64 protein-coding genes and 1 riboswitch (2 of these 65 only partly in view) are annotated in these 56,827 nt (G+C 48.7%); of the genes, 52 read left to right on the forward strand and 12 right to left on the reverse strand.

Annotation, left to right across the window (positions count from 1 at the left end; translation table 11 throughout):
- The 8 genes from BT127_RS08640 to BT127_RS08680 all read right to left on the reverse strand — a co-directional run.
- A protein-coding gene (locus BT127_RS08640; protein WP_075424623.1) for a DUF262 domain-containing protein crosses the window boundary here: on the reverse strand, window positions 1-904 show its 5' portion. The gene continues 815 nt to the left of window position 1, outside the view; the window shows 904 of its 1,719 coding nt (coding positions 1-904); its start codon is at window positions 902-904; its stop codon lies beyond the left edge, outside the window.
- A 39-nt stretch (window positions 905-943) separates the two neighbouring features.
- Window positions 944-1,171, reverse strand: coding sequence for a hypothetical protein (locus tag BT127_RS08645; protein ID WP_075424624.1), 228 nt, complete (start codon window positions 1,169-1,171; stop codon window positions 944-946).
- Between the two features lie 60 nt (window positions 1,172-1,231).
- On the reverse strand, window positions 1,232-4,072 hold the full coding sequence (locus BT127_RS08650; protein WP_075424625.1) for a type I restriction endonuclease subunit R: 2,841 nt from the start codon (window positions 4,070-4,072) through the stop codon (window positions 1,232-1,234).
- Window positions 4,072-5,238 (reverse strand): restriction endonuclease subunit S, encoded by a 1,167-nt coding sequence (locus tag BT127_RS08655; protein WP_075424626.1) that lies wholly within the window; start codon window positions 5,236-5,238, stop codon window positions 4,072-4,074. The genes BT127_RS08650 and BT127_RS08655 overlap by 1 nt, the downstream gene beginning before the upstream one ends.
- Before the next feature lie 12 nt (window positions 5,239-5,250).
- Window positions 5,251-6,795 carry a class I SAM-dependent DNA methyltransferase gene (locus BT127_RS08660; RefSeq protein ID WP_075424627.1) on the reverse strand — a complete coding sequence of 515 codons (1,545 nt, stop codon included), beginning with the start codon at window positions 6,793-6,795 and terminating at the stop codon, window positions 5,251-5,253.
- A gap of 178 nt (window positions 6,796-6,973) precedes the next feature.
- Entirely contained in the window at window positions 6,974-9,583 is a 2,610-nt protein-coding gene (locus tag BT127_RS08670) for a DEAD/DEAH box helicase (RefSeq protein ID WP_075424628.1), read from the reverse strand.
- Between the two features lie 2 nt (window positions 9,584-9,585).
- Entirely contained in the window at window positions 9,586-11,076 is a 1,491-nt protein-coding gene (locus BT127_RS08675) for a HamA C-terminal domain-containing protein (RefSeq protein ID WP_139275478.1), read from the reverse strand.
- Window positions 11,057-11,266, reverse strand: coding sequence for a helix-turn-helix domain-containing protein (locus BT127_RS08680; protein ID WP_075424630.1), 210 nt, complete (start codon window positions 11,264-11,266; stop codon window positions 11,057-11,059). Before BT127_RS08680 ends, BT127_RS08675 begins: the two co-directional genes overlap by 20 nt.
- 287 nt (window positions 11,267-11,553) lie before the next feature.
- Between BT127_RS08680 and BT127_RS08685 the strand changes: the two genes are divergently transcribed.
- From BT127_RS08685 to BT127_RS08760, 17 genes are all read left to right on the forward strand, one after another.
- Complete coding sequence (locus BT127_RS08685; RefSeq protein WP_075424631.1) at window positions 11,554-11,742, forward strand: hypothetical protein; 189 nt, start codon at window positions 11,554-11,556, stop codon at window positions 11,740-11,742.
- A gap of 481 nt (window positions 11,743-12,223) precedes the next feature.
- Window positions 12,224-12,790 carry a hypothetical protein gene (locus tag BT127_RS08690; protein WP_075424632.1) on the forward strand — a complete coding sequence of 189 codons (567 nt, stop codon included), beginning with the start codon at window positions 12,224-12,226 and terminating at the stop codon, window positions 12,788-12,790.
- 35 nt (window positions 12,791-12,825) lie between these two features.
- On the forward strand, window positions 12,826-13,026 hold the full coding sequence (locus BT127_RS08695) for a hypothetical protein (protein ID WP_075424633.1): 201 nt from the start codon (window positions 12,826-12,828) through the stop codon (window positions 13,024-13,026).
- A 20-nt stretch (window positions 13,027-13,046) separates the two neighbouring features.
- The gene (locus BT127_RS08700) at window positions 13,047-13,388 is read left to right on the forward strand and encodes a hypothetical protein (RefSeq protein WP_139275480.1); all 342 of its coding nucleotides are present in this window, start codon (window positions 13,047-13,049) and stop codon (window positions 13,386-13,388) included.
- Window positions 13,388-14,512: a DUF2800 domain-containing protein gene (locus BT127_RS08705; RefSeq protein ID WP_075424634.1), complete on the forward strand. Its 1,125-nt coding sequence runs from the start codon at window positions 13,388-13,390 to the stop codon at window positions 14,510-14,512. The genes BT127_RS08700 and BT127_RS08705 overlap by 1 nt, the downstream gene beginning before the upstream one ends.
- On the forward strand, window positions 14,505-15,071 hold the full coding sequence (locus BT127_RS08710) for a DUF2815 family protein (protein ID WP_028520172.1): 567 nt from the start codon (window positions 14,505-14,507) through the stop codon (window positions 15,069-15,071). Before BT127_RS08705 ends, BT127_RS08710 begins: the two co-directional genes overlap by 8 nt.
- A 186-nt stretch (window positions 15,072-15,257) precedes the next feature.
- Window positions 15,258-17,234 (forward strand): DNA polymerase, encoded by a 1,977-nt coding sequence (locus BT127_RS08715; RefSeq protein WP_075424635.1) that lies wholly within the window; start codon window positions 15,258-15,260, stop codon window positions 17,232-17,234.
- A gap of 4 nt (window positions 17,235-17,238) precedes the next feature.
- A complete protein-coding gene (locus tag BT127_RS16805; protein ID WP_155250356.1) occupies window positions 17,239-17,391 on the forward strand; it encodes a hypothetical protein in 153 nt (50 codons plus the stop codon).
- Window positions 17,384-17,815 (forward strand): DUF7768 domain-containing protein, encoded by a 432-nt coding sequence (locus BT127_RS08720; RefSeq protein WP_075424636.1) that lies wholly within the window; start codon window positions 17,384-17,386, stop codon window positions 17,813-17,815. The genes BT127_RS16805 and BT127_RS08720 overlap by 8 nt, the downstream gene beginning before the upstream one ends.
- Window positions 17,806-20,049, forward strand: coding sequence for a phage/plasmid primase, P4 family (locus BT127_RS08725; RefSeq protein ID WP_075424637.1), 2,244 nt, complete (start codon window positions 17,806-17,808; stop codon window positions 20,047-20,049). Before BT127_RS08720 ends, BT127_RS08725 begins: the two co-directional genes overlap by 10 nt.
- 117 nt (window positions 20,050-20,166) lie before the next feature.
- Window positions 20,167-20,448: a VRR-NUC domain-containing protein gene (locus BT127_RS08730; RefSeq protein WP_075424638.1), complete on the forward strand. Its 282-nt coding sequence runs from the start codon at window positions 20,167-20,169 to the stop codon at window positions 20,446-20,448.
- The gene (locus BT127_RS08735; RefSeq protein WP_075424639.1) at window positions 20,429-21,763 is read left to right on the forward strand and encodes an SNF2-related protein; all 1,335 of its coding nucleotides are present in this window, start codon (window positions 20,429-20,431) and stop codon (window positions 21,761-21,763) included. The genes BT127_RS08730 and BT127_RS08735 overlap by 20 nt, the downstream gene beginning before the upstream one ends.
- A complete protein-coding gene (locus tag BT127_RS08740; RefSeq protein WP_075424640.1) occupies window positions 21,760-21,954 on the forward strand; it encodes a hypothetical protein in 195 nt (64 codons plus the stop codon). Before BT127_RS08735 ends, BT127_RS08740 begins: the two co-directional genes overlap by 4 nt.
- Window positions 21,951-22,367: a hypothetical protein gene (locus BT127_RS08745; RefSeq protein ID WP_075424641.1), complete on the forward strand. Its 417-nt coding sequence runs from the start codon at window positions 21,951-21,953 to the stop codon at window positions 22,365-22,367. The genes BT127_RS08740 and BT127_RS08745 overlap by 4 nt, the downstream gene beginning before the upstream one ends.
- 102 nt (window positions 22,368-22,469) lie before the next feature.
- The gene (locus tag BT127_RS08750; RefSeq protein WP_075424642.1) at window positions 22,470-22,820 is read left to right on the forward strand and encodes an HNH endonuclease; all 351 of its coding nucleotides are present in this window, start codon (window positions 22,470-22,472) and stop codon (window positions 22,818-22,820) included.
- Between the two features lie 218 nt (window positions 22,821-23,038).
- A complete protein-coding gene (locus BT127_RS08755) occupies window positions 23,039-23,599 on the forward strand; it encodes a terminase (protein ID WP_075424643.1) in 561 nt (186 codons plus the stop codon).
- A gap of 7 nt (window positions 23,600-23,606) precedes the next feature.
- On the forward strand, window positions 23,607-24,866 hold the full coding sequence (locus tag BT127_RS08760; RefSeq protein ID WP_075424644.1) for a site-specific DNA-methyltransferase: 1,260 nt from the start codon (window positions 23,607-23,609) through the stop codon (window positions 24,864-24,866).
- 32 nt (window positions 24,867-24,898) lie between these two features.
- On the opposite strand, the gene BT127_RS08765 is transcribed toward BT127_RS08760, so the two are convergent.
- On the reverse strand, window positions 24,899-25,393 hold the full coding sequence (locus BT127_RS08765; RefSeq protein WP_075424645.1) for a hypothetical protein: 495 nt from the start codon (window positions 25,391-25,393) through the stop codon (window positions 24,899-24,901).
- Between the two features lie 227 nt (window positions 25,394-25,620).
- Between BT127_RS08765 and BT127_RS08770 the strand changes: the two genes are divergently transcribed.
- The 11 genes from BT127_RS08770 to BT127_RS16810 all read left to right on the forward strand — a co-directional run bounded on the left by BT127_RS08770 (window position 25,621) and on the right by BT127_RS16810 (window position 32,470).
- Window positions 25,621-26,286, forward strand: coding sequence for a hypothetical protein (locus BT127_RS08770; protein WP_075424646.1), 666 nt, complete (start codon window positions 25,621-25,623; stop codon window positions 26,284-26,286).
- Complete coding sequence (locus tag BT127_RS08775) at window positions 26,270-26,500, forward strand: DUF4314 domain-containing protein (RefSeq protein ID WP_024860235.1); 231 nt, start codon at window positions 26,270-26,272, stop codon at window positions 26,498-26,500. The genes BT127_RS08770 and BT127_RS08775 overlap by 17 nt, the downstream gene beginning before the upstream one ends.
- Before the next feature lie 223 nt (window positions 26,501-26,723).
- On the forward strand, window positions 26,724-27,668 hold the full coding sequence (locus BT127_RS08780) for an amidoligase family protein (protein WP_024860234.1): 945 nt from the start codon (window positions 26,724-26,726) through the stop codon (window positions 27,666-27,668).
- Window positions 27,669-27,974: 306 nt separating this feature from the next.
- Entirely contained in the window at window positions 27,975-28,169 is a 195-nt protein-coding gene (locus BT127_RS08785) for a DUF6900 domain-containing protein (RefSeq protein ID WP_024860233.1), read from the forward strand.
- Window positions 28,170-28,247: 78 nt separating this feature from the next.
- A complete protein-coding gene (locus BT127_RS08790; RefSeq protein WP_024860232.1) occupies window positions 28,248-28,712 on the forward strand; it encodes a gamma-glutamylcyclotransferase family protein in 465 nt (154 codons plus the stop codon).
- Window positions 28,709-28,912, forward strand: a complete 204-nt coding sequence (locus BT127_RS08795; RefSeq protein ID WP_024860231.1) for a zinc-ribbon domain-containing protein — start codon at window positions 28,709-28,711, stop codon at window positions 28,910-28,912. Before BT127_RS08790 ends, BT127_RS08795 begins: the two co-directional genes overlap by 4 nt.
- 243 nt (window positions 28,913-29,155) lie before the next feature.
- Window positions 29,156-29,509 (forward strand): DUF3846 domain-containing protein, encoded by a 354-nt coding sequence (locus BT127_RS08800; protein WP_075424647.1) that lies wholly within the window; start codon window positions 29,156-29,158, stop codon window positions 29,507-29,509.
- Between the two features lie 158 nt (window positions 29,510-29,667).
- On the forward strand, window positions 29,668-30,012 hold the full coding sequence (locus BT127_RS08805; protein ID WP_024860229.1) for a hypothetical protein: 345 nt from the start codon (window positions 29,668-29,670) through the stop codon (window positions 30,010-30,012).
- Window positions 30,013-30,274: 262 nt separating this feature from the next.
- Entirely contained in the window at window positions 30,275-30,514 is a 240-nt protein-coding gene (locus BT127_RS08810) for a DUF7678 domain-containing protein (protein WP_075424648.1), read from the forward strand.
- A 54-nt stretch (window positions 30,515-30,568) separates the two neighbouring features.
- A complete protein-coding gene (locus BT127_RS08815; protein ID WP_175541943.1) occupies window positions 30,569-32,170 on the forward strand; it encodes a terminase large subunit in 1,602 nt (533 codons plus the stop codon).
- Window positions 32,171-32,314: 144 nt separating this feature from the next.
- The gene (locus BT127_RS16810) at window positions 32,315-32,470 is read left to right on the forward strand and encodes a hypothetical protein (protein WP_175541944.1); all 156 of its coding nucleotides are present in this window, start codon (window positions 32,315-32,317) and stop codon (window positions 32,468-32,470) included.
- A gap of 51 nt (window positions 32,471-32,521) precedes the next feature.
- On the opposite strand, the gene BT127_RS08820 is transcribed toward BT127_RS16810, so the two are convergent.
- On the reverse strand, window positions 32,522-32,824 hold the full coding sequence (locus BT127_RS08820; RefSeq protein WP_024860226.1) for a hypothetical protein: 303 nt from the start codon (window positions 32,822-32,824) through the stop codon (window positions 32,522-32,524).
- A gap of 101 nt (window positions 32,825-32,925) precedes the next feature.
- Between BT127_RS08820 and BT127_RS08825 the strand changes: the two genes are divergently transcribed.
- The 12 genes from BT127_RS08825 (at window position 32,926) to BT127_RS08875 (ending at window position 44,079) form a co-directional block, all read left to right on the forward strand.
- Window positions 32,926-34,173, forward strand: coding sequence for a phage portal protein (locus tag BT127_RS08825; RefSeq protein WP_075424649.1), 1,248 nt, complete (start codon window positions 32,926-32,928; stop codon window positions 34,171-34,173).
- Window positions 34,166-34,933, forward strand: a complete 768-nt coding sequence (locus tag BT127_RS08830; RefSeq protein ID WP_075424650.1) for a head maturation protease, ClpP-related — start codon at window positions 34,166-34,168, stop codon at window positions 34,931-34,933. The genes BT127_RS08825 and BT127_RS08830 overlap by 8 nt, the downstream gene beginning before the upstream one ends.
- Window positions 34,934-34,945: 12 nt before the next feature.
- Window positions 34,946-36,154, forward strand: coding sequence for a phage major capsid protein (locus BT127_RS08835; protein WP_024860223.1), 1,209 nt, complete (start codon window positions 34,946-34,948; stop codon window positions 36,152-36,154).
- Window positions 36,151-36,423, forward strand: a complete 273-nt coding sequence (locus tag BT127_RS08840) for a head-tail connector protein (RefSeq protein WP_075424651.1) — start codon at window positions 36,151-36,153, stop codon at window positions 36,421-36,423. The genes BT127_RS08835 and BT127_RS08840 overlap by 4 nt, the downstream gene beginning before the upstream one ends.
- Complete coding sequence (locus tag BT127_RS08845) at window positions 36,423-36,776, forward strand: phage head closure protein (RefSeq protein WP_075424652.1); 354 nt, start codon at window positions 36,423-36,425, stop codon at window positions 36,774-36,776. Before BT127_RS08840 ends, BT127_RS08845 begins: the two co-directional genes overlap by 1 nt.
- On the forward strand, window positions 36,763-37,131 hold the full coding sequence (locus BT127_RS08850) for an HK97 gp10 family phage protein (protein ID WP_075424653.1): 369 nt from the start codon (window positions 36,763-36,765) through the stop codon (window positions 37,129-37,131). Before BT127_RS08845 ends, BT127_RS08850 begins: the two co-directional genes overlap by 14 nt.
- Complete coding sequence (locus tag BT127_RS08855; RefSeq protein WP_075424654.1) at window positions 37,128-37,445, forward strand: hypothetical protein; 318 nt, start codon at window positions 37,128-37,130, stop codon at window positions 37,443-37,445. The genes BT127_RS08850 and BT127_RS08855 overlap by 4 nt, the downstream gene beginning before the upstream one ends.
- 2 nt (window positions 37,446-37,447) lie before the next feature.
- On the forward strand, window positions 37,448-38,080 hold the full coding sequence (locus BT127_RS08860; protein ID WP_075424655.1) for a major tail protein: 633 nt from the start codon (window positions 37,448-37,450) through the stop codon (window positions 38,078-38,080).
- A gap of 11 nt (window positions 38,081-38,091) precedes the next feature.
- Window positions 38,092-38,472, forward strand: coding sequence for a hypothetical protein (locus tag BT127_RS08865; protein ID WP_024860218.1), 381 nt, complete (start codon window positions 38,092-38,094; stop codon window positions 38,470-38,472).
- A gap of 26 nt (window positions 38,473-38,498) precedes the next feature.
- A complete protein-coding gene (locus BT127_RS16815) occupies window positions 38,499-38,636 on the forward strand; it encodes a hypothetical protein (protein WP_175541940.1) in 138 nt (45 codons plus the stop codon).
- Between the two features lie 137 nt (window positions 38,637-38,773).
- Window positions 38,774-39,640, forward strand: a complete 867-nt coding sequence (locus BT127_RS08870; protein WP_022785503.1) for an EamA family transporter — start codon at window positions 38,774-38,776, stop codon at window positions 39,638-39,640.
- Between the two features lie 104 nt (window positions 39,641-39,744).
- The gene (locus BT127_RS08875; protein ID WP_075424656.1) at window positions 39,745-44,079 is read left to right on the forward strand and encodes a phage tail tape measure protein; all 4,335 of its coding nucleotides are present in this window, start codon (window positions 39,745-39,747) and stop codon (window positions 44,077-44,079) included.
- Window positions 44,080-44,090: 11 nt separating this feature from the next.
- On the opposite strand, the gene BT127_RS08880 is transcribed toward BT127_RS08875, so the two are convergent.
- Window positions 44,091-45,284 carry a cation:proton antiporter gene (locus BT127_RS08880; RefSeq protein WP_075424657.1) on the reverse strand — a complete coding sequence of 398 codons (1,194 nt, stop codon included), beginning with the start codon at window positions 45,282-45,284 and terminating at the stop codon, window positions 44,091-44,093.
- 39 nt (window positions 45,285-45,323) lie between these two features.
- Window positions 45,324-45,395: riboswitch (Fluoride riboswitch) on the reverse strand.
- A 56-nt stretch (window positions 45,396-45,451) separates the two neighbouring features.
- Between BT127_RS08880 and BT127_RS08885 the strand changes: the two genes are divergently transcribed.
- The 7 genes from BT127_RS08885 to BT127_RS16285 are packed head-to-tail and all read left to right on the forward strand — an operon-like array spanning window position 45,452 to window position 52,119.
- A complete protein-coding gene (locus BT127_RS08885; protein ID WP_075424658.1) occupies window positions 45,452-46,309 on the forward strand; it encodes a phage distal tail protein in 858 nt (285 codons plus the stop codon).
- 1 nt (window position 46,310) lies between these two features.
- Window positions 46,311-47,423 (forward strand): siphovirus ReqiPepy6 Gp37-like family protein, encoded by a 1,113-nt coding sequence (locus BT127_RS08890; RefSeq protein ID WP_075424659.1) that lies wholly within the window; start codon window positions 46,311-46,313, stop codon window positions 47,421-47,423.
- A gap of 3 nt (window positions 47,424-47,426) precedes the next feature.
- Window positions 47,427-48,776, forward strand: coding sequence for a leucine-rich repeat protein (locus tag BT127_RS08895; RefSeq protein WP_075424660.1), 1,350 nt, complete (start codon window positions 47,427-47,429; stop codon window positions 48,774-48,776).
- Window positions 48,776-49,849, forward strand: coding sequence for a hypothetical protein (locus tag BT127_RS08900; protein WP_075424661.1), 1,074 nt, complete (start codon window positions 48,776-48,778; stop codon window positions 49,847-49,849). The genes BT127_RS08895 and BT127_RS08900 overlap by 1 nt, the downstream gene beginning before the upstream one ends.
- Complete coding sequence (locus tag BT127_RS08905; RefSeq protein ID WP_075424662.1) at window positions 49,846-50,517, forward strand: hypothetical protein; 672 nt, start codon at window positions 49,846-49,848, stop codon at window positions 50,515-50,517. The genes BT127_RS08900 and BT127_RS08905 overlap by 4 nt, the downstream gene beginning before the upstream one ends.
- On the forward strand, window positions 50,514-50,942 hold the full coding sequence (locus BT127_RS08910; protein ID WP_028520197.1) for a phage holin family protein: 429 nt from the start codon (window positions 50,514-50,516) through the stop codon (window positions 50,940-50,942). The genes BT127_RS08905 and BT127_RS08910 overlap by 4 nt, the downstream gene beginning before the upstream one ends.
- Window positions 50,935-52,119, forward strand: a complete 1,185-nt coding sequence (locus BT127_RS16285) for a GH25 family lysozyme (RefSeq protein ID WP_175541945.1) — start codon at window positions 50,935-50,937, stop codon at window positions 52,117-52,119. Before BT127_RS08910 ends, BT127_RS16285 begins: the two co-directional genes overlap by 8 nt.
- A gap of 43 nt (window positions 52,120-52,162) precedes the next feature.
- Here BT127_RS16285 and BT127_RS08925 read toward each other — a convergent pair whose 3' ends face one another.
- Window positions 52,163-52,969 (reverse strand): arylamine N-acetyltransferase family protein, encoded by an 807-nt coding sequence (locus BT127_RS08925; RefSeq protein ID WP_175541946.1) that lies wholly within the window; start codon window positions 52,967-52,969, stop codon window positions 52,163-52,165.
- 179 nt (window positions 52,970-53,148) lie between these two features.
- Between BT127_RS08925 and BT127_RS08930 the strand changes: the two genes are divergently transcribed.
- The 5 genes from BT127_RS08930 to BT127_RS08950 form a co-directional block, all read left to right on the forward strand.
- Window positions 53,149-53,616, forward strand: coding sequence for a pyridoxamine 5'-phosphate oxidase family protein (locus BT127_RS08930; RefSeq protein WP_075424663.1), 468 nt, complete (start codon window positions 53,149-53,151; stop codon window positions 53,614-53,616).
- 210 nt (window positions 53,617-53,826) lie between these two features.
- Complete coding sequence (locus tag BT127_RS08935; RefSeq protein ID WP_075424664.1) at window positions 53,827-54,018, forward strand: SHOCT domain-containing protein; 192 nt, start codon at window positions 53,827-53,829, stop codon at window positions 54,016-54,018.
- 30 nt (window positions 54,019-54,048) lie between these two features.
- Window positions 54,049-55,596, forward strand: a complete 1,548-nt coding sequence (locus tag BT127_RS08940) for a recombinase family protein (RefSeq protein ID WP_075424665.1) — start codon at window positions 54,049-54,051, stop codon at window positions 55,594-55,596.
- On the forward strand, window positions 55,578-55,970 hold the full coding sequence (locus BT127_RS08945; protein ID WP_082334967.1) for a recombinase family protein: 393 nt from the start codon (window positions 55,578-55,580) through the stop codon (window positions 55,968-55,970). Before BT127_RS08940 ends, BT127_RS08945 begins: the two co-directional genes overlap by 19 nt.
- A protein-coding gene (locus tag BT127_RS08950) for a recombinase family protein (protein ID WP_075424667.1) crosses the window boundary here: on the forward strand, window positions 55,967-56,827 show its 5' portion. It continues 693 nt past the right edge of the window; 861 of the gene's 1,554 nt are visible here — the first part of the coding sequence; its start codon is at window positions 55,967-55,969; the stop codon falls past the right edge of the window. Before BT127_RS08945 ends, BT127_RS08950 begins: the two co-directional genes overlap by 4 nt.

A 56,827-nucleotide genomic window follows, 5' to 3' on the forward strand; every position in this document is an offset into this window, starting at 1 on the left:
TGACATTCTTATCGGAATTACAGTACTTATTAATGAAATGCTGATATGATTTTGAGAGGTGATCAACTCGTGCGTACATTAGTTTATCTTCTGTAGAAACACTGTAGGTGCTGTCCTGAACGAATATTTGGAAATATGAGTCGAAGAAAATATCAATCATACTTCTACGGATTCGTCCGGATTCTATTTCAGTATCCCAAAATGTTTTTGCGTCATCATCTTTCTCAAATACTCCAGCCCATTTTTCTTTATACTCAGACACATTATTACGATTAAAGAAGTAGTTTTTTAGTAATTCAGCAGTTGTCAGTCTTACACCCAGTGAATTAATTGTGTCAAAAACCTGCTGCTCGTCTTCATCTTCTGCCAAATCAATGCATACAAACTGAACGTTCTGACGTATAATCGTTCTATCAAATTGTGAAGCATCAATATTCTGGCAAAAATAGTTAAAGGCTTCAATTATCTGCGATTTAGGTTCACGGTTATCAATGGGATCGGCTGACTGTGCATCGACGACTTTTTTGAATGAATCAATGTCGTTTTGACCATGTCTTAATGCAACAGACTCGTCTTCCAAGACAAAATCTCTTTCAAATAATCTGTTTTCATTATTTTTAAGACATAAGACCTTCATGAAAATCAATAACGTGGTCAACCTTTGCTGCCCATCAATTATAACCTTGCATTCGGAATATCTTTCCCAAGTGTTAAGTATTCTGCCACTCTTCAGGATTATTGATCCCATAAAATACTGCTTCCGTGTGGATGTAACGTATTTTAAATCTTCCAACAAGCGTTCCCATTGCTCCTCGTTCCAGACATAAGCCCTTTGATAAAAAGGAACCTCTAATAAACGAGAACCGTTGAATATTCCGCTTATTAATATTTCGCCTGCTTTCATTGATGTTTTGACCTCCTTCTGCCTTTTCTAAGTCTGTATTTATACGCCCAGATGCTTCTCGAAAACTGCCATGATTTCCTCGACGCGCTTGTCGCCGATGCCTTTGATCTGCCGGAGGTCTTTTTCAACCTCCCGCAGATCAATAGACTTGCCGTCTTTCTCCAGCAATCCGTCAGCATAGCGCATCAAGAAAGCTTGAAGTTCTTCACGGCTCATTTTCTTTATCGCTCGGTAGGTGTCCCGGTCGATAATCTTCTGTTCTGGCATTCAATCACTCCTGATTATTTTTTACTCATCTCGATGCTCAGCAATAGTCATATGCAGATATTATAAAACAGCTTCAATATCTTCTATCAGTGACATGATCTCAACATTGTTAAACATCCCATTGAAATTCAACTCTTCTTTGAGTAAATCTGCTCTTGAAAAGCCGCCGTTTTGTGCTATATAGTCAAGTAAAATATCTACATATTTGCACTGCATATCATTTAAGCCTTTGCTTTTCTGAGTGGTCACAAACTGTTGCTTAGCAGCTATATTTATACCTATCGTTTTTCTGACAAACCAGATAATATCGTTATCAGTAGCGAATATGGTTTCATACTCTTCTGAGGTGGTTGCTAAAGAAGTCGTTTCATCTTTAAATGCTGTCAAATCCTCGGATGTAGGCTTAATCAGATTAAAGATAGTATTAACCAAACTGTTATCTAAATGTGTTTTGATAAAAAACTCTATCTTTTCTTCAAGGCTCTTAAAGTCTTCAACAGTAACGCTAAAATCAACATCTTCGTCATCAGCATCCTCTGTAGAAGAAATCTTATCATTAAAGTCGGAAATGATAGGCTCAATAATCTCCTTTTCAATATATCGCATTAAATCTCTTATGCCCACTCGAATGGAGTCCATTTTAGTAACGGAAGTGTTTGTAAGGAAATCATCAGATTTTATATACTCTAAATCGCTCATGTGACTTGCAACTTCTGGAATATGAGATTTATTGATTGCTAAGTATGTAGCTAAAGTATATATTGTTTTAGCTGTCATTGCAAATGTGTTGTTCTTGTTAAACTTCGTAGCAGAGAATTTATAGCATAACAAGTCAAAGAAGCGAGCAGAGCTTGTATCAATCTCTCCAACAATGCAGGGAGCAATGTGCTGTTTGATCTCAACAAAGTTCGCCTGCTTAAAGTTCTGCCAACTTGATGATTTGGCGTATTTCTCTACATATTTGAGATTTTTTTGAACGCTAATAAAATTAGAATTGAGTGCTGCAACCTCATCAACCAATGCAGAATATAATTCGTTGTAGTAAGTGATCTCCTCAGAGTTGAGTGAGTTCATATTAACTTGCATCATACGAAACAACGCAACTTTTTCCATAAAGATTTTCTGGTTGAGTGAAAGAACAGCGTCCGACCTATCTTCTTTTCCGTCTGGATTCAATTTGAAGAAAGGAAAAACATTGCAAACATCAAACACAAGAAAGCCCTGTTTTGACTTGTAATGCTGTCGTTCTTTGTCGTTTGTCAATCTTTCAAAATATGCTTTTGAAGGTGAAACGATATCTAATTCATCACAGGTGCGAGTGCCTCTACCTATCATTTGCCAAAACTTGATTTTTGAAAGGATACGTTTAAAGAACACCAGATTAACCACTTCCGGAATATCAACACCTGTATCCATCATATCTACAGAAATGACAATTCTTATATCTTGTTTATATTTAAACTCCTTTTGAAGCACATCATTATATTTGATTTTATTGTCAATAACTACACAATAATCGACGCCATTGCTTCCTTTAGGATTGCATAATTCAGGATACATTTTTCTGAAAGCATCTTGTATCAGCAAAGCATGATTGTGATCACGGGCAAAAATTATGGTTTTACCCAGTAAATCGCCATTATTGACTTTCAATCCTTCTTCCATTAAATCTCGTAGAACTTTCCTTATTGTATCAAGATTCGTTATTTCGGAATAGAAATTCTTACCCTCGATTTTCTCAGGGAGACTTCCGTCATCTTCAGTAAACAATTCCTCATACTTTTCCTTATCTTCATCGGAAAGTCCTTCGTAAGTCAAGCCGTACTTCAGTATGTCGGGTGTTCGATCTAACGCTCTAAAGTATCTGAGGTAGCCATCTTTTACCGCCTTTATTAAGTCATACTCGTAATTAGGCAGCTCGTTATCGATGTTGAAAACAGTGAAAGTAGATTTATGAATATCGTTTCTTGGAGTTGCAGTTAAGCCAATCATCATCGAATCAAAATAATCGAAAATATCGGCAAACTTGTTAAATAGACTTCTATGTGCTTCGTCTACGATAATTAAATTGAAATGCCCGATACCATATGGACATGTTGAGGTATCCTTTATCATTGATAGCATTGATTGATATGTTGAAAAAACAATTCTTGCATCAGTTGAGCCAGTCACCTTGCCGTCAATAATCGTTGCCATCGGAACTGTAGGAAGGTACTTCTCATAGGTTTCTTCTTTTGCCTGTGTAACAAGGTTTTTTCTGTCTGCAAGGAATAGTATTCTTTTAACAAAATTGTTCCTTATCATTATCTCAGAAACGGCACATGATACTCTGGTTTTGCCTGTTCCTGTAGCAAGAACTATCAACGAACGTGAACGCTTTTTCTTGATGTTTTTGAATATCTCCGCTATCGCATCTTGCTGATAATATCTCTCACATATCTCAGCTTTGGGAGTAATATCAACAAGATCATAGTTCCTTCGTTGCAGTAAGTATTCAAGCTCTTCCTTTTTATGAAAACCGAACACTGTTCTTGGAGGATATACTCCGTCAATGATAGTTATGTTATATCCATTTGTATAATAGATTATCGGACGGATGCCATACTTTAGCTCCAAAGCATCGGCATATAAGCAAGCCTGAACCCTGCCTTGTTCTTCATTAGCGACAGATTTTTTTGCCTCGATTAATGCCATTGGCTTTCCATCATCGCTAAACAGCACATAATCAACAAAGCCGTTGCCTGTCGGATTATCACTGGTTTTCGGCATATTGGAAACAGGAATCTCAATACAAGCTTTGTTTTTTTCTATTAACTGCTTTGTTGTTAATACATTCCAACCTGCATTCCTTAGTTTAGGATCGATAAGCTGATCTCTGGTTTCTTTTTCAGACCTTGCCATTATTGCACCTCCAATGAAAAGTATTTATCTAATTGTTTGTTAAGTAACTCATAGTAAAAGCTTTGACGTTTTTTTAGAACGGCAATTACATTCTCAATATCATTTGCTAAATCTATGAATTCTTGTTGAACATCAGTTGGTGGCACCGGAGCAATTACTTTTTTGATGTCTTTAGCTGCGATATTCTTTTTGGCAGTTTTCTTAACATACGCATCAAGTCGTGCTTGTCCCAAATCACCCGTCATGAAATAGTATAAAAACAGAGGCTTGATGCAATCAGGGTTTGCTTTGATTCGTATTAAATTTGGGCTTATGTTTGCACCAACAAGTTCTTCATCAGTTATTATACCTATTCTTTTGGCGCAAGAACCATCGCCACGCACTGCCATTACAATATCATTCATTTCAATAACTGTTTCTGGGAAATCAGAATTTGCTTTATCATATACATACACATAATTTTCATGTCCCAATTGCATATGACCATCTCTTAAAATGTTTCCAATTCTAATAACCTTAACGCCGTCTTCCAAGTATTCCATACCATAAAAAGTAGGGTATCTGTAAATCGTGTCGCAAATCTTGTCTAAAGGCTGTTGGTTCCATTTTTTGGATTGTTCTGGTTCCTCAAATAAAGAGAAGAAACGTGAGGCTAATAGTTCACGATATAAGTCTATCTGCTTATCGACGGCATTGATTGTTGAAAGAATATGATCTAATTCTTCAATCACTCTTCTCTGAACAGGTAATTCGGGAATATCTACGATTAACCGTTTCATATTGTCATCATTTATCGCAGACATTGTTGAACCATGACTTTTACCGTCTTTAATGCTATTAAATAATGGTGACATGAATAAATATTTAAGATATGACGGCTCAATTCTACTGTCTCTAAAACAATAAAAGCCAGTGGAAAAAACATAATCCTGAGATAAATCATCTACTTGAACAACTTTTATTGAATCTTGCATTTTCGCAAAAAGCACATCTCCGACTGTCACACAAATGTTGGCTCTTGAAGGCTTTTTTTCATAAGTGACCATTTCACCGTCGATGATTTTATTGTTTTGCACTGATCCAGTATCAATGTAGAGGCGTTCACCATCATATGGTTTACACGATTTACCGCTTTTTTTTATATCCGTTATAAAGCGTAATTTCATAGCTTCACCCCATTATAGCTTTATTTTATCTCTTAATTCAGCTTCTTGCTCAACAGTAGCCATTATATCAGCAAAAATCTCCTCTACAGAACGGTGTTCTCTTTCGCAATATGGCATATCTTTATATTCGTTCAGTGCGAGAATATAGTTTTTAGCTCTTATCTCGTCAACAGGAACAAGAAATGATTTGTCTTTTCTTGAACGAGATTTTTCATCGGATAGATGTTTGTATCTTTTGATAATATCTGGAATATCTGTACCTTCAATTGGAGTACGCTTTACATCTAAAGAGAAACCATCATTTTGCATATCGTAAAACCAAACATTATCAGTTCCACCATTATCAGTTTTTTGAAAAATTATAAAGTAAGTCTTTACACCAGCACCTTTTGATGAAGAGCCTTTTTTGCTTGGGGCTGCAAAAATACCTGATGGCATAGATATTACGCCTATAAGTTTCTGACGATCTACCAGTTCTTTTCTAAGACTTGTGTAAGCATTTTCATTTGAGTTTTCCAAAACGCCACTTGGAACAATCGACATACCTCTTCCGCCTATTTTGAGAAGCTGAATCATCAAAGTGACAAATAATAACTCTGTTCTCTTGGTCTTGGTTATCGTAAGTATCTGACCATTAGTTGCGGATTCAACAAGACTTCCTGAGAATGGTGGATTCTGTAACACGAGGTCAAACTTTCCGATAAGGTCTTTGGCGTTTTCATGCTCCAGTAATGAATCAATGGATATAATTGGCGATTTAATATTATGAAGAATACAATTCATATATCCGATACGAGCCATATTAGTATCATTATCACAACCATAAAACATTTCAGAATTAAACTTCTTTTTCTTTTGTGCGTTAAGAAGTTCAGTTTCCTGATTAAGTTGGATATAACGGGCAGATTCAATCAAAAATCCTGCTGTTCCCATTGCGGGATCAATGATTTTCTCACCAAGTCTCGGCTGCATCATTTCCACAGCCATATCAATAATATGGCGAGGAGTTCTATACTGTCCTGAGATTCCTGATCCGCACATATACTCATAGACATCACCCATGACATCGGTTTGGGTAAAATCAAATTCATCGTCAGACAGCTTATCAACAACGGAAGTCAAAAGACGCTCCTTATCATCAAATCCGAATGTATACTTTTTAGCATAATCGGCAAACTTTCCAACTGCTGTATTGTTCGGATCCTTGATGAATGGTATCACATAATTCTTTATTCTCGTTGCAAGATCTTCGGCATTAAGGTGTTTGAAATTGCGCCACCTTAAATCTGCGTACGGAATTTCAAAACGTAGCACCTTCTCTCCGTTTATCATTTCATAATACTTGTATTTGCCACCTTTAAATGTCAGCTCGCTTTGAGGCGGCTCGACTCCGATAATAGAAGCCTGAGCTTCAACAGCAGCTTGCTTATCATCAAGCATCTTAATAAACATAAGTGTTGTAAGCTGATTAACTATTTCAGAAGTCTGTGCCATGTTTTCATTATAAAAGTCTTGCCAAATCGCGTCAATTTTACTTTTCAAACTACCTAAAATCATGTTATCCTCCTTAGCTACGCATTAGATTACATATATTTGATTGCTTTTCTACATTCAGCCGCAGGAATATGTCCCCACAGAACACACGCTGCATCCCACAATTGCTTTTCAAAGCCGATGTTGGCGTTTGTCTTATCAGCCATGTTAATTACCTCCATTGTGAAGTAAGCTTTGTAGCTTACTGTTTATCATTTATAAATAGTTCAGGAACATTGTTGTACACAGCTTTTGCTTCCTCCTGAACGCTCCTTCTTGAACAAGCTAAAACAGCCATATTCAGCTTAATACCATCTTCGGTGTGCTCTAAATATTGATTCCCATGCTTTTGAATATAGGTGGCAACCTCAGATGAGAAACCGTTTTTCTGTAATAGTATACAAGTCTTTTCTGTTGTGCCATATTCGACATACTCATACCAGTCATTAGTAAGATATTCTTTGTTACCAAACTTTTTTAACTCGGTAGACACACGCATGAAGTAGTTTGATAGCCTAAACAAAAGAATGTCATTTATATCATTTAAAGTATCCTCAACCACTTTGTTATAGTGCTCTGCGCAATCAACAAATGGGATGGATTCGTGATTGATATAAATTGTTTTCCCCCGCCTATAGTTAATGGCTTCTTCAATCATATATTTTGTACCTTTTCCGGAGAGCCATTGAATCAAAAAATTAGCGTAGAACTTTAACTTACTATGAACACCATCCTTGATATATCCAAGCGTTCCTGACTCGTATATTTCCCAATCAAAAACATCACACAACTTTTCTAAAAACTCAAGTGTAGCTTGATAATTAATGTTTCCATAATAGTCTACACGTGGATATTTCAGACCACCTTCGATCGCATTAACAAGAGCACTTACCTGATCCAGAGATAAGTTGATATCGTCGTCTGGCTCAGTTTTTCTGCCTGTAAATTGCTTCTTGATTAGTATAATATCTTCGGCTGTAATAACGCACTCAAATTCTCGACTGATTCTTCCTTTACGATCAAGCATGATATCACGAAGCAAAATATTTGCTGTTTTTCGCATAAGAGCGAAACCTTCATCAGTTTGACCGTTGAGTTTTTCAAGTTTAGTCTTTCCAGCTTTCAAGCATTCGCGGATGTATGCTTTTTCTTCATTGCTGATCGTGTTAATCGAAAGAATCTGTAGCTCTATATCTTTTCTGAGAAGAGTAACATAATTATGAGGCTCAGTACTTCCATTCGGCAGACAGACCAGAAATGCATTTCCAAATAGACTGTATTGTAGCCTACCAACACGACCGATAAGATTTCTGAATTCTACTGCTGACATCGGAGAGGAGCCGTTTTTGTAATCTGTAATGAACAGATTGTCTGCAGGAAGATTAACGCCTTCCAATAAAGTACTGGTGCAGAAGATCGTATGTACACCACCGTCTCGCTTTCGGAACAGCTCTTCTATTCGTAGGCGAATGCTGGTAGGAAGATAGCCAACATGATAAGCTACGCCTCTTTCGATAGTATCGGCAAGATAGTAGTGGTCGTGTATTTCCTCTCGAATTTCATCAGCAAGGGCGATCAAATCCGGATCATTTATCACTGGGAGAGCATCTGCGTATTCTCTTGCAAATTCAACGACCTTCCATTTGGCATTGCAATATACAAGGTTCTTTTTTCCAGCTCCCAACTTTATCAGGAAAGATTGCAATGTCATGCTCGGATCAAATGATGCAAGTGTGTGCAGTTCCTGCGTCAACGGATTATAATAGCCCAAGTCTTGAGAACGTAAATCAATCAAAAATTTCTCTTGACTGACTGGTGTGTACGTTGATATATAATGAGTACGTTCACCAGTTATCACACTGGGGACAAGTTCAAGGTAAACTCCGGGATTAGGTATATGCGGTGACGCAAAAATAATATGTGGGTGCGGTTCTTCTCGATAAAGCATCTCTACGATCTGATAGTAGAAAGCACTACGTCCTTCTTTGTCAGAGATTTTCTGCGCTTCATCAATGAACAGATAGTGTATCGGTATATCTGGATATCCGATCAGTTGATACATTAAGCGTTCCGGCGTCATTACGAAGATATATTTATGTTCGTTCTTATCCTGAAGGATAGCAGCACCCGCAGATGTGACAATTCTATAATCATGCGCTCGAAGCAAACTGCCGAGATTATCAGACAGCTCCTTCGATACCTCGTTTATCAGTGCCTTTGTCGGAATGATAACAGCGAAGTTGCAATTGCTTTCATTTTTGATTTGCTCCCTTATAAATGTGCGCATCACGAAGGATTTACCCATTGATGTCGGTCCCGAATAGCTGAAAAAGCTATCGCCAGCCATGTGGTCAAATACTTCTTTTTGAGAATCCAGAAAAAACTTGTCTTGCTCCGAAGGAATACGCAAATATTCTTTTATCGTTTCCTCCGATAGCCGTTCAAGGATTCCTGCTTCCTGATAATCAGGCGTACTGTTCTGCAAGCCGAGATAATTGTTTGTGCTTGCAAGCACGGAACCCATTACATATTCTATTTCCTTGTCGCCGGGGATAAGCTGATTCAAAAGTGTGACAATCTCCTGCGCCAAAGAACGATGCATTTCATATAGAGGTACCTGTACAGATTTTGAAAGCAGATCAGCAAAAGTCAATGCGTCTTCTGTGTACATCTCTTTCGGCGCAATAGTTTCAATATGAAATATCCGCAGGAAGTAGTTATGCAATATCGCATCGTATATTTCACGCAGATATTCATTCTGTTCTAATCCGTGAAATATGGAATAGCCGAGCTTGTTGTTCTGTTCAGTCATTATCATGCACCTCCCAACAGCTCGTCCATGATCTGTTTTTTGTCATTCTCCGCATCATTGAAAGGCAGGAAATAGAAGTAATACGAATGCATTGTCAGGTTTAGCTCTGTAGCCTTCTTTTCGATATATGGTACAGCCTCACGTATATCAGCCTTCATTTTTTCAACAGCAAGTGTGCGGAAATCATCATTGTCATCTTCGGATACATTTATAGTGTATCCAATAAAAATACCGAATGCCATATCTGGTGCTGCGGTTCGCTGCTTGCTCGGAATGATAATCTGCTTTAAACGTTCAGTGGTTTCTGGATCATAAGTGTTGTTAAAAAGTGTGCTTTCGACCATCTGACGTTCATTTTTTCGACCATTTTTAATTACCGCAAGAACTTCAAATGCGGTATCTATAGCATCGATGATACTGCCACTGATACTGGATGCTCCAAACACAAGTTGGTAGCAGATTTCGCCGTTCACTTTTTTCTTTAATAAGTGAACACTATCACTTTTGCTTTTGAACCTATGCGCATCTGTTGTAATCTCAACCTTACTTAGAAGCTTTGGTGCATGAAGACCGCCCTCCATAAAAGTGAACAGCAACATTTCGCCCAGCTCATTACCAGTACCTTTTTCGTCTGGCTGCCCATTTTCTTTCATTAAACGCAGTGCTTTTATACCAATGCTCCGAGCTTTCTTTCGTTCTTCAAAGTTCTTAATCTGTGTGCGTGAGTACACATACATTCCTACGCTATCAAGGAGATACTCGTTAAGATTTTCATAGTTGAAAGCAGAGTCGGAAATATCCAAATAATACAATCCGATACCACTTTTATTCTTAAGCGCAAGAGCCTCATCGTGATCAACCTTACGGAATACCGCCTCAAAGTCATCGCAGTCCAGCGTGATGTCAAGCTCCTCAGTATTTAAGATTTTGCTTTCTTCAAGTCTTATAAGGCTTCCGTCAAAGCCCGTTACATATTCTTCAGTTACTTCAGCAATGTCATTCTTTCCGGATTTATTCTCTACTTCAGTAGCTGTGAAATGGAAAATGTCTGCAAAGAAGGCAGCAGGATCAAATGCGGTCTTATATGCAAGTTCTGCTTTGGATAAGGAGCCGATCTTTGTACTGTCACTTGCCGTAGACAGTGCCATATTCTGTAATGCAAGAATCGCCTGCGGGATCATTTCCGCTTTCAGCAAAGGCAGTACATACTTGCTCATTCCGCTGGATATCTGCGAAAGATCAGCTTCTCTCATAGGCTGAATCACATTTTTGGGAGAGAGATTGTTATCGCATGACATCAAACGGCTGATATGTCCGGCATCTGTTCCCATAATATTACCGGTATACTCATTCAGAGTTTTTACAACTGCTTCACAGAGGGTTTTATTATGTACTTGTGGCTTGGCACATATTTTTAGTACTGTTATAAATGCCGCAAAACATAGTGTCATTAATTTTCCCTCCGTTTTTTCTTTATTTTCCTTCTTTAACAAAATCTATGAGATCCCCTATATTGCATTCCATGACTACACATATCCTGCCAAGTACATCTAAGCTGACTGCTTCGCCTCTTCCCATTTTTGCCATAGTGGAGGAGGTTATTTTTGTTTTCTCCATGAGATCTTTTTTCATCATATTCTTATCAATAAGCAACTTCCAAAGCTTATTATAACTGTATACCATGATTCCGCCTCCTTCCTTTCAAAAATCTATGAGCATTGGCAGGCAGCTCAATAATAAACTTTATACTCTATTATAACACAAACCTCCACATTTTTCAAGTTGAAATTTGCAATTTCAACAAAAAACTTTGAGAAATCGAAGTTGACGTAATCTCCATTTTGGAGTACAAGCGAAATACAAGTCTCGTACAAGTCAAATACATTTTATTTGGTCGCTTTTTCAGTTAGAATGGAGGCAAGAACAGAACAGTCAAGTACTGTTTGCTATGAATACGGGAGGTCAACATCATGACAATCACTGAGAGAAAAACAATGGAAAATCAGGCTTTTATGCTGATAAGCCACATCAATACCCGCTATGAACCGGAAGTTAGCAGCTCTGTTATAACATTGCACGGCGGCACGCCGACCAGTGTCAGCTCGTGGGAGCTTGAAGCAATGCTGGACGATCTTCTCACTATCGAAAACGACCGATGATGGTTTCTGCGTTTTAGACAAAAGCTTATAGAAACATTCGTTCGCATCCATCAAAACAGAGATTTTATTTTGTAATATCAAAAAAGTTGCACGCAAACGTGCAACTTTTGGGCTTATAGGGGCTATTTATGGGAGGGTTTGTTGATTTGTGAATGTAAACTTTCAGTGAACATTTTTCAATAATCAACTGTTTTCCATTGTATGAACCCGTTTTTCAGCCCTATTATAGAAAACCTTTTATAGTAAGGGACAAGTTCATCCTCGCCGGGTGGCGGTCAAATAAATATTTTTAAGCCGGAGTGTGTACAGCTCAGGGCATAGGGATATTTCATACAGGACACCAGCATCGCTGGTGATCCGGTATCGAGATAGCCTTGCTTTGCTGTACCCATTTTTCGGTGACGCAGGAGCTGGCATCTCGCCGGTTCCTGTTTTTTTTATGCCCTTTTGCCCTTTCTGTATCCGGCGGAAAGGACAAGCTATGACAAATTTACCTTTCGAGAGAAAAAGCAAAGTCAACACAAGCAGCGACAACTATCTGGATGCCAACGGCAACTATGTGTACACACGCATGGTGCGACAGCCTAATGGGAAGTGGGAGCGTGAGGTTATTGACGTTGTTCCGCTTACCGCCGAGAACATGGAGTGTCTTATCGTTTTGGAGGAGAACGACCACGATGTCGATCTGGCAGAACGCTATGATGCCGAGAATGCCGACTACGGTTTCCTTGCTCAGAAGGAAGCAGACGAGGGTGATCCGTTCGACCGCATTGCAGTTCAGATGTTTGATGATTATGCTCCGGAGCATCCGGATATGGAAAAGGTTCTCGCATTCATCGAAACGCTCACACCTGCTCAGCAGGATTTGCTGTATGCCCACCTCGGTGAGAGAAAGTTCCTCGAAGATATCCGCAGAGAGGAAGAAGCAGCAACCGGAAAGAAAATCACCAAACAAGCGATGCACAATCGCTGGAATAAGATCATCACCAAAGCCTGTAAGTACTTCGGTGTGGAGAAGCCGAAGCAGAAGCATAAGCAAGAGGGTTGACTTTTTCGGCTTAGGGTGAAAGGCAGGTGAGATGCATGAAGCACAAGGTCAAGATCGCCGTCAGCAACGGCGGCACAAAAACACAGGTGCTGACCAGCGGCAGCATCAGGCTACCGATGAGACTTCTCCGCTGGCTGCTCGGCGACTTCTGCGAAATCCTTGTCCTGACACCCGGCAAGTCGGTGCAGGGCGTGGAAATACAGGAGGTCGTCGAGGAGGTTGACTTTTCCGGCTAACTATGAAAGGAGTGAAAATCATGGACAAAATGTTCGAGCTTATCAACTCTCTGAATGCGCTGACCAAAGCTGTCGTAGCGCTGACGGAGAAAATCACAAAGGAATATCTCGACACGTTCGAGACTATTTATGATCCCGCAACAGACGAGCCGCAAGTAGAAACACCGAAGGAACAGCCTGCACCGAAGAATGAAGAAGCGACCGTTACCTTCGTGCAGCTTCGCAGCCGTCTGTCCGAGATCAGCCGCAGCGGACATACACAGGAGGTCAAGGAGCTGATTGCCAAGTATGGCGCAGAAAAGCTCTCCGACCTTGCCGAAAGCGACTACGCTGCAGTGCTTGCAGAAGCGGAGGGATTGTGATGTCAGGACACGCACTTCTCTCTCCATCCAGTAGTGAGCGCTGGATTAACTGCCCGCCCAGCGCAAAGGAAAATGCGGGCGGCGATATCGGCAGCACCTATGCCCAACAAGGTACGGACGCACACGCCCTCTGCGAGTACAAGGTCAAGAAGGCACTCGGCTTCAAGGTTCGTGATCCCACCGACGATCTGGAATACTTCGACGAAGAAATGGCGGAATGTACCGATGCTTATTGCGAGTTCGTCATGGAGCAGGTGCAAGCGGCAAAGGAGACCTGCGCTGATCCGCTGGTTCTGGTCGAACAGCGCCTCGACTTCACACGTTGGGTGGCAGAGAGTTTCGGAACCGCCGACTGCATTGTTGTTGCCGACGGCGTTATGACTGTCATCGACTTCAAGTACGGGCTTGGCGTCCTCGTCGAAGCGGATGGAAACAGCCAGATGCGGATGTATGCGCTGGGCGCTCTTAATCTCTTTGAGTCGCTGTATGACATCAATACAGTCCGCATGATTATCTTCCAGCCCCGCCGCGATAACATCAGTACGGCAGAGGTCACAACCGAGGAGCTGCTTCGCTGGGCTGACGACGTCCTTATCCCTGCCGCAGCACTTGCAGCGAACGGTGATGGTGACTACAAGGCGGGCAAGCACTGTCAGTTCTGCAAGATCAAGGCGACCTGCCGGAAACGGGCAGAATATAATCTCCAGCTCGCGCAGTATGATTTCGCCGTTCCGGATACACTCGCAGACGACGAAATCAGCATGATACTCGACCGCGCAGATACCTTCATCGGTTGGATCAACGATATCAAGGACTACGCACTCGAACAGGCTATCAGCGGCAAATGCTATCCCGGCTTCAAGGTCGTGGAAGGACGCAGCAACCGCAGATACACAGACACCGATGCCGTTGCAGCAGCAGTTACCGAAGCAGGCTATGATCCCTTTGAGAAGAAGCTCATGGGCGTGACCGCAATGACTAAGCTGCTCGGCGCTAAAAAGTTCAACACCCTGCTCGGTTCTCTGATCGAGAAGCCGAAGGGCAAACCCACACTCGTACCAGAGTCGGACAAGCGTCCGGCATGGACAATTGATGATTTCAAGGAGGAAACTGAAAATGAGTAAAATGACAAATCCGTGCAAAGTGATCACCGGCAAGAATACACGCTTCAGCTATCTGATCGTGAACGAGCCGAAGGCAATCAACGGCGGCACTCCGAAGTACAGCGTGTCGCTTATCATCCCGAAGTCCGATACCGTTACCGTCGAGAAGATCAAGGCAGCAATCAAGGCTGCATACGACGAAGGTCAGTCCAAGCTCAAGGGCAACGGCAAGTCCGTCCCGGCACTGAAGGCAATCAAGACTCCGCTGCGTGACGGCGACGAGGAACGCCCCGACGATGAGGCATACGCAGGCTGCTATTTCATCAACGCCAACAGCGCTACCAAGCCCGGTGTTGTGGATGCCGACTGCCAGCCGATTCTCGATACCAGTGAACTGTATTCCGGTATTTACGGCAGAGCTTCCATCAACTTCTACGCTTTCAATACAAACGGCAACAAGGGCATCGCTTGTGGTCTCAACAATCTCCAGAAGCTCCGTGACGGTGAGCCTCTCGGCGGCAAGTCCCGTGCTGAGGATGATTTCAGCGACGACGATGACGACGACGATTTCCTTTCGTGAGGTGACGGCGTATGAGTACAGTATTCTCTCTCATTCTGTGTGTTTCCGGCAGTATCACAATGATCTGCTGGACGATTATGACGGTCAGTATTATGATTGACCACTTCAAGAACCGTAAGAAATAAGTAAATGTCGGGAGGGCGACTGGCGGTATGACCGTTCGGGTGGGTTTAAGGAAGTGCTACCATGAAAACTTTAGAAATTGATCTGGAGACTCGGAGTGACCGTGACATCACCAAGTGTGGTGTTTACGCTTACGTCGATTCTCCGTATTTTGCTATCACGCTGATGAGCGTGTCAGTGGATGATGGTGCAGTGCAGCTCTACGATCTGGCGAACGGTGACCATGTACCCGAAGCGATCCTCTCTGCACTCACCGATGAATCGGTCATCAAGCGGGCATTCAACGTGCAATTTGAACGTGTATGTCTCTCCAGATATCTGCGGGAGGAGTATCCGCAGATCTTCTGCAGTTACAGCATTGAAGCCGATACCGTCGGCGATTATCTGAGTCCGGTCGGCTGGCAGTGTACCATGATCCATTGCCGTACGCTCGGTCTGCCATCGACACTGGCTTCTGCAGGTGCTGCCCTGAAGCTGGAACAGCAGAAGATGCCGGAGGGCAAGGCGCTCATCAAGTATTTTTGTGTACCTTACGAAACGGTGAACGGTATTCCGAAGTTCCACACCCCTGCCGATGCACCAGATAAGTGGGAAACCTTCAAGGCATATAACAAACAGGACGTGGAGGCGGAGCTTGCCATTGACAAGCGCCTTTCTCGTTTCCCGGTACCGGATTTCATCTGGGAGCAATTTTATCTCGATCAGGAGATCAACGATCGCGGCATCCGTGTTGATATGGAACTGGTCGATGCTGCGCTGACGCTGGATGCACAGGCGAAGGCAACGCTGTCGGCGGAAATGCGCAGGCTTACCGGTATCGAGAACCCGAATTCCGTGTATCAGCTTCTGGAATGGCTCGACGAACAGGGATATAAGTCGGACTGTCTGGACAAGGCAGCCGTGAAGGAACTGCTCAAGACAGCGAAAGATCCGGTGAAGTCAGTGCTTGAGCTGCGGCTTATGCTGTCAAAGTCCAGCGTCAAGAAGTATCAGGCGATGCAGACGGCAGCCTGCTCAGATCACCGTGCGAGAGGAATGTTCAGCTTTTATGGCGCTTCCCGCACTGGACGCTGGGCAGGGCGCATTATTCAGTTACAGAACCTGCCGCAGAATCATATTCCTGACCTGACCGAAGCGAGAAATACCGTCAAGTACGGTTATTATGATGAGGTCGAGATGTTTTATGAGGATGTGCCTGATACGCTATCTCAGCTCATCCGAACCGCTTTTGTACCCAGACCGGGATATAAGTTTATTGTTGCCGATTTTAGCGCGATCGAAGCGCGAGTAATAGCTTGGATTGCCGGAGAGCAGTGGCGCATGGACGCTTTTGAAAACGGCGCGGACATATACTGCGCGTCAGCGTCAAAGATGTTCGGTGTACCGGTTGTGAAGCACGGCATCAACGGCGAACTGCGTCAGAAGGGCAAGGTCGCGGAGCTTGCCTGCGGTTACGGCGGAAGCGTGGGCGCGATGAAGGCGATGGGCGGCGATGCCCTGAACCTTTCCGATGCCGAGCTGAAGCAGATCGTGACCGACTGGCGGGATGCCTCGCCCAATATCGTCAAGCTCTGGTGGGCTGTCGATGATGCGGTCAAGAAAGCGATAAAGCAGAAAACCACCACAGAAACACACGGATTGCAGTTCAGCTATCAAAGCAAGATGCTTTTTTTTACGCTGCCTTCCGGTCGGAAGCTCTGCTACGCGCACCCGCAGATCGGTGAGAACCAGTTCGGCGGCGAGTCAGTCACCTATATGGGCGTGGGCGCATCGAAGAAGTGGGAACGTATCGAGAGCTACGGTCCGAAGTTTGTCGAGAATATCGTGCAGGCGGTCGCCCGTGATCTGCTCATGTTCTCTATGCAGACGCTGTCGCACTGTTTTATCGTCGGTCACATACACGATGAAATGATCATCGAGGCAGACCGCAGGATGTCACTTGATGAGGTCTGCCGACAGATGGAACGAACGCCTGCATGGGCGGAAGGTCTGCTCCTGCGGGCTGACGGATATGAATGCGAGTTTTACAGAAAGGACTGAGGATATGAAATACAGTATTGAATGGTTTTATGCGCTGGTCAGCGGCAAGCTGGTCAAGCCGGAGAACGTCTATGTGAAATGCCCCCGCTGTGGGAAGCTGTGCAACAAGGGCTGCGACAGGAAGCCATGCGGCAGAAACGAGGTCAAGCATGGTTGATTTCTATAACAGCGAGGGCTATGCCAGCCCGACGGAGTACGAGGCTTTTACGCATATTGAGAAGGAGGAGAAGGCTGCGGCAAAAGCTGCCGCCTTCCGTCCCGTCGTGTATATTTGTTCGCCTTACTCCGGAGATACTGAGAGGAATACTGCGAATGCCCGCCGATACAGCCGCTTTGCTGTTGACCGGCACTATCTGCCGATCACGCCCCATATATACTTCACGCAGTTTATGGACGACAATATCCCGGAGGAACGGGATACAGCCATTTTCATGAACTGGGTGCTGATGAGTAAGTGCGTAGAGCTGTGGGTGTTCGGCGAATACATCAGCTCTGGCATGAAGGTGGAGATCGAACGGGCAAAACGCAAACACATGAAAATCCGTTATTTCACGGAGGAATTGGAGGAAGTATGCAAGTAACAATTTATCAGGCTGACTGCTTGCATCAGTCGGCAAACTGCAACTACCCGCACAAGATGGTCGTCACATCAGATGCGGATATGGCAAAGGCGCAGAACCGCGACCATGTGTGCGCGGAGTATAAGAACGGATACCGCAGCAAGGATACCTTCGTCGTTTCGGATAATGCTCCGATGGACTGCGACAACGACCACAGCGACGATCCCGCTGACTGGATCACCCCGGAGAAGCTGGATGAGCTGCTCCCGGATGTCGCATATATCCTTGTTTTCAGCCGCAATCACATGAAGCCGAAGGGCGGAAAGACTGCCCGTCCCAGATTTCATGTATATTTCCCGATTCATGTGATCAGCGATGCCGATGCCTATGCTGCCCTGAAGCGCAAGATCTACGAGGCATATCAGTTCTTTGACGGGAACGCCCTCGACGCAGCCCGTTTCCTTTACGGCTCACCCGGCAGTGAGGTGCAGTGGCATGAAGGCAGTCTGATGATCGACGATTATCTCACCCTGAGTGCAAAGGCGGCAATCCCGCAAGGCAAACGCAATGCAACCATGTCGCATTATGCTGGCAGGATTCTCAAGCGCCTCGGTGCGACGGATAAGGCTCATCAGAAGTTTCTGGAAAAGGCACAGGAGTGTGAACCTCCTTTGGATCAGGAGGAGCTGGACAAAATCTGGACGAGTGCCTGCAAGTTCTACAAGAAGGTATCGTCCTCTCCGGATTATATACCGCCTGACGAATACACCGGCGATTCCCTGAAGCCGGACGATTATTCCGACATCGGAGAAGCCCGCACCTTTGCAGCGGTGTATGACGGCGAGGTCTGCTTTACGGAGGCGACCGGCTTCCTGCGCAACAATGAAATCTATTGGATGGAATCCCGCCAGCGTCCGATCGCAGCAATGATGGAACACACCGATGCACAGCTTGAGGAAGCAGGCGGTCTGATTGAAGCGGCTCTGGATAAACTGGAAGACCTCGGCGTTCCCCGTGGCGCTGCTATGGCAGGCGGCAAAAAGCTGCTGGAGGCTATGAACTCGGAGCAAGTTGCAGCATATAACGAGTATGTCTCTTCAAAGAACTATTATGCCTTCGTCATGAAGTGCCGCAATATGAAGGGACTGAAATCTGCAATGGAGGCGGCGATGCCGTTGCTGGAAAAACAGCCGGACGAGCTGGACAGCAATCCGTTCCTGCTGAATACACCGACCTTCACTTACAATCTGACTGAAGGGCTGACCGGAACGCAGGAGCATAACCCGGAGGATTACATCACGAAGGTAACCACAGTCTCTCCGGACGACACCGGCGCGGATATCTGGAAGGACACCCTTGACCTGATCTTCTGCGGAGACAAAGACCTGATTGATTATGTGCAGCGCATTGTCGGCATGGCGGTCATCGGCAAGGTGTATATCGAAGCTCTCATCATTGCTTATGGAGAGGGCAGAAACGGTAAGTCCACCTTCTGGAATGCAATCGCCCGTGTGCTGGGAAGCTATGCAGGCAATATGTCCGCCGACGCACTGACCGTCGGCTGTAAGCGTAATGTCAAACCGGAAATGGCGGAGCTGAAGGGCAAACGCCTGATTATCGCAGCCGAGCTTGAGGAAGGTATGCGTCTGAACACCAGCGTCATCAAGCAGCTCTGTTCTACCGATGCGGTGTATGCGGAGAAGAAATATAAGGCTCCGTTCAGTTTTATTCCCAGCCATACGCTGGTGCTGTATACCAACCACCTGCCGAAGGTAGGTGCCTCTGATGCCGGAACGTGGCGCAGACTGATCGTTATTCCGTTCGGTGCCAAAATAGAGGGCGACAGCGATATCAAGAACTTTGCCGATTATCTTGTTGACCATGCAGGCGGAGCGATCCTGTCTTGGATTATCGAAGGCTCCCGCAAGGTTATCGCAGAAGGCTTCAATATCAAGCCGCCGAAGGTGGTGCGTGATGCCGTTGCTGCATACCGTGAGGACAACGACTGGCTCGGAAGATTTCTGGACGAGAACTGCGTGATGGATTCATCATATCAGGAAAAGTCCGGTGATCTGTATAAGGCTTACCGCAGCTACTGCATCAATATGCATGAGTACACCCGTAGTACGGGAGATTTCTATGCTGCTTTGGAGCAGGCGGGCTATCACAAGCAGAAGACCAAGAACGGAATCATGATTTATGGGCTTATGCTGAAAAGTGATGATTTCGACGAAGATATGAGCTTTCTGGATTGAAAGGTGCAGGTGGTGAAGGTCATTTCTGTAAGTTATATATAGGATATTTTTTAGAAAAAATCATCTATATAAAGTTTATGTATAGACCTTCACCACCTGCACCAGAAAGGAATGAAAATGAGAGAAAAGACCGTAGAATCGAAGTTTACGAGTGCTGTCAAGGCAAAAGGCGGTCTGGCGGTCAAGTTCACATCTCCCGGATTTAACGGGATGCCCGATCGCTTGGTGATGTTCCCCGGCGGCAGAATTGCCTTTGTGGAGGTTAAAGCGCCCGGAGAGACACCACGTCCTTTGCAGCGGTCACGTCACCGGCTTTTGCGGAGGATGGGCTTCAAGGTGTATGTCCTTGAAAGTATCGACCAGATAGGAGGAATCATTGATGGAATACAAGCCCCATGAATATCAGAAATACGCAATCGACTTCATTGAGACGCACCCGCAGGCTGCTGTTCTCTTGGGATGCGGTTTAGGCAAGACGAGCATCACGCTGACAGCGCTGAACGACCTGATGTTCGACAGCTTTGTGGTTCGCAAGCCTCTCATCATTGCACCCATCCGTGTATGCAGGAACAGTTGGGCGGCGGAGCTGGCAAAGTGGGATCACCTCGACGGTATGACCTGCAGCCTGATACTTGGAACGAGGGAGCAGCGTCTTGCGGCTCTCCGGAATAAAGCTGACCTCTACATCATCAACCGCGAGAATGTACAGTGGCTTATCGAGGAAAGCGGGCTGCCGTTTGATTTTGATATGGTTGTCATTGATGAAATGTCCAGCTTCAAGAATCACCAGTCCAAGCGATTCAAGGCACTGCGGAAGGTGCGTCCCTTTGTGAAGCGCATCATCGGTCTGACCGGTACGCCCTGCAGCAACGGACTAATGGATCTGTGGGCGCAGTTCCGCCTGCTGGATAAAGGAGAACGCCTCGGCAAGCGCATTGGACAATATCGTGATGCCTACTTCAAGCCGGACTGGAACGGATACACCTATTCGCTTCTGCCGGGTGCAGATAAGGCGATCTACGCCAAGATCGCCGACATCAGCATCTCCATGAAAACAACCGACTACCTGCAGATGCCTGAACTGGTGTCTGTCTCTATACCGGTTATTCTTCAGGGCTTGGAATTGGAACAGTATCAGAAAATGGAGTCGGAAATGGTGCTGCCGTATGCGAACGATGAAATAACTGCGGCGAATGCAGCAGTGCTGTGCGGAAAGCTGGTGCAGCTTTCAAGCGGATGCATTTATACCGATAACGGCAATACGAAACTGATACACAACCGGAAGCTGGACGCACTGGAAGACCTGATCGAAGCGCAGAACGGAAAGCCGGTGCTGGTCGCATATTGGTATCAGCATGAGCGTGACCGCATCATGGCGAGATTTGATGCGAGAGATCTCCGGAGCGATCAGGATATTGCCGACTGGAATGCGGGCAAAATCCCAATCGCCTTGATACAGCCTTCCTCTGCAGGTCACGGTCTGAACCTGCAGGACGGCGGAAGCACTATCATTTGGTTTACGCTGCCGTGGTCGCTGGAACTGTATCAGCAGACCAATGCCCGTCTCTGGCGACAGGGACAGAGAGCAGAGTCTGTTGTTATCATACACCTGACTGCTGTTGGCACGATCGATGAAAATATCATGATGGCGCTGGAATGCAAAGACAAGACACAGGCGGCGATGATGAAAGCCGTGAAAGCGAGTATTAAATGAGTGAAGGATACAAATTACTGGCGGCAGCAATAATCAAGCAGTGTCTCTTGGATTACCGGGAGGCGCTGCTGTCACACGATATCATAACAACCCTTGAATGTGAACAGTTCCTGCGGTCGCAGTGGTTTGACTTCATGTCGGATATGAACGGCGAAAAGCTGATAAAAATGATGAGGGAGGAATTTGCATGAAAGAATACTGGGAACAGGCGGAACGACTCCGCCGACGCATCAATCGTAAGATACACGAAATCCACCTGCTGCGGCAGCGGGCAGAGGGCATGAACGGCAGCGGCATCAATGATATGCCGAGGACGGTATCGCCCGACCGCAGCAAGATGGAAGGTACCGTTTTCAAGATCATGGCGCTGGAACAGGATATTCAGGAAACGCAGGCGGAGTACGATGCGCTGATTGCCGGTATGGAAGCCCGCATTAATGCTGTGCAGGACAGCGATGCCCGTGACCTTCTTTCCAAACGCTATCTGGAGTTCAAGCCGTGGAGTGCCGTTGCTGCGGAGATGTTTATCAGCAAGCGCAAGGCTTATTATATCCACGCAAAAGCCCTTGAAAGTTTGCAGTACGATGCAGTCCAATTCACTTGAAAACACCGGTAATGTGTGATATAATGTATAATAGAAGAATATGTACAGAGCCGTTGTGGGTATCCGCAGCGGCTTTTGTTATGCCCGAAGGAGGTGTCGGCGATGCCGAGGAAGGCACTGAAACCGTGCAAGCATCCCGGCTGTCCGAGACTGACCGACGGTGCGTACTGCGACGAACACAAGCCCCTGCACCCTGAGCGTCCGTCAGCCGCCAAGCGTGGCTACGGCAGCAAGTGGCAGCGTGTCAGCAAGGCGTACCTGCGGAAGCACCCGCTGTGCGTGAAGTGTCTGGCGCAGGGAAAGTATGTGACCGCAACGGTCGTTGACCACATCGTTCCGCATCGTGGTGACCATTACCTGATGTGGAGTGATACGAACTGGCAGGCGCTGTGCAAGTCCTGTCACGACAAGAAAACCGGAACCGAGGACAGCAGACCGGAATACTCCTACTAATCTCAGGTTTCTCCTAAAATGATTTGCTTTTTAGGAGAATGGGGAGGGGCTGGGGGCTGCCCGGTGGGGGTATTGAAATCTCTACGGAGCAGCGAACACAAGACCGGCGCCCCCTCTCACGCGCAAAAAGTCCGGTTCAAACACCCGATTAACCCCCTCGAATATTTTACAAGCCGAAATCCGCGTGGTTTCGGCATTTTTTATAGGTAGGTGATGATATGGCAAAGGACGGTACAAACCGTGGCGGACGCAGAGTCCGTGCAGGCGACAAGCCGAAGCCTCTCGCCGAGAAAATTGCCGCAGGAGAGGATGCCGACATCATCGAATTCACCCCGACCACGCTGGAAGGTGCTGACCTTGATGATGCCGCTGACCTTGTCGGTGAGGATATGCCCTCGCCGAGTGAATACCTCTCGGCACGGCAGAAGGACGGCAAGCCCCTCGGCGCTGATGAAATCTACAAGGAAACATGGATATGGCTGAAGAATCGTGGCTGCGAAAAGCTGGTGAACAAGCGGCTGCTCGAAAGTTACTCGCTGGCGTTCGCTCGTTTTATCCAGTGTGAGGAAGCGCTCTCAACCTACGGTCTGCTCGGCAAGCACCCGACGACCGGCGGCGTGGTCGCATCTCCGTTCGCATCGCTCAGCCAGTCCTATCAGAAACAGGCAAATCTACTCTGGTACGAGATTTTCGATATCGTGAAGCAGAACTGTACAACCAAGTTCGACGGCTCTCCGCAGGACGATATGATGGAGCAGCTACTTCGCAGCAGGAAGTGAGGTACACATGAAAACAACGACAGACTTTCAGCTTGTCAGCATCGACAAGCTCATCCCGTATGTAAATAACGCCCGCACTCACTCGCCGGAGCAGATCAAGAAGCTGCGTTCCTCGCTGCGTGAGTTCGGTTTCGTCAATCCGGTCATCATTGACCGGGAGTACAATGTCATCGCAGGTCACGGCAGACTGATGGCGGCGAAGGAGGAAGGCATTACGGAAGTGCCGTGTGTCTATGTTGACCACCTGACCGACGCACAAAAGAAAGCCTACATCCTCGCGGATAACCGTATGGCGCTGGATGCAGGCTGGGATGAGGAGCTTCTCGCCGTGGAGATGCAGGAGCTGCAAGACCTCGGCTACGACCTCTCTATGACCGGCTTCGATGAAAAGGAACTGGCTGACTTGTTCTCCGACGGAACCGGAAGCGATGCGAAGGACGATGATTTTGACCTGACCGCAGCGCTGGAGAAGGCAGCGTTTGTGGAGCGCGGTGATGTGTGGATGGTCGGCAGGCATCGCCTCATGTGCGGTGATGCGACCAGTCCCGATGATGTAAATACACTTATGGGCGATACGAAAGCAAATCTCATTCTGACCGATCCGCCCTACGGTGTATCTTTCAAAAGCTCCAGCGGTCTGACCATTCAGAACGACAGCATGAAGAACGAGGAGTTCTACAACTTCCTGCTGGCGGCATTCCAGTGTATGGCGGCACACCTCGAAAAAGGCGGTGCGGCTTATGTGTTCCATGCAGACACCGAAGGGCTGAATTTCCGTCGTGCATTCGTCGATGCGGGATTCCACCTTGCAGGCTGCTGCATCTGGGTGAAGGACAGCCTTGTCCTCGGACGCTCCGATTACCAGTGGCAGCACGAGCCGGTGCTGTACGGCTTCATGCAGAACGGCAAGCACAAGTGGTATTCCGACCGCAAGCAGACGACCATCTGGAATTTCGACAAGCCGAAGCGCAATGCGAACCATCCGACCAGCAAGCCTCTCGACCTGCTCGGCTATCCCATTGGAAACTCCACGCAGGAGAACGCCGTGGTCATCGACACCTTCGGCGGCAGCGGCTCGACGCTCATGGCGTGTGAGCAGATGAACCGCATCTGCTACATGATGGAACTGGACGAAAAATACGCCTCCGTCATCCTCCGGCGCTATGTTGAAGACACCGGGAATGCCGAAGGCGTGTACGTAATTCGTGATGGACAGCAGATTCCTTATTCCGATCTGGTCAAAGAGGTGGAAACGAAGGAAGGCTGATGGTGTATTATTCGCGTAAATCAGAATTTATATTACTTCTTCGCAATAAAATTCATATATCCATTAATAGTATGAATTGCAAAAAATAATGCTGCTGAAAAAACCAATGGGTAATTTTGCTTCCACAATCCGAAACATAAATAGTAAAGCGGAACGACCGCAAATTGACTTATTACTATCACCCAACTGATTTGATGCCCGGTATAATATAACGTCCATCCGATAAAATTAATGAATATCATGACAAGGGTTGATACAAAAAATACTTTATCTCTTGTTGTTTCTATTGAGAAAAAGCCTACATCATCTCTAACAATCAGCATCAATAAAACCATTGAAAGCATACCAAACACGCCTTGTAGAATCTGGATGCATTTCAATTCATTTTGCATATTCATTATTGGATTTGATTCAGGTTTAACTAATGGCATTATTATATACGGGATTTCTTGTATCACGAATGCAATAATTCCAATAAAGGATATCCCTAAATAATAGTTCTTAAAAAGATGAGCAATTTTTATCATTATATAATTATCCTCTTTTAATTCATAAATTCCGATTTCTATTACTATGATTATACAGCACATCCGCCGATCTGTCAATATCCGGAAACGCTGTAATATGCACAAATCGGCGCAAATCCGCCCCGCACATATTCTCCGTTTTACAGTCTTGCTATCTATGCGATTCAGAGTTAATATGTGACTACAATCAAAACCGCAGCAAGCGGTGAAAAACAGGAGGTCACATCATGAATATCAAGTTCAATATTGAAAAGAGCCAGCGCAAGGGACTGGCACAGAAGATCGGCGAGCTTGCAGACATGGATGTCCGCTACTGCGGCGTTCCGAGCTGCGCCTACGAGATCGGGTTCTTCACCCTGAGCAAGGATGCTGTGCTTTCCTTCGCAGACCGCATGGACACTGAGGTCATCAAGAGAGTGCTGGACGGACTCAACAAGGCAGGCTACACTTCCGAGGACGAGCCGGAAGCCCTGACGATTTCGATGCCGAGGGATTTCTTCACGGAGCAGTCGATGAACAATCTGCTCCAGCTCATCGCCAACAAGGAAACGCTCCTGAAACACGCGCTGAACACGGAGAGCCTTGCGGTCAACAAGTGCGAGGAAACGGTTGAGTTCCCGTGGTTCACGGTCGAGAAGGACGGCGACGGCGATGCCTACACTCGCTTCATTACCGCCCTTTGTGAGTTCGCAAAGAACCTCAAGCGCGTGGTCAACAAGCCGGACACCAGTGACAACGAGAAGTACGCATTCCGCTGCTTCCTCCTGCGCCTCGGCATGATTGGCGAAGAGTACAAGCCGGTGCGCAAGGTTCTGCTCCGCAACCTGACCGGAAGCTCCGCCTTCCGTCACGGCAAGCCCGAAGGAGGTGCTGACGATGCGGTTTCCGAATGATGCTGAACTGAAAGCCCTACGGGAGCGCTATCCCGCAGGCACTCGCATCCGCCTGATTCGCATGGCGGACGACATCGCGCCAGTGCCGCCCGGTACAACCGGAACAGTTGCAATCATCGACGATGCAGGCAACATTCATATGAAGTGGGACAACGGCAGAAGCCTTGCGCTGATCGAAGGCGCAGATGAGTTCGAGGTCATCTCCGGCGGCTGATTTTACAGCCTCCGGGGGCTTCCGGAAATGTGACGACCTATTCCATCGTACCCCATATTACCACACTATTGCAAGTAAGTCAAGGGTGTATACTACACAATCATCAAGGCTGTATTTCCTCGATATTCTGTGGTTTTAGCGGCTTGATATATCCTCGGTTTAGAGTTAATATGTGACTACCGAAAGGGAAAACACACCAAAAACCAAACAGGAGGATACCACCATGAACGCAAAGACACAGGCACAGATCAACAGAATGAAGGAGCAGACGATCGGGGTTGAGGTTGAGATGAACAACATCACCCGCAAGGCTGCCGCAAAGCTCGCCGCCGAGTTCTTCGGCACAAACCGCAGCGAGTACACCGCACACCGCAACGGCTACGAAACCTACAGCGCCTGGGACGCACAGGGACGCGAGTGGAAATTCCAGCGCGACTGCAGCATCAGCGGACCGGACAGCGAAAAGTGCGAACTGGTCACACCGATCCTGCACTACGAGGACATCGAAACCCTGCAGGAGCTGATCAGACGCCTTCGCAAGGCGGGCGCAAAGAGCGACTACACCAGAGGCTGCGGAGTTCACATTCACATCGGCGCAGCGGGACACACACCGCAGAGCCTGCGAAACCTCGCAAACCTGATGGCAAGCCACGAAACGCTGATCGCCGAAGCAATCAAGGTTGACAGCAGCCGTATGAACCGCTACTGCAGAACGGTAAACCCGAATTTCCTGCAGCAGCTCAACAAGAAGAAGCCCACCACGATGGCGCAGCTTGCAGACATCTGGTACGGCGCACAGGGATGCGACTACGGCAGAACCCACCACTACAACGACAGCCGCTACCATATGCTGAACCTCCACGCCACCTTCACAAAGGGCACGATTGAATTCCGCCTTTTCCAGTTCGACAAGCCCGCAAACGGAAAGCAGAACGGGCTTCATGCAGGCAAGCTCAAGAGCTACATTCAGCTTTGCCTTGCAATGAGCCAGATGGCAAAAGACCTGCGCAGCGCAAGCCCGAAGGAACAGCAGAAGGAAAACAAAAAGTTCGCGATGCGGACTTGGCTGATGAGAATGGGCTTCATTGGCGACGAGTTCGCCACCGCAAGAGAAACCCTGACGCAGAACCTTACCGGCGATAACGCCTTCCGATTCGGCAGACCTTGAGCCTGCCGAGCCGCCGACCGCCCACCACGGGCGGTTTGGCGGAATCCGGAAAAGCCGCACACAGCGCCCACGTTGCCCCGTGTGGGGCGGGACGGGTATCCTCCAAGTAACTGCCCCTTTCGGTGAAAGCCCGCACACGGGCGCACACGGCGCAAACAGCGGCAAGGCATATTCTACACAAAGAACGGCACATTTTCCCCAGCGATGTTTTGTACATTTAGCGGCTTGCTATTATCCCCGAAAAGAGTTAATATGTGACTACCGGAACGGAAAACGACCGGAAAACAAAACACGGAGGAACGAGCAATGAGCAACATCGAATGGGGAACGGAAACCGACAAGAAGCTGGAGCAGATCGCAATGAAAGCGGACTACGCACTGGAACAGCGCGGCGGGCTGGACACACGCTGGAACGACACCGAGGACTTCCCGGAGGTGAGCGTCTGGGGCATCCGAGAGATGCTCCGCAAGGCATACGAACTGGGCAAGGCGGAAAAGTAACCGCCGCCTTTCCCCACCTGCCGCCTACGGGCGGCTCAGGGTGGTAGAAGGAGACTTCCTTCGGAAAGGACGATTGACATGGAAAAAAAGTACTACCTTGCCTACGGCTCTAACCTGAACATCCGCCAGATGCGGTACCGCTGCCCGACCGCAAAGCCCATCGGCATCACGGTGATTCCCGACTACGAGTTGCTTTACAAGGGCAGCAAGACCGGCGCGTACCTGACCATCGAACCGAAGAAGAACGGCATCGTTCCGATCGCGGTCTGGGAGGTCACCGCAGCCGACGAGAAGCGGCTGGATGCCTACGAGGGCTACCCGACCTTCTACTACAAGAAGGAAGTCCGCCTGCCGGTGAAGCTGGCAAGCGGCAAGACCAAGAAGCTGACCGCCTTCGTGTACATCATGCATGAGGAGCGCAGCCTCGGAATTCCGTCGCTTGCCTACATCCGCACCTGCGAGGAAGGCTACCGGAACTTCGGCTTCGACACCAAGTTCCTCGATGCTGCCTACGAGACCAGCGCAAAGGAGGTACAGCGATGAAAGACCGCAACAACGAGCCGCGCATCTGCCCGAAATGCGGGCAGGCGTACACCGCCAGACCAGCCCTTTCCCGCGTGGATAACAGCCCAATCTGCCCCGACTGCGGAACGCGTGAGGCGCTTGAAAGCATCGGCGTCGGACGCGAGGAACAGGACAAGATTCTCGGCATCATCCACGAGAAGTACGAAGGCGAAGAATAAGGCGCACAGAGCTGCCACGTTGCAACGTGTGGCGCGGGACGGATATCCTCCAAACGGTATCCCTTTCGGTAACCCGCCCCACACAGGGCGCGTGTGCGGCTCTTGTGCGATGTACAATTCAGCGGCATTTCCGCCGCGATGTTTGTCACATTTATTTTGCCGATTATGCTTGATATATCCTCGGTTCAGAGTTAATATGTCACTACCGCAAGAGAAGCGGAATAAACACAAAGGAGCATTCACATGAACATTTTAGTTGTTGAACCGGGCAAGCGCCCCTACTCAAAGGAGATCAGCGGCGAGCTTGAAAGCCTGCAGCAGACAGTCGGCGGGTACATTCAGGCGATTTACCCCTTCGATGATCCGGTCGCACTGGTGTGCGAGGAGGAAGCCCTCTACCACCCGGAGCAGAAGTGGAACCGCCCGATCAAGGGCTACGGCGTCATCAAGGGGACATTCTTCCTTTGCGGCTTGGGCGAGGATGACTTCACCGACCTGCCGCAGGAGCTGACCGAAAAGTACACGGAGTTCTTCCGGCAGGCATACGATTTCGTGCTGGTCGGCAACATTCTGATGCCAATTCCCCTCGGCGAATAACCGAAAAGCGGCGGGTGTAATATACACAACACCCGCCGCACATTTTCCCCGTATCTTCTGTAGTTTTAGCGGCTTGATATAATGTGCTTTCAGAGTTAATATGTACACAACGGAAGGGCAAAGCCCGCCGGAAACTACGAAACACGGAGGAAAAAACAATGATCAGCTACGGAATGGCAAAGGCAAGAGCAATGGCAGGCAGAGACGACTGGAACGAGCGCGAGGCGATCAAAAGCGCCACGATCCTTTGGTACGACACCGAAGAGGAAGGCTACGAACTGGAGATCGAGAACGAGGACGACCTCAACGCAGAGGACTTCAGGGCTTGGGTTGAAGAAAACGCCGACAGCCTTGCGCAGGAAGACGCAGCCGCAAACGGCACGACCTTCGAGGGCATCGAGGAGATCGAGTACGAAACCGAATGGATTGACGACGATGCCCTTTTTGACGAAGACTACGCAGCCGCCTGCGAAAGCGAATGGGAATGGATGACCGGCAGATAAGCCGGTCGCCCCACCGGGGCGGCATAGCGCCGCCCTGTGCGCGGGCAGCAGGTTCCGCGCAAACGGATGCCATGCCAGAACAAGCCCCACACAGCGCATTTACGCGGCTCCTGTGGGCGGGCGTAAAGTACACAAACAAGCGGAAAATACCGCAGCGATCATTGTTATTACTCACACTTGATATATCCGCCGTTTAGAGTTAATATGTGTACAACGGAAGGGCAAAGCCCACCGGAAACTACGAAAAACGGAGGAAAACATTATGTGGCACGAAGGTACGATTGGAGTTCCGAAGGGCGACGGAAAGTACACGGTCGTTCATTACTGGGTGAAAGCCTACGACGAGGGCAGCCAGTACGGGATCGACGGCGGCAAGATCAGCAAGGCGACGCTGAAGATCAACGGCGAGGTTGTTTACAACTACGACCGGGGGCTGGATGTCCCGCCGCAGAACGAGGCAGCGGAAACCGCGCTGGCGATCCTGATGCACGAATACAACTAAAAACACGAAGGCGGCTACCGGATGGCAGCCGCCTTTCTCATGGAGGTGAGGCACTTGCGAAAGCTGAAAGATTATACACCAACGCAGTTCATGGCGGAGGATTCCCATTACGACAAAGCCGCCGCTGACTATGCGGTGCGGTTCATTGAGTGCCTTGCCCATACCAAAGGCACATGGGCGGGAAAGCCGTTCGAGTTGATTGACTGGCAGGAGCGCATCATCCGTGACCTGTTCGGTGTCATCAAGCCCAACGGCTACCGTCAGTTCAACACGGCATACATCGAGATTCCGAAAAAGAACGGCAAGTCTGAGCTTGCCGCCGCTGTTGCGTTATTGCTAACCTGCGGCGACGGCGAGGAACGTGCCGAGGTCTACGGCTGCGCTGCCGACCGTCAGCAGGCTGCGATCGTGTTCGATGTCGCCGCCGATATGGTGCGGATGTGTCCCGCCCTGAACAAGCGAGTGAAGATCCTGACCTCGCAGAAGCGCATCGTGTATGTGCCGACCAACTCCTTCTATCAGGTGCTTTCCGCTGAGGCGTACAGCAAGCACGGATTCAATATTCACGGAGTCGTGTTCGATGAGCTGCACACGCAGCCCAACCGGAAGCTCTTTGACGTTATGACGAAAGGCTCCGGCGACGCACGAATGCAGCCGCTGTATTTTCTGATCACGACGGCTGGCACAGACACCAATTCCATCTGCTACGAGCAACACCAGAAGGCGCAGGATATTCTCGAAGGGCGCAAGATCGACAAGACCTTCTACCCGGTCATCTACGGCGCTCCCGATGATGCCGACTGGACTTCTCCAGAGGTCTGGAAGAATTCAAATCCGTCACTCGGTGAAACCATCGGCATGGACAAGGTCGAGGCTGCCTGCGAATCTGCCAAGCAGAACCCCGGTGAAGAAAATGCCTTCCGTCAGCTTCGTCTGAATCAATGGGTGAAGCAGACCGTCCGCTGGATGCCGATGCACAAGTGGGACGCCTGCAAGGTCGATTTCGACGAATCGCTGCTGGAAGGGCGTGTATGTTATGGCGGTCTCGACCTCTCGTCCACGACGGATATCACTGCTTTCGTGCTAGTGTTTCCGCCGACCGACGAGGACGACCATTATTATATTCTCCCGTACTTCTGGCTGCCGGAGGAAACGCTTGACCTCCGTGTCCGGCGCGACCATGTGCCGTATGACCTCTGGCAGCGGCAGGGCTTTCTGATGACGACCGAGGGCAACGTCGTTCACTATGGCTTCATCGAAAATTTCATCGACGAGCTGGGTACACGGTTCAATATCCGGGAGATCGCCTTCGACCGCTGGGGCGCAGTGCAGATGAGCCAGAACCTTGAGGGGCTGGGCTTCACGCTGGTGCAGTTCGGTCAGGGCTACCGTGATATGTCGCCGCCGACCAAAGAGCTAATGAAGCTGACGCTGGAGCAGAAGATCGCCCACAACGGGCATCCGGTTCTCCGCTGGAATATGGACAACATTTTCATCAAGCGTGATCCCGCAGGCAACATCAAGCCGGATAAGGAGAAATCCACGGAGAAGATTGACGGAACGGTCGCCACGATCATGGCTCTCGACCGTGCAATCCGCTGCGGGAACGACTCTGGCGACAGCATTTATGACAGCAGGGATATGCTTGTTTTGTAATGTCTATATACACAACACTGGCGGCTGATTTTTCCCGATTCTTCTGTGGTTTTAGCGGCTTGCTATTATTCCGGTTCAGAGTTAATATGTACACAACGGAAGGGCAAAGAAGCCCGCCGGAATAAAAACACGGAGGAAACCACAATGAAAAACATCACGAAGAAGGAACTCAACCGCATCGCAAAGGAGTACGGCTACGATCCGCAGTACCTTGAGGATCAGGTTCTCGACTGGGAGAGCGACGGCATCCGGGTGGATGCGCAAGACCTCGCAGACTACTGCGCAAACGGCGACATCTGAAAAGAAGGCAGCCCTTCCGGACGGAGGGGCTGTCTGCATAAAAAAATATTATTAGCGATTATTCAGTCTGGTTTCAAGTGTTTCCTTAAATTCAGCATTATTACATTTTGAGATCAGCATTCGATATCGTTCAATATTATCTGCATCAAAAACGCTCTCAATTGTATGCAGCAATCCCCAGTTCAGGTCATCACAATCGTCAGAGAACAGCGTAATCAGTAATTCTGCTTCTTCAAATGTCAGCGGTTCATCAATTTGAATCAGTTCATCATACTGATTGAATAATTCATCCGACATTTCGCTGTCATTTGGAATTTTACCGAGATTTACTAACTTCATAACGTTCTCTTTCATTTTTATCTCACCTCAGGATACATGATTTTCAGCGGAAACCTCCGCTTTTCCATATTATAACATACGCCCATAGAAAAAGTCAACCGAAAGGAGTGATGCACATGGGTATTTTCAGCGGACTGTTCCGGTCACGGGACAAGCCGAAGGACAGCTACGACAGCCCGTCCTACAGCTATTTCTTCGGACGGACTCATGCAGGCAAGCGAGTCAACGACCGCACGGCAATGCAGATCATCGCAGTTTATGCCTGCGTGAGAGTTTTGTCGGAGGCGATTGCACAACTGCCCCTGCACGTTTACCAATACACCGACAGCGGAAAAGAGCGAGTGCCGAGGCACCCGCTATATTTTTTGCTTCATGATCAGCCGAATCCCGAAATGACATCCTTCGTGTTCCGGGAAACGCTCATGGCGCATCTGCTGATTTACGGCAACGCCTATGCGCAGATCATCCGGAACGGCAGAGGCGACGTCATCGGACTGTATCCGCTGATGCCGGATAAGGTGCGTGTTGACCGTGACGATCGCGGCAGACTCATTTACTGCTACAGCCGATACGACGAACACAATCCGAATTTCAAGCAGCAGGGCGAGATCATTTTGCCGATGGAACAGGTGCTGCATATTCCCGGCTTGGGCTTTGACGGTCTGGTCGGATACAGCCCCATTGCAATGGCAAAGAATGCACTCGGTTTGGCGGTCGCCTGTGATGAGTACGGCTCGTCCTTCTTCGCAAACGGCGCTGCACCTTCTGCGGTGCTGGAGCATCCGGGCGTGATCAAGAATCCGGAGCGTGTGCGTGAGGCTTGGCAGCGGGCTTACGGCAGCAGCAATGCGCATAAAACTGCGATCTTGGAGGAGGGCATGAAATACACGCCCATCTCCATTCCAAACAACGAGGCGCAGTTTCTTGAAACCAGAAAGTTTCAGATTGAGGAAATTGCCCGCCTGTACCGTGTGCCGCTGCATATGATCGGCGACCTCGATCATGCTACTTTCAGCAACATCGAGCATCTGTCGCTCGAATTCGTAAAATACACCCTTGATCCGTGGCTGGTACGCTGGGAACAGGGACTACAGAAGGCGCTTCTTTCGGATTCCGAAAAGGGGCGCTATTTCATTAAATTCAATGTGGAAGGTCTGCTGCGCGGCGACTACGCAAGCCGTATGCAGGGCTATGCGACTGCAAGACAGAACGGCTGGATGTCCGCCAATGATATCCGTGAGTTGGAGGATATGAACGCAATTCCCGATGAGGAAGGCGGCAATCTGTATCTGGTGAACGGCAGCTTCACAAAGCTGGAGGACGCAGGCGCTTTCGCAGAGAAAGGAGGAAATGCAGATGAATAAGTTCTGGAACTGGGTACGCAATGAAGACACCGGCGCATCCGAGCTGATCTTCAACGGACCGATTTCGGAAGACACATGGTTCGGCGATGAGATCACGCCTGCCATGTTCCGTAACGAGCTTTCAAAGGTCAGCGGCGATCTCACTGTCTGGCTAAATTCTCCCGGCGGAGATGTATTTGCGGCATCGCAGATCTATACGATGCTCCGCAGTCACAAGGGCAAGGTCACGGTCAAGATCGACGGTATTGCGGCAAGTGCAGCTTCTGTCGTTGCAATGGCTGGCGACGAAACGCTCATCGCACCGACGGGTATGCTGATGATCCACAACCCCTCGACCGTCGCTTTCGGCAACAAGGAAGCGATGCTGAAAGCCATCGAGCTGCTGGATGAGGTCAAGGAAAGCATCATCAACGCCTACGAGGAAAAGTCCGGTCTGAGCCGCAGCAAGATCGCCCGCATGATGGACGAGGAAACATGGCTGAATGCGAAAAAGGCGCAGTCTCTCGGACTGGTGGACGGTATTCTGTTTGCAAGCGGACAGCCGTCAGCCGGACTCCGGTCGCAGCCGAAGCCGGAGGAAGATGAACCGGATGAGGATGAAAATACACCGAAGCAGGACGAGCCGAAGGAAGATAACCTGACGGCGATGTCCTATTCCCGTGCCGCTACGATGCAGAGCCTCATGCAGAAGGTCTCCGCCGAGCGCAGGGGTACACCCGTGGATCAGCTCATGAGTCGGCTGAATCTGCTGAAATACTGATTGGAGGTATGTATAATGACTATTCAGGAACTTCGTGAAAAGAGAGCGAAGGCGTGGGATACCGCCCGTGACTTCCTCGACAGCAAGAGACAGGCAGACGGTACGCTTTCCGAGGAGGACAGCAAGACCTATGACGCAATGGAGGCGACCATCGTCAACCTCGGCAAGGAAATCCAGCGCATGGAGCGTCAGGCGGAAATTGAAGCGGATATGGCGAAGGCTACCACTTCTCCCATTCTGACTGCGCCTGCTGCACAGAACACCGAGCCGGAAAAGACCGGAACTGCATCTGCAGCATACAGTGATGCCTTCTGGAACAGCATCCGCAACCGCAACTGGATCGATGTCCGCAATGATCTTCATGTCGGCACAGACACCGAGGGCGGCTATCTTGTGCCGGATGAGTTCGAGAGAAAGCTCATCGAGGCGCTGGAGGAAGAGAACATCTTCCGCCAGATGGCGACCGTTATCAAGACTTCCAGCGGCGATCGCAAGATTCCGATCGTCACATCGAAGGGCGATGCGGTCTGGATGGATGAGGAGGAGCAGTACACGCTTTCCGATGACACCTTCGGTCAGGCATCGCTCTCCGCATATAAGCTCGGCACGGCGATCAAGATCTCTGAAGAGCTTCTCAACGACAGCGTGTTCGACCTTCCGTCTTACATCGCCCGTGAGTTTGCCCGCAGAATCGGTGCAAAGGAGGAGGAAGCCTTCTTCATCGGCAACGGCACCGGCAAGCCTACCGGCATCTTCAATGCAACCGGCGGCGCACAGGACGGCGCGACTACCGCAGGCGCAAGCATCACCTTCGATGATGTGATGGAGCTGTTCTATTCGCTCCGCAGCCCTTACCGCAAGAAGGCTGTCTGGGTGCTGAATGATTCTACGGTCAAGGCACTCCGTAAGCTCAAGGACGGCAACGGCAACTACATCTGGCAGCCTTCCGTTGCGGCAGGCGTTCCCGATACCATCCTCAACCGTCCTTACAAGACCTCCAGCTATGTTCCGGAGATCGGCGCTGGCAAGAAGTGTATGGCATTCGGCGATTTCAGCTATTACTGGATCGCTGACCGTTCCGGTCGTACCTTCAAGCGTCTGAATGAGCTGTTCGCTATGACCGGTCAGGTCGGCTTCCTTGCAATGGAGCGTCTTGACGGCAAGCTCATTCTCCCCGAAGCGATCAAGACACTCAAGGTCAAGAGTGGCAGCGGTGCATGATCACTCTGGCTGAGACAAAAAACTATCTTCGTGTGGATCATACAGAGGATGACAAGCTCATCCTCTCGCTGATCGACACTGCCAAGCGGCTGGTGCAGGACGTCGGCAGAATGGACGAGGCGGCACTTGCGGTCAACGAGGAAACCACCCGGCAGGCTATGCTGTATACTGTTTCTTACCTCTATGAGAACCGCAACAGTGCTGACTACCACAAGCTGACGCTGACTCTCCGGTCGCTGTTATTTGCGCAGCGTGAAGGGGTGATCTGATGGAGATCGGAACGCTGAATCAGCGCATCGCCTTTCTGGAACACAGCACGAAGATAGACGGCATTGGCAACCACAAAGCCCGGTGGGAGGAGGCTTTCTCCTGCTGGGCTGCCGTGTCCGTAAAGACATCGACGGAAACAACCGAGGCTGGCGTGACGCAGGAAGTCGTATCGCTGGAATTCACTGTCCGGCAGACACCTGATACCAAGCGCATCAATACCACCACGCACAAGCTGCGCTTCCGTGGTCTGGTGTATGATATTAACGGTGTACTGCCGAATTATGAATCACTCGACTATATGAAAATTACGGCAGGTACACGAAAGGCTGGTGAGCAGGATGACTTCGATTGACGATATGGCGGCGGAGATCATGCGCGGTCTGACGGAATATGCAGACCTTGCAGATACCGCCATGAAAGCGGCTGTGAAAAAGACAGCGACCTCCGTCAAGAAGAAAATCTCCGCCAATGCTCCAAAGCGCAGCGGCAAGTACCGCAAAAGCTGGACGACCAAGAAAACGAAGGAAAACAGCCATACACTCGAAATGACTGTTCACTCAAAAGACCGCTACCAGCTCGCGCACCTGCTTGAAAAAGGTCATGCAAAGCGGAACGGCGGACGTGTATCCGGCAAACCGCATATCGCACCTGCGGAAGCGCATGGCGAGGAAATGCTCACGCAGCTCATCGAGGAGGCGCTGTCATGACCTATGAAGAAATCAATGAAATGATGCAGGAGATCGGGATGCCGTTCGCCTATCATCATTTTGCCGAGGGCGAGTCTCCGAAACCGCCCTTTGTTATTTTTCTCTCACCCGGCGAGGATACCTTCGGCGCGGATAATCTGATGTATTACAGTTTCAAGCAGCTTGATATTGAACTGTATACAGACGAGAAGTCGCCCGATACGGAAAGCCGTGTGGAGGAAGTGCTGACGCAGCACAATATCTATTACACGAAAACGGAAACCTACATCGAGAGCGAACAGCTCTATGAGGTCTTATACGAAATGGAGGTATAACAATGGCACTGCAGAAAAACAAGGTGAAGTTCGGTCTGAACAAGGTTCACTGGGCGAAGATTACAGCATGGTCTGATGAGGGCGTTCCGACATTTGCAACGCCTGTGCGCCTGCCCGGTGCTGTATCCCTGAGCATTGATGCGAACGGCGAAAACGAGAACTTCTACGCTGACAACAGCGTGTATTATGTAATCAATAACAACGCAGGCTACGACGGTGATCTGGAGGTCGCACTCATCACAACCGACTTTGCTACGGCGATTCTCGGTGAGCAGCTCGATGCAAAGGGCGTTCTGGTGGAGCGTAACGATGCGGAAACATCGCAGTTCGCACTCATGTTCGAGTTTGACGGCGACAAGAACCACATCCGCCATGTGCTGTACTGCTGCTCTGCATCCCGTCCTGCGACTGAGGGTGAGACCACGGAGGAAAGCAAGAGCGTCAAGACGGAAAAGCTCTCCCTCAAGGCATCGGCGCTGCCGAACGGTCTGGTGAAGTCCAAGACCTGCGAAAGCACTGACCAGACCACCTATGACAACTGGTACAATGCTGTGTATATGCCGACTGCTGCTACCAACAACAGCACCGGCACACGTTCCGCAGGCACAACCAAAAGCAGCAGCACGACCGAGTAAGGAGGTACAGCATGGCTATTAAAAAGACGATCACCGTTGACGGTATCGAGGTTCCTTTCAAGGCGAGTGCCGCTGTGCCTCGCCTTTACCGTATCAAGTTCCGCAGGGATATTTACAAGGACTTCGCTGCACTTCAGACTTCCGTGCAGGAGGGTGACGAGGAAAGTTCTGCTCTTGACATCGAGAGCCTTGAAGTGTTCGAGAATATCGCATACATCATGGCGAAACACGCTGATCCGGAAAACGTCCCGGACAACCCCGACGAGTGGCTCGAAGCGTTCAACACGTTCTCCATCTACGAGGTGCTGCCGCAGCTCATCGAGCTGTGGGGACTCAACGTGGAAACGCAGGCGGAATCTAAAAAAAACATCGAAAAACTGACCGCCCGATGACAACGCCCCTCTTCCTTCTCCGATGTGTGCAGATCGGGCTGTCCCTTTCGGAGCTTGATCTGCTCACGATCGGAGTCGTGAATGATATGTTTACCGAAAAGGAAAATGACGAATATGACGGCTGGCATGAGGTCGCTGGACAGGCAGACTTTGATGCGTTCTGATTGACTTTTTCTTCCTACTGTGTTATAATTCTGTTGTGAAGGAAACATGAAGCTTCCTTCGCTAAATCGGGATTTATCTTAGAGATAATTGATGGACGAGAATTACCAGAATATATGACAATGAATAAGGGGAAGATATGTGGCTGATCATGGCGGCTTTGTCCGCGCTCTTTGCCGGACTTACGGCGATACTTGCGAAATGCGGAATCAAAAAGACTGATTCAGACGTGGCGACTGCTCTGCGGACGGTCGTTGTACTCCTTTTTGCCTGGATCATGGTGTTTATCGTTGGCTCTGCTGGAACGATCACGGAAATATCGGCAAAATCTATCATCTTCTTAATTCTGTCCGGCTTTGCGACAGGAGCCTCGTGGATCTGCTATTTTAAAGCCCTGTCCGTCGGCGATGTGAACAAGGTCGTTCCCGTCGATAAATCCAGCACGGTTCTGACAGTGCTTATCGCAATCATCCTTTTCAGTGAGACAGAACATCTGGCGGTCAAGCTGATCGGTACTGCACTTCTTGCGGCAGGCGTGTTTCTGATGATCGAAAAGAAGAAAACTGAAGCAAAGGACACAAAGCGCACGTGGCTGCCCTACGCGATCGGTTCCGCTGTTTTTGCTGCCCTGACCTCTATTCTGGGAAAGATCGGCATAACGGATGTAGAATCAAATCTCGGGACGGCGATCCGTACTGGTGTTGTTCTTGTTATGGCTTGGCTGATCGTCTTCGTTAAAGGCAAAGGTGCTGAACTGAAAAATACTGATTCCAAAGAACTTGTATTCATAGCTCTGTCCGGGATTGCCACAGGCGCATCATGGCTCTGTTACTATTACTCCATACAGAACGGCGTTGTCAGCGTTGTCGTACCGATTGATAAGCTCAGCATTATCGTTTCCGTCGCTTTTTCCTATTTCGTATTCAAAGAAAAGTTGAGCAGAAAGGCGCTTGCCGGGTTGATTCTGATTGTTGTCGGCACTTTGGCGATGGCGATCTGGGCATAGGAAACAAATAACGGCAAATTCTGATTTAGCTTAGTAACTGAATATACACTGAGCAGTCCTTCGGGGCTGCTTTTTTCATGCCCTCACAGAGGAGGTGAAACCGCATGGCAAACAGAATCAAGGGCATCACGGTCGAAATTGGCGGCGATACGACCAAGCTGTCGAAGGCGCTGGAAGGTGTCAACAAAAACATCAAGAACACGCAGACGCAGCTCAAGGATGTACAGAAGCTGCTGAAGCTCGATCCCAGCAACACGGAACTGCTCTCGCAGAAGCATAAGCTCCTCGCCGATGCGGTGAAGGCTACCAAAGAAAAGCTGGAAACTCTGAAAACGGCAGCAGAGCAAGCAAATCAGGCGCTTGCGAACGGCGACATTTCGCAGGAGCAATATGATGCCCTCCAGCGTGAGATCATCGAAACGGAACAGGAGCTACAAAACCTCCAGCGTGAGGTAGAGGCTTCCAGCACGGCTCTTGCCAAGCTCGGTCAGGCGGGTGAAATGCTCGAAAAGGCAGGCGACAAAATCGCCGATGTCGGTACGACACTGACCACCCATGTGACCGTTCCCATTGCGGCTGCGGGTACAGCCGCCGTAAAAACAGCAGCGGATTTCGATTCTGCAATGTCGAAGGTCGCTGCTGTATCCGGTGCGACTGGTGATGAACTGGACGCACTGCGTGACAAAGCCCGTGAAATGGGCGCAAAGACCAAGTTCTCCGCTTCCGAGGCTGCCGATGCCATGAACTACATGGCGATGGCGGGCTGGAAAACCGGAGATATGCTGGAAGGTATCGAGGGCATCATGAACCTTGCTGCTGCTTCCGGTGAGGACTTGGCGACAACATCGGATATTGTAACAGATGCACTGACCGCTTTCGGCTTAACTGCTGCCGACAGCGGTCATTTTGCTGATGTGCTGGCGGCGGCATCGTCCAATGCAAACACGAACGTCAGCATGATGGGTGAAACCTTCAAATACTGTGCGCCTGTTGCAGGTTCTCTCGGATTCTCCTGTGAAGATACCGCACAGGCAATCGGTCTGATGGCAAACAGCGGTATCAAGGGTTCGCAGTCCGGTACTGCATTGCGTTCGATCATGACAGCACTTGCAGGTGAGGTAAAGTTCTGCGGTGCTGCCTTCGGTGAAATGGAGATCGCAACCACCAATCAGGACGGCTCGATGCGTGAGCTGAATGACATTCTCGCAGACTGTCGTGTGGCTTTTGCGCAGATGTCCGAATCGGAACAGGCATCGGCGGCGCAAGCGCTGGTCGGCAAGAATGCAATGTCCGGCTTCCTTGCGCTGATGAATGCTGCGCCTGCGGATATTCAGAAGCTGGAAGGTGCGATCAGCACTTGTTCTGATGAGATCGACGGCTACAACGGTGTCACTGAGAAGATGGCTGCCGTGATGCAGGATAACCTCGGAGGACAGCTCACCATTCTGAAATCCCAGCTTCAGGAGCTTGCGATTTCCTTCGGCGAAATCCTGATGCCCGCAATCCGTGCAATCGTCAGCAAGATTCAGGGGCTTATCGATAAATTCAATGGACTGTCGCCTGCGACAAAGGAAACCATTGTCAAGGTCGCACTTGTGGCGGCTGCTCTCGGACCTCTCCTTGTGGTGGTCGGCAAAACAATGGTCGGTGTAGGCAAGCTGATGCAGCTTGTAGCAAACCTCCCGACGATCATTGCAAGCGCAAAGGCGGCGTTCACTTCCTTCGGTGCTGCCATCGGCGGTATCAGTGCGCCTGTGGTCGCTGTCATTGCAGTTGTCGCTGCACTGGTGGCGGCTTTTGTTCATCTCTGGCGCACGAATGAGGACTTCCGTAATAAGATCACGGCAATCTGGGAGCAGATCAAGAGTATCTTTTCCGGCTTCTGTCAGGGCATTGTTGACCGCATCAACGCGCTGGGATTCGATTTCAAAAATATCACCGAGGTTATCAAGGCTGTATGGGACGGACTGTGTAAGTTCCTTGCTCCCATATTCGAGGGTGTATTTCAGCAGGTCGCTAACATCTTCAAAGCGGTCACAGATATTATCCTGAATATTCTGGACATTTTCGTCGGTATCTTTACCGGCGACTGGAGCAGAGTGTGGGACGGCATCAAGGGGATTTTCGTAGCAGTCTGGAATTTCCTGAAAGACACGCTGAAAAACTACCTGAATGTGCTGTGTAATCTGTTCGGCACAAACCTCGATGAAGTAAAAGAATTCTGGGTGAACGTCTGGACGAGCATCAAGAACTTTTTTGTGGGCATCTGGAACGGCATCAAAAACTTCATCACCGGCGTGGTCAATGCGATCAAAAACTTCTTCACAACAATCTGGACTGGTATCAAGAACTTTTTTGTCGGTATCTGGACGGCAATTTATAACTCGGTCGCTGAAAAGATCAATCTGATCAAGACAGTTATTACTGTTGTCTGGAACGCGATTCATACAGCGATCAGCACGGTGCTGAATGCGATCTGGTCGGTTATTACAACGGTATGGCAGACCATTTATGACTTCATCTCTCCGCTGCTGGAAGCTTTCAGATATCTGTTCGAGACGATTTTTGAGGCAATCCACGTTATCATTTCCCGTGTCATGGACTGGATTCACGAGAAGATCACCACGGCATGGGAAAACATCAAGGCGGTTGTTACGATCGTGCTTGAGGCGATCAAGACCGTGATTGAAACGGTATGGAACGCCATTCATACAGCAATCAGTACGGTGATGGACGCGATCAGCAATGTCGTTTCTACAGTATGGAATGCGATCTCCGGCTTTATCTCCGGAGTGCTGAATGCGATCTGGTCTGTGATTTCGAGCATCTGGAACAGCATCAAGGAGCATATCACAAATACACTGAACGCAATTCATGCGGTCGTATCGGCAGTGTGGAATGCGATTTCCGGGTTTATTTCCGGTGTGCTGAATACCATTTCTTCCGTCGTTTCTTCTATCTGGAACGGCATCAAAAATACAGTCAGCACTGTTATGAACGCGATCAAAACAACGGTATCGAATATCTGGGACAGCGTCAAAAATGCCGTTACCCAGAAGATAACGGCGATCAAGGATATGATTGTAAACGGCTTCAATGCTGCGGTCAGCTTCATCAAGAACCTTGCATCGCAGGCGTTCCAGTGGGGCGCTGATATTATCAACGGTATCGTCAACGGTATCAAGAACTGTATCGGCAAGGTTGCGGACGCAGTAAAGGGCGTGGCAAACAAGATCAAGTCCTTCCTGCATTTCTCTGTACCTGATGAGGGACCTCTTGCGGATTTCGAGAGCTGGATGCCGGACTTCATGCAGGGGCTTGCAGATGGTATCAATGCAAATACCAGCGTGGTGAACGATGCTGTCAACAGCTTTGCAGGCGGTCTTGCTGAAAAAATCAGCAGTGTAATTCAGAGCGCTCTGTCCAATGTTGTCACATCGGTACAGGGATTCATGACGCAGGTCTTTGATACCGTGAAAACGGTCTGGACAAACGCCAATGCTGCGATTGATGCAACGATGTCGCAGATCAGCAGCGGTATCACTTCCGGCTGGAAAACGATTGTCAGCACCATTAAAACCGCGCTTGAGAATATCCGCAATGTTATCACGACAACATGGAAGGCTGTATCTTCTGTGATCTCCGCAGCGCTGGAGGGTATCAAGAAAATCGTCACGGCTGTATGGACGGCGCTGAAGAACCTCATCAAAACGGGACAGCTCGATATCAAATCTGTTGTGACGACGACATGGGAAGCTGTATCCGATGTGGTTCGGACAGCAGTCAACGCAATCAAATCTGTTGTGCAGGCGGTCTGGGATGCAATGCCGGATACCGTGCGCAGCGCTATGAATCGTGTCAAGGAAGCTGTGCTTTCTATTTGGGACGGCATCAAAAACGGCATCGGCGACAGGCTCGGCGGTGTGCGGGATGCGGTCGTCAACGCCATGAACGCTGTATATCAGGCGGTCATGGAAAAGGTCAACAGCTCGTGGTCGTGGGGACGCGACCTCATGCAGAATCTCATCAACGGCATCACCTATATGCTCGGCAGCCTGATCAATACAGTCGCGGATGTTGCTCGTTCCATCTGGGAATACCTGCATTTCTCCGTACCTGAAAAGGGTGCGCTGACCGATGTGGAGGAGTGGATGCCGGACTTCATGAAGGGGCTGGCAAAGGGCATCAACAAGAGCAAAAAGTACGTCGAGGCGGCTGTGTCCGGTGTGGCTGATGCCATGACACTGACGATGCAGTCCGGGCTGAATGTCGATATGGACGGTATCTCCGGAGCCATGATGAACGGCACTCCCGCAGGCACGGTCATCAACAACTATAACAACGACAACAGCCGCACAGTCAACCAGACGAATAATTCGCCTAAGTCGCTGTCGCGGCTGGAAATCTATCGTTTGACAAGGAATGCGCTGAATGTGTGAAAATAGTCTTGTCAATGATCAAGTAAACCACGATACGTTTTATCAATCCCAATTGCGCCAAGCGGAGCGGTTATAAGAATTGCCAATACAGCTACCGATAGTACGATTTTACCGCATGGAAGACCAAGCGAAAGCGGTACAGAGCCAATAGCAGCCTGCACTGTGGCTTTGGGGAGATATGCGATAATACAGAATAATCGCTCCTTTGCGTTAAGGTCAGTACCGAGCAGACACAGAAATACACCGACAGCCCTGAATATGAGAGCTATAAAAATCATCAGTACAGCCGCACCACCTGCTGATAAGGTATAACGCACATCAACTGCCGCACCCACAAGCACAAATAGCATAACTTCTGCACCTATCCACAGCTTTCCGAATTTCTCCGAAAGACGTGCTGAAACAGAATTGACGGACTTCAGCTTTATAATACAAGCTGCAGCGACAACAGCGAGGAGTCCCGAAACAGCAACATAAGGCTTCACGAGCGTTTCTACGCTCATAAGCAGAAACGAAACACCAAGTAAGATAATGACTTTAGTACTGTTTCTGATCATGAAGTGATGTTGATATGATTTTTCAAACAGAAGATAGATACAATAGCCCGCAATCGCTCCGAGTAATATGCCAAGCACTATTGATACGGGAATATTCAAAAAGTCTGCCATTCTTGCCGATCCGCCCTGTGCCATCGTCACGAATGTGGAGAACAGAACAATAACAAAGATATCATCGCAGGATGCTCCAGCAAGAATCATTTGCGGTATACTTTTTTGTGTACCGCATTTTTCTTCAATCAGTTTTACCATTCTCGGCACAACTACCGCAGGAGATACTGCGCTTAACACTGCTCCCATAACGGCAGCTTCAACCCGGTTTACGCCGAACAGAAGCGGGGCAAAAACAACGTAACCGATTATTTCACAGCAGGCAGGTACAAATGACATCATAACTGCTGGTCTGCCAACACGTTTCAGATCTGATAAATTGAGTGAAAGTCCTGCTTTTACAAGTATTATGATAAGTGCTATTTGTCGCAGTTCTGATGATATTCCAAGTATCTTCGGATCAAGCAAATCAAGCACATATGGACTTATGATAATACCTACACCAAGCATTCCTATGATGCGAGGCAGCCCGATTTTATCAACAATAGCAGCAACAGAAAGCCCTAAAAGAATAATAATAGCAAGTGATAATAGCATTGTAATACCTCCAAAATAAAAAAGCTGACAACTTCTGCGTATAAGGCAGAAGTCATCAGCTTGATAAGCGGTTTAGGTTTCCCAAGGGAGAGCATCATTCCCTGTATTCTATTATTCATATTATAGCATCAATCTGCTTACGTGTCAAGTACACAGGAGGTGATTTCGTGTTTTTTACACTCATTCTTGAAAATGCCAACGGCGACCGGGTGGACATGACCGCTACCGCAAACCGGTATATAACCTCACGGGTGGAGGGACTAAATCCTCCCACCGGTACGATCAGCACCTCCAGCTATACGGGTATGGACGGCAGCTACTTGAACAACGCTTTCATCGAGAAGCGTAATGTCGTTATTTCCTTTGAGATGCGCGGCGTAGGCGTGGAAACCCGCAGACATCAGCTTTATAAGGTGGTGAAGCCTTCCCGCTACATCAAAATCTACTATGCGACCGCTGGCATTGATGTATTTGCGGAGGGTTATGTCGAGAGCTGCGAGGTGCAGAACTTTGAACAGCTTACAACCGGGCAGATTTCAATTCTCTGCCCGGATATTTATTGGTATTCCACGACCTCGGTCATGGCGTACTATTCGCAGATCACTGGCGCTTTCACTTTTCCGTTCCCGACGGAGAGCAATCCGGAGCCGTTTATCCTCGGTAAATACAACACGCAGAACATGATGACCATTGTCAATGACGGCGACGAGATCGGCTTCGCGCTGGTCATTGAAGCGCTGGAGGATGCGCGTTCTCCCACGCTGTATAATGCTGACACAGACGAGTATCTGCAAATCACCGGCGACATTCTCGCGGGAGATATTATCACGGTCACGACCAAAACAGGCAATAAGACGGTCACACTCGATCGCGGCGGCGTTAAAACCAACATCATCAACCGGCTTGTTTCCGGTTCGACTTGGCTGACACTGCGTGAAGGCAGAAACCGTTTCTACTTGCGTGGCACGGGACTGCAAAATCTGAAAGTCACCATTGTGCACACCAATGCGTATCTGGGGGTATAGTATGCAGATTGAAGTTTACCGCATGACGGCGGAGGAAGATACGCTGACGATTACCCTTGAGGCGGTCTGCGACACCTTTTCCTCGCTGCTCTGGGATATTGAATATTACAAGTGCGGCAGCTTTGAGGTGTATATCGCAGCGAACCCGCAGAATATTGAGATTTTTCAGACCGGCAGAATCGTCGGTCGTGATGATGATAATCAGCACTTCGGCATCATAGAATCCGTGCTGATCAATACAGATATTGAAAACGGCGACTACCTGACAGTGCGTGGTCGCTTTTTGATGTGCCTGCTGGAACGGCGTATCATACATCCGACATATAACATCACAGCGGCAAAGGCATACAGCGAGATCGTCCGGGAGGTCGTGACACAGAATGCGCTGCTCTCGGATAACCGCAGGATTCCGGGGCTATCCCTCGGAACGGTCACCGGCACCTGCTGGGAACTGACCGCTACGCTGCAAATCTCATACACGAATCTGATGCAGTGGGTGTATACAATCTGCGAGAAGCTCGGCGGTACAGCAAATATCCGGCTGGTGAAATCCTCCGGAGAGCAGTACCGTATGGTATTCGACCTCTCCGAGGGTGCTGACCGCAGTATCATGCAGGAGGATAATCCGCATATTATCTTCTCTGACGCATATAGCAATCTGCTCTCGTTCAGCTATGCCGAAGACAGCAGCGTCCAGAAGAATTTTGCATATATCTTCGGTCAGGGCAAGGGCGATGAACGCAAGCGCACCACATATTGTGACGGCGTTGAGCCGACCTATCTTGACCGCTATGAGGTGTATGTGGATGCGGACGATATTTCCGAAACAGAGCAGGTCGAGGGAGAAACGATACCGATTCCGGAGGAAAAGTATCTGGAATTACTGCGCACTCGCGGCTCAGAACGGCTTGTACTGCCTAAAACAGCATCGGAGTCAGAGATCGCAGCGCACAACACGCAGTATGTATACAACCGTGATTATTTCGTAGGCGACTATGTGACAGTGCAGCATCGGCGCTTCGGCATGATGCAGCCGCAGATACAGCTTATCGGTATGATTGAGGGCTTTGACCAGAACGGGCACAGCCTGACACCAACATTCAAGGAGGTATGACTTATGGCTTTTTACAGCGGTTTCTTTAATTCAAAAGGGCTTGACCGCACCTATACGGCAGAGGACTTCACAAGCTACCTCTCCAGCATTATCTGCAACGGTATCCTTGACACCTACGGGCAAAATTTCAAGCTGACAGCGGCGAACAGCGGTCTTGGCGTGGTTCTTGGTACCGGTAAAGCGTGGATCAACGGACACTACTTTATCAATGATTCCAGATATGTGATTGATCTCACATCGTATCAGGACGAGTCTTTGCCGAGATATGTCGGTATTGTAATCTATCTTGACACCACAGAATCCGTTCGCAGTGTTTCTCTCAGGCTGTTCGCCGGAACTCCGGCAGAGAATCCTTCACTGCCGTCCATTCCGCAGGATGAAGACCATGTCCGCCTTCTGATGTATGCGGTGCGCATGAATCCGGGAGCTTCACGGATTACAGAGAGCGATTGGTTTGATTACCGAGAAGACAGCAATGTCTGTGGCTACTGCAAATGCATTCTCGGTAAATGCAAGGTCACAGAACTGATGGCGCAGATGGCGCAGCTTATCGCTGAGGTAGCTGAGAATAATGAAACAATTGTGGCACTTTCAAATCAGGTAGAGACATTGCAGACAGAAGTCGATGATATCATCGGTGGTATCGTTGAAATCGGCACCTGCGGTGAGAATATACATTATGTTCTCTATGAAAATGGAAAGCTCCTGCTTCACGGCTCCGGTGCAACCTACGATTATGAGATCGGGCAATCTCCTTTCTGGGAAAATGAAAATATCCGTTCTCTTGTTGTTTCTGACGGCATCACAGAGATTGGAAGCAGTGTGTTTGAACGCTGCGTCAATATGGCATCGGCAAGTTTTTCGAATACGCTGACTGCTATCGGAGAACGTGCATTTTTTATGTATACTCACGGCGGTCTGACGGAACTTGTAATTCCGGCGTCTGTTACAACGCTAAGAGAGAAAGCTTTCGTAGATCAGGATATCACTTCTGTAACACTTCCGGCAACGCTCACTACGCTTGGCACATATATCTTCATGGGATGCGATCAGCTTACGACTGCAAGAGTTGAATGCTCCGAGTTACCGGGATTCTGTTTCGTGAGCTGCGGCAGGCTGCAAAACCTTACTCTCAGCCGTAATGTGACGAAGGTCTGCTCTCATGCCCTCAATTATACTCCGCTGAGAACGCTGACCTATGAGGGCAGCCTTGCGGACTGGGCTGCGGTAACGAAGCAGACAAACTGGGACGGTAATGCCGGTGATCTTAACGGTCTGGACAAGGTGCAGTGCCTTGACGGATATATGGAATACAATGATGAAACCAGAGAATGGGTGGAGGTGCATGATTAATGTGGAAATTCCTTGTAAAAAATCAAAGCATTGAGATTCTGGAGCGTGAGGTGCTGGCGGATCATCAGATCCAGTATGTACAGTTCCGCTTCACTTTTGATGGTGACTGGCGGCGCTTCCATAAGGTCGTGCAGTTCACGCAGTGTGATGAAACATATAACATCGTCCTCGGCACAGACGGTACATCGCTGTATCTGCCTGCGGAGCTTCATGTCGGCGCGGCAAAAATGTCCGTGTTCGGATACGACACCGAAAGCGACACGACCGTCCGTGCAACGACTGTGCCGGTTACGCTGAATATCCGTCCTTCCGGCTTTGTGGGCGATGACGATCCGCCCATTCCGCCGACGCCTGATCTGTATGCGCAGCTTCTGAAGAAGATCGAGGAAGCGGGACACGGCGCTGACGGAAAGTCCGCATATGAGATCGCAGTCGAGCATGGATATGTCGGTACGGAAACCGAGTGGCTGGCATCGCTCAAAGGTGAACCGGGTGAAACACCGGATATGTCTGAGTATCCGAAAACATCAGAAGTCACAATCATTGTCGAGCGTGAGATCGAGGCGGCGACCGGCGATTTCCATACTCATGCGAACAAAGCAACGCTTGACCGCCTGACTCCGGAACTGATGCAGGAGCTTTCAGGCTTGCAGCAGTTTGAGGACAGGACGCAGTATGAGATTCAGACCGTCAATGAGGAACTGCTGACGCTGAATGCACAGCGACATACGCATAACAATAAGGCGGTGCTGGACAGTATCACACAGGAAATGCTTGACGGTTTTGCAAGCACTGCGAGACAGGCGCATTCACATCATAATATGACCACACTGAACGGCATCACGGATTCTCATGTTGAACGCTGGGAATTGGCGTACACAAACGCCATGAACCTTAATGAGCGTGTGGGCGTGAACGAGGGTGTATTCGAGCGCTTCAAGACCGAGATTCTCTATGATATGCAGGGCTGCCGCACATCCATTTCGGATATTCTTACCCGGCTGTCTGCCGTGGAGACTGAGCTTTCCGGCGTAGAGACCGCACTTGCGGCTATAGTGGAGGTGACGACATGAGCATTGCAAACTATCTGACAGCGCTAGATGCGCAGCGCGACCAGCTTGCGAGAAACCTTGTAACAATGGGGGTGCAGGCTTCGGAGTCCGAAAAGCTGAATACCCTTGTACCGAAGGTGCTGCAGATCCCGTCCGGCAGACCGGAGGTGACGCTGTTCTGCAACGGAAATGATGCTCTTACCACATACGGTGAGAGCATCTACACTTTTTATATTGACGGCTACCGCAGCATCGCGGGCTTTGCGGATGTATATCCGCATTTCTGCTGTGCGGAGAATGACTACTCGCTTTACTACAATCAGCCGGACTTTAACTGGGGTGCAGTCATTTATACGATGTGTATCACTCCGGTACGCATCACACCTCCAAGCAGGATTCTGCTTACCTACAAGTCCGGAGCGACCGATGCAGGTGAAATGTGGCTGGTGCGCAAGAGCAGTCAGCAGATGTCGCCTGCGGAAACGGCAAGGTATATCCATGAAAAGCTCAGCGGCGGCGAGGCGATCTCCGTTCCGTTTGGCTGGCTTGGCTCCGTCGGAAACTATATCTCCGTCTTGCACGACTGCAGCGATGTATCTGCTGACGAGTATTATCTTGCATGGAAAGCGGTGACAGACAATACAAGCCCTATGATCAGAACGGTCAAGGTACTGGAGGTGACAACATGAAAGGAAGTATCTGTACGGTGATCGGCGCGATCGGCGGCGGAATCGCAGCGCTGTTCGGCGGCTGGGACTCCGCGCTGGTGACGCTCATCATCTTCATGGGCATTGACTTTGCAACCGGGATGATTACCGGTGCTATGGGCAAGTCCAAACACAGCAAGACCGGAAAGCTGAACAGCAAGGCTGGCTGGTACGGGCTTGCGAAGAAAGGCAGCATTCTCATGCTCATTATCGTGGCGGTGCGTCTGGATATTCTGCTCAATACGAATTATGTGCGTGATGCGGTCTGCATTGCATTCTGCGTCAATGAGCTGCTGTCCATTGTGGAAAATACATCGCTCATGGGAATTCCGTATCCTCCCGCACTGAAAAATGCCATTGAGGTTCTGCAGAAGCAGACCGGCAGAAAGGATGATAAGGATGATTAAGACCTACGGCTATACCGATAATACACAGCTCTCTCCGCACTTTAATGCGCAGGAGTTCCGCTGTAAATGCGGCAAAGCACATGATTTTCAGATCGACGATGATCTCATCACCAAGCTGGAGGCGCTCTATTCTACGCTGAACTGTTCCAAGATCATCGTGACCTCCGGGTTCCGTTGTGCTGCTCATGATAAGGCAGTCAAGGGCAGCGGCACGGGACAGCATACACTCGGCAAGGCTGCGGACATCTGCTGCTATGGTCAGGACGGACAGCCGATCAGCAGCAAGACTGTCTGCTGCAAGGCACAGGACACGGGTTTTACCGGCATTGCGAATATCACTGCCGCCTACATCTATACACACGTTGATGTGCGTTCCAGCGGCAAGTGGTACGGTGACGAAGTTCACGGCAACAGCTCTGTGACCGATGATTTCTACAAGTATTTCGGAGGTGAGGATATGAAGGGCATCGACGTCAGTGTTCATAACGGCAAGATCGACTGGCAGAAGGTCAGGGCGGATGGCATTGATTTTGCAATCCTGAGAGCAGGATACGGCAGGCTTGCATCGCAGAAGGATTATCGTTTCGAGGAAAACTATGCGGGTGCAAAGGCTGCAGGTATTCCGGTCGGTGCGTACTGGTACTCCTATGCGATGACACCGGAGGAGGCAGAACTGGAGGCGGATGTGTTCCTGTCGGTCATCAAGGGAAAGCAGTTCGAGTTCCCGGTCTATTTCGATCTGGAGGAAAAGAAGCAGTTCGATCTCGGTAAGGAGAAGGTGTCTGCCATTATGCGAGCGTTCCTTGAAAGAGTTGAGGCAGCGGGCTATTTCGTCGGTCTGTACGGCTCTGCTTCCTCTCTCACGACGCATACCGCTGATGACATCAAATCCCGATATACGATCTGGCTGGCACACTGGTGTGACCAGACGAATTACAGCGGCGCATACGGTATCTGGCAGCATTCCGAGAAAGGCAGAGTGAATGGCATCAACGGCAATGTTGATCTTGACATCTGCTATAAGGATTTCCCGACCATTATCAAGGGTAAGGGGCTGAATGGATACGGCAAGGAGAAAGCCCTGACAAATCCGCCTGCACCTGTTTCGGATGACGACATCACAGTAGAAGTCACTGTTGACGGCAAGAAGTACAGCGGAAAACTGAATAAGGCGTGAGACATGGGCTGTCGGAGATTAGTATTCTCTCCGGCAGCCCATATTATACTTTTATAGAAAATATGCTTTGTAGTATTTCTTTTTTCTTTTCCGCCTCTATTATTTCGTCTATAATGATCTCGCCTTCAGAAAACTCCTGATAATGTCCGTCCCATATCCGTATATTACTGTGATCGGTAAATATAGATACCTTCTCAAACTTGTTTATCCCCGAAAGTGGGTGAATATCGCAAAAGTTACACGGCATTATGTAGTCAATATCGAGCTGAGGTTCTTCGGTGAACCCATACAGCCTGCGCCAATCATTGTTTTTTAGTTTCTGCCACAATATCCAGCCGAAGAAATCGTCTTTTTCAAGGCGGTATTCCGAGATACCGTCGTTTTGAATAAGTCCCTCTGTAAGCAACAGCGGCTTTCTTGAACACTCGGAATTTACGCCTACATCGGTCAGATATCTTTCTCCGCCTACTGTGACGGTCATTACTCTGTGTGTTCGCTTATGTATCTCGCCTTCAGGAATTATATATCTGCTGAGATGGCTTTTTACATTGAACCCGATGCTTTTCAAAAGCCACGCATACAGCCCGTTCAGTTCAAAACAGATACCGCCTCTGTGTTCGGTTATCAGCTTGCGGTATAATTCCTTATGATTGAGTGAAGTAATCCTGCGTTCAAGGCAGTCATAGTTTTCGTATGGAATATGAGTAAGATGAGCTTTTTGCAGTAATGCAAGGCTATTCAGGTCTGTATTTATATCACACTCTATCCCGATACGTTTCAAATATCCCATGATCTCATCAGCGGTCATTGGAGTGTCATCAATACTGTATTCTATTTTATTGTCAGACATAGTAATCGCCTCTGTATTGCGTGTTCTTAGTATTTTTATTATATCACAAGGCATATATAAAGTCAATCTGCAAAGGTTTATCCGGATTCAGCCTGATTGACTTTTTGAAGCAATTGAAGTATAATAATCATTAAGCAAGCACTCGGCTTACTATGTTTGTTACAATATAGGAGGATACAATGAGAAGAAACGACAGAGAAATAACAGATAACAGCGTGATCGAATCCTTTATTGCAAAGGAACAGATCATAAGGATAGCTTTCTGTGATAACGGAGATATTTACATCGTACCTGTAAACTACGGATATATCAATGATAACGGAAAATACTGTTTCTATTTTCATGGAGCTAAGGCTGGCAGAAAGTATGAGCTTGCAAAAAAATCACCGAAAGTCGGTTTTGAGGTAGACGGCAACTATGAACTGCTTGAAGCAGATATAGCCTGTGACTTTTCGGCTAAGTTCCGGAGTGTTATCGGAACAGGTACTCTCAGCTTGGTAGAGGATAGTAGTGAGAAGATCAAAGGTCTGAACACTCTTATGAAACAGACTACCGCAAGACCTGAATGGAGTTATGATGACGCGATGCTGGGTGGCGTTGCGGTATTCAGGCTTGATGTTGAGAAAATGTCTTGCAAGGCAAAATAAGATCAACTCCCATCCTGCTGTCGATGACGGCATCACGATTGAGGTCACCGTGGGCGGCAAGAAGTACATCGGAAAACTGAATAAGGCATAACAGCAGCGCCCGTCGGGATTTTTTCTCGGCGGGCGTATTTTTTTCGTCCAAACGCACCTCGATTCTGTAGTGGTATATGAAGGGGTTGACTTTTCTGGCTATCAATAGGAGGTGCTATTATGGATCAGCAGAAAATCATTGATGAGATCAACTATCACAAGGCACAGGCACTCACGGAACTGCTCTATGCCAGAGGTATGATTACAGTTGTCGAGTATGACAAATTATCGGAATTAAACCGCAAATCTTTCTCTCCGCTATACGCGGACTTATTACCGAAAACGCTTGATAAATCATCGGTTCAGAGTTAATATTGTATACTGACAAAGGAGGGACAACCATTGAAAATCAAGAAAATCGAAGCACAGCCTGCTGTGGTGAAAAAGCTCCGGGTGGCTGCCTACTGCCGAGTCAGTACCGAGAATGAAGACCAGAAGGAAAGTCTGGAAGCACAGCGCGAGCATTACGAGTCGTGGATCAGGATGCACGATGACTGGGAATGCGCGGGCGTGTTCTATGATTTCGGCATAAGCGGCACAAAGGCGGATGCCCGTGAAGGCTTACAGGCTCTGTTATACGCTTGCCGTACCGGAAGCGTCGATTATGTGCTGACAAAATCCATCAGTCGTTTTTCCAGAAACACATCCGACTGCCTGTCGCTGGTGCGTGAGCTGCTTTCCTATAATATTCCGATATACTTCGAGAAGGAGAACATTGACACCGGCAGCATGGAAAGTGAGCTGATTCTGTCTGTTCTCAGCAGCATGGCACAGAGCGAATCCGAGTCCATTTCCAAGAATGTGAAGTGGTCGGTGAAAAAGCGAATGGAAGAAGGTACCTTTGTTTTCGGCTACCTTCCATACGGCTACACAAAGGACGCAGACGGAAAAATGGTCATTGATCCGGTCGAGAGTGAGATCGTCAGGCTGATTTTTGATCTTGCGCTGAACGGTATGGGAACATACAAGATCGCGCAACTGCTCGACAGAAAAAATTTTCCTACCCGCAAGGGCGGCAAATGGTCAGGTTCGACAGTCAAGGGTATTCTTGTGAATGAGAAGTACTACGGCGCTGCTGCATTCCAGAAAACCTACACCGACAGCAACTTCCGACGCCATAACAATCACGGTGAAGTCGATAGCTTCATAGCGGAAGATCACCACGAAGCGATTATCAGCAAAGAGGTTTTTGACCGTGTGCAGGTCATGATACAGAAACACATTGATGAACACGGCATCGTAAAGGATATGGGAAAGTACCATAACAAGTACCCTTTTTCCGGTATCATCATCTGCGGTGAGTGCGGCGGCAAGTTCAAGCGGCAGACGCAGAGCGGCGGAATTGCATGGGCTTGCTCTACACACCTTTATAATAAAGATGCCTGTTCCATGATGTTTATCAAGGATGAAGCGATAAAGGCAGCATTCGTGACGATGATGAACAAGCTGATCTTTGGCTGCAAGCAGGTTCTCGTTCCATATTACGATGCACTCAGCCTCGCCGATACGGACGAGAGCCTGCAAGGGATACTGGATCTTAAAAATGAATTGCAGCGCAACAGTGACCGCAAGAACGACCTGCGGAAACTGCGTGTCAAGGGCTTCCTTGATGCGGCGATGTACAATCAGGAGCTGAGGCGTGTCGAAATGGAGAGCGAGGAAATCCGCGCTAAAATGAAGTGCATTGACAGAGCCGGAGAGAACGGCGATATCAAGGAAACGAAAAAGCTCCTTCGCTTCGCAGAATCGGCAGAAATGCTCACAGAGTTCAGCGACGAACTGTTCACCGAATACGTTGACAGCATCATTGTATACACCAGAACCTGCATCGGCTTCCGGCTGAGATGCGGGCTGGCGTTAAAGGAGGAAGTATGTACGGGTACAAGATAGTGGACGGTAAAGTGATAGTTGACGAGCAGGAAGCGGCAGTTGTTATAAACATCTTCAACGGGTATCTTTCCGGCATGAGCCTGCGGGATGCAGCAACCAATGCAGGCAGACCGATGGTTCACAGCATGGTGAAGCGCATCATCAGTAACTTCTGCTATGTCGGTGATGACTTCTATCCTGCGATTGTCAGCCGCCAGACCTTTGCGAGAGCGAACGCTGAACTGATACGCAGGTCAGAAAAGCACGGCGGCAAGAAGCGCCTGCAAATGCCGCCAGTCTATACGGAGTTTGATATTTCAGAGCCGGAGATGCATTTTGACGATCCGATAAAGCAAGCCGAATACATCTACAGTTTGATCGGGGTGAGGAAATGAATGTTATAAAAATACCTGCCAAGCCACAGAAAGGCAATAATGCGGCGAAGGAGGAAGTCAAGAAGCTGCGTGTTGCTGCCTATTGCCGTGTTTCGACGGACAACGAGGAACAGGCTACCAGCTACGAAACACAGATCGAGCATTATACTGAATTTATCAATAAGAATCCGGAGTGGGAGCTTGTCAGGGTGTATGCCGATGACGGCATCAGCGCGACCTCGACCAAAGGCAGAGAGCAGTTCAATGCTATGATCGAGGACTGCAAGAAGGGCTTGATCGACATGATCTTCACGAAGTCGATCAGCCGGTTTGCCAGAAATACAGTTGACTGCCTGAACTATATCCGTATGCTCAAGGAAATGAATATTCCGGTATTCTTCGAGAAGGAGTCCATAAATACGATGGACTCGAAGGGAGAAGTCCTCCTGACCATTATGGCATCGCTGGCGCAGCAGGAATCGGAATCACTCAGCCAGAACGTCAAGATCGGTGTGCAGTACCGCTTCCAGCAGGGGAAGGTGATGGTCAATGCTCGCCGCTTTCTCGGCTACGATAAGGACGATGAAGGACACCTGATCATCAATCCAGAACAGGCGGAAATCGTCAAGCGTATCTTCCGGGAGTACCTTGAGGGCGCAAGCTGCAAAAAGATCGCTCAGGGACTGCAGCGTGATGGTATTCCGAATGCTCGCGGTAGCACAAAATGGCATGATAACAGCATACGCCTGATTCTCGGAAATGAGAAGTACATGGGAGATGCGCTCCTGCAAAAGACCTACACCGTGGACTGCCTCAGTAAAAAGCGGGTAAAGAACTCCGGTATCGTGCCGCAATACTATGTCGAGGACGACCACGAA

It is taken from the genome of Ruminococcus sp. XPD3002, from assembly GCA_900119535.1.
GTDB lineage: Bacteria > Bacillota > Clostridia > Oscillospirales > Ruminococcaceae > Ruminococcus > Ruminococcus flavefaciens_H.

What these genes read in the sequence shown, in the direction of transcription:
- BT127_RS08645 (WP_075424624.1), bottom strand. Translation starts at nt 1,171, where the DNA reads ATGCCAGAACAGAAGATTATCGACCGGGACACCTACCGAGCGATAAAG.
- BT127_RS08650 (WP_075424625.1), bottom strand. Translation starts at nt 4,072, where the DNA reads ATGGCAAGGTCTGAAAAAGAAACCAGAGATCAGCTTATCGATCCTAAA.
- BT127_RS08655 (WP_075424626.1), bottom strand. Translation starts at nt 5,238, where the DNA reads ATGAAATTACGCTTTATAACGGATATAAAAAAAAGCGGTAAATCGTGT.
- BT127_RS08660 (WP_075424627.1), bottom strand. Translation starts at nt 6,795, where the DNA reads ATGATTTTAGGTAGTTTGAAAAGTAAAATTGACGCGATTTGGCAAGAC.
- BT127_RS08670 (WP_075424628.1), bottom strand. Translation starts at nt 9,583, where the DNA reads ATGACTGAACAGAACAACAAGCTCGGCTATTCCATATTTCACGGATTA.
- BT127_RS08680 (WP_075424630.1), bottom strand. Translation starts at nt 11,266, where the DNA reads ATGGTATACAGTTATAATAAGCTTTGGAAGTTGCTTATTGATAAGAAT.
- BT127_RS08685 (WP_075424631.1), top strand. Translation starts at nt 11,554, where the DNA reads ATGACAATCACTGAGAGAAAAACAATGGAAAATCAGGCTTTTATGCTG.
- BT127_RS08690 (WP_075424632.1), top strand. Translation starts at nt 12,224, where the DNA reads ATGACAAATTTACCTTTCGAGAGAAAAAGCAAAGTCAACACAAGCAGC.
- BT127_RS08695 (WP_075424633.1), top strand. Translation starts at nt 12,826, where the DNA reads ATGAAGCACAAGGTCAAGATCGCCGTCAGCAACGGCGGCACAAAAACA.
- BT127_RS08700 (WP_139275480.1), top strand. Translation starts at nt 13,047, where the DNA reads ATGGACAAAATGTTCGAGCTTATCAACTCTCTGAATGCGCTGACCAAA.
- BT127_RS08705 (WP_075424634.1), top strand. Translation starts at nt 13,388, where the DNA reads ATGTCAGGACACGCACTTCTCTCTCCATCCAGTAGTGAGCGCTGGATT.
- BT127_RS08710 (WP_028520172.1), top strand. Translation starts at nt 14,505, where the DNA reads ATGAGTAAAATGACAAATCCGTGCAAAGTGATCACCGGCAAGAATACA.
- BT127_RS08715 (WP_075424635.1), top strand. Translation starts at nt 15,258, where the DNA reads ATGAAAACTTTAGAAATTGATCTGGAGACTCGGAGTGACCGTGACATC.
- BT127_RS16805 (WP_155250356.1), top strand. Translation starts at nt 17,239, where the DNA reads ATGAAATACAGTATTGAATGGTTTTATGCGCTGGTCAGCGGCAAGCTG.
- BT127_RS08720 (WP_075424636.1), top strand. Translation starts at nt 17,384, where the DNA reads ATGGTTGATTTCTATAACAGCGAGGGCTATGCCAGCCCGACGGAGTAC.
- BT127_RS08725 (WP_075424637.1), top strand. Translation starts at nt 17,806, where the DNA reads ATGCAAGTAACAATTTATCAGGCTGACTGCTTGCATCAGTCGGCAAAC.
- BT127_RS08730 (WP_075424638.1), top strand. Translation starts at nt 20,167, where the DNA reads ATGAGAGAAAAGACCGTAGAATCGAAGTTTACGAGTGCTGTCAAGGCA.
- BT127_RS08735 (WP_075424639.1), top strand. Translation starts at nt 20,429, where the DNA reads ATGGAATACAAGCCCCATGAATATCAGAAATACGCAATCGACTTCATT.
- BT127_RS08740 (WP_075424640.1), top strand. Translation starts at nt 21,760, where the DNA reads ATGAGTGAAGGATACAAATTACTGGCGGCAGCAATAATCAAGCAGTGT.
- BT127_RS08745 (WP_075424641.1), top strand. Translation starts at nt 21,951, where the DNA reads ATGAAAGAATACTGGGAACAGGCGGAACGACTCCGCCGACGCATCAAT.
- BT127_RS08750 (WP_075424642.1), top strand. Translation starts at nt 22,470, where the DNA reads ATGCCGAGGAAGGCACTGAAACCGTGCAAGCATCCCGGCTGTCCGAGA.
- BT127_RS08755 (WP_075424643.1), top strand. Translation starts at nt 23,039, where the DNA reads ATGGCAAAGGACGGTACAAACCGTGGCGGACGCAGAGTCCGTGCAGGC.
- BT127_RS08760 (WP_075424644.1), top strand. Translation starts at nt 23,607, where the DNA reads ATGAAAACAACGACAGACTTTCAGCTTGTCAGCATCGACAAGCTCATC.
- BT127_RS08765 (WP_075424645.1), bottom strand. Translation starts at nt 25,393, where the DNA reads ATGATAAAAATTGCTCATCTTTTTAAGAACTATTATTTAGGGATATCC.
- BT127_RS08770 (WP_075424646.1), top strand. Translation starts at nt 25,621, where the DNA reads ATGAATATCAAGTTCAATATTGAAAAGAGCCAGCGCAAGGGACTGGCA.
- BT127_RS08775 (WP_024860235.1), top strand. Translation starts at nt 26,270, where the DNA reads ATGCGGTTTCCGAATGATGCTGAACTGAAAGCCCTACGGGAGCGCTAT.
- BT127_RS08780 (WP_024860234.1), top strand. Translation starts at nt 26,724, where the DNA reads ATGAACGCAAAGACACAGGCACAGATCAACAGAATGAAGGAGCAGACG.
- BT127_RS08785 (WP_024860233.1), top strand. Translation starts at nt 27,975, where the DNA reads ATGAGCAACATCGAATGGGGAACGGAAACCGACAAGAAGCTGGAGCAG.
- BT127_RS08790 (WP_024860232.1), top strand. Translation starts at nt 28,248, where the DNA reads ATGGAAAAAAAGTACTACCTTGCCTACGGCTCTAACCTGAACATCCGC.
- BT127_RS08795 (WP_024860231.1), top strand. Translation starts at nt 28,709, where the DNA reads ATGAAAGACCGCAACAACGAGCCGCGCATCTGCCCGAAATGCGGGCAG.
- BT127_RS08800 (WP_075424647.1), top strand. Translation starts at nt 29,156, where the DNA reads ATGAACATTTTAGTTGTTGAACCGGGCAAGCGCCCCTACTCAAAGGAG.
- BT127_RS08805 (WP_024860229.1), top strand. Translation starts at nt 29,668, where the DNA reads ATGATCAGCTACGGAATGGCAAAGGCAAGAGCAATGGCAGGCAGAGAC.
- BT127_RS08810 (WP_075424648.1), top strand. Translation starts at nt 30,275, where the DNA reads ATGTGGCACGAAGGTACGATTGGAGTTCCGAAGGGCGACGGAAAGTAC.
- BT127_RS16810 (WP_175541944.1), top strand. Translation starts at nt 32,315, where the DNA reads ATGAAAAACATCACGAAGAAGGAACTCAACCGCATCGCAAAGGAGTAC.
- BT127_RS08820 (WP_024860226.1), bottom strand. Translation starts at nt 32,824, where the DNA reads ATGAAAGAGAACGTTATGAAGTTAGTAAATCTCGGTAAAATTCCAAAT.
- BT127_RS08825 (WP_075424649.1), top strand. Translation starts at nt 32,926, where the DNA reads ATGGGTATTTTCAGCGGACTGTTCCGGTCACGGGACAAGCCGAAGGAC.
- BT127_RS08830 (WP_075424650.1), top strand. Translation starts at nt 34,166, where the DNA reads ATGAATAAGTTCTGGAACTGGGTACGCAATGAAGACACCGGCGCATCC.
- BT127_RS08840 (WP_075424651.1), top strand. Translation starts at nt 36,151, where the DNA reads ATGATCACTCTGGCTGAGACAAAAAACTATCTTCGTGTGGATCATACA.
- BT127_RS08845 (WP_075424652.1), top strand. Translation starts at nt 36,423, where the DNA reads ATGGAGATCGGAACGCTGAATCAGCGCATCGCCTTTCTGGAACACAGC.
- BT127_RS08850 (WP_075424653.1), top strand. Translation starts at nt 36,763, where the DNA reads ATGACTTCGATTGACGATATGGCGGCGGAGATCATGCGCGGTCTGACG.
- BT127_RS08855 (WP_075424654.1), top strand. Translation starts at nt 37,128, where the DNA reads ATGACCTATGAAGAAATCAATGAAATGATGCAGGAGATCGGGATGCCG.
- BT127_RS08860 (WP_075424655.1), top strand. Translation starts at nt 37,448, where the DNA reads ATGGCACTGCAGAAAAACAAGGTGAAGTTCGGTCTGAACAAGGTTCAC.
- BT127_RS08865 (WP_024860218.1), top strand. Translation starts at nt 38,092, where the DNA reads ATGGCTATTAAAAAGACGATCACCGTTGACGGTATCGAGGTTCCTTTC.
- BT127_RS08870 (WP_022785503.1), top strand. Translation starts at nt 38,774, where the DNA reads ATGTGGCTGATCATGGCGGCTTTGTCCGCGCTCTTTGCCGGACTTACG.
- BT127_RS08875 (WP_075424656.1), top strand. Translation starts at nt 39,745, where the DNA reads ATGGCAAACAGAATCAAGGGCATCACGGTCGAAATTGGCGGCGATACG.
- BT127_RS08880 (WP_075424657.1), bottom strand. Translation starts at nt 45,284, where the DNA reads ATGCTATTATCACTTGCTATTATTATTCTTTTAGGGCTTTCTGTTGCT.
- BT127_RS08890 (WP_075424659.1), top strand. Translation starts at nt 46,311, where the DNA reads ATGCAGATTGAAGTTTACCGCATGACGGCGGAGGAAGATACGCTGACG.
- BT127_RS08895 (WP_075424660.1), top strand. Translation starts at nt 47,427, where the DNA reads ATGGCTTTTTACAGCGGTTTCTTTAATTCAAAAGGGCTTGACCGCACC.
- BT127_RS08900 (WP_075424661.1), top strand. Translation starts at nt 48,776, where the DNA reads ATGTGGAAATTCCTTGTAAAAAATCAAAGCATTGAGATTCTGGAGCGT.
- BT127_RS08905 (WP_075424662.1), top strand. Translation starts at nt 49,846, where the DNA reads ATGAGCATTGCAAACTATCTGACAGCGCTAGATGCGCAGCGCGACCAG.
- BT127_RS08910 (WP_028520197.1), top strand. Translation starts at nt 50,514, where the DNA reads ATGAAAGGAAGTATCTGTACGGTGATCGGCGCGATCGGCGGCGGAATC.
- BT127_RS16285 (WP_175541945.1), top strand. Translation starts at nt 50,935, where the DNA reads ATGATTAAGACCTACGGCTATACCGATAATACACAGCTCTCTCCGCAC.
- BT127_RS08925 (WP_175541946.1), bottom strand. Translation starts at nt 52,969, where the DNA reads ATGTCTGACAATAAAATAGAATACAGTATTGATGACACTCCAATGACC.
- BT127_RS08930 (WP_075424663.1), top strand. Translation starts at nt 53,149, where the DNA reads ATGAGAAGAAACGACAGAGAAATAACAGATAACAGCGTGATCGAATCC.
- BT127_RS08935 (WP_075424664.1), top strand. Translation starts at nt 53,827, where the DNA reads ATGGATCAGCAGAAAATCATTGATGAGATCAACTATCACAAGGCACAG.
- BT127_RS08945 (WP_082334967.1), top strand. Translation starts at nt 55,578, where the DNA reads ATGTACGGGTACAAGATAGTGGACGGTAAAGTGATAGTTGACGAGCAG.